The sequence below is a fragment of the Mycobacterium sp. genome (genome assembly GCF_052145595.1).
Taxonomy (GTDB): Bacteria; Actinomycetota; Actinomycetes; order Mycobacteriales; family Mycobacteriaceae; genus Mycobacterium.
On the sequence record NZ_JBKQOI010000056.1, the window covers coordinates 1 to 41971 of the forward strand.

Below are 41971 nucleotides of genomic sequence, written 5' to 3' on the forward strand. Positions count from 1 at the left end.
ACTCGTTGATTCTCCTCGAGGGAGCGAAAACCGTCCCCTTGGATCTCAGAATGATGGACGAATATGTCCTTTGCGCCGCCGTCAGGGGCGATAAAGCCGAAGCCTTTCTCGCTGTTGAACCATTTCACGGTTCCCTGTGTCATAATAATTTCTCTTCTCTTTTCAGTTGGGTATAAATTTAGATACACCCATAACCAGCCATAACAGGAACCAATCGCCGGATATTCTTCGATTAGTTTATGTCCAATATTTTGTTAGGCCTCGGGCTCTCGGCTACGCCCCCTGCGACGACGCTGGACGTCGAGGCCGCGCGGGAGGTTGGGCGAAGGGGTCGGGCGCGCACGATTTGAGCCGGATTTCGAGGGGGTTGTGGGCTCAGCGTTGCTTGGTATGCAGCAAAGCCTCGGTCTGTGAGATGTGGGCGGACTTAGCGCGCTTGTCGGCACGTTTCTCTTTCAGAGACTTACCGGTCTTTTTGGTCATAGTTTGCCGGGGAGATTTATCAGACATCGCGGCCCTTTGATATGGGGGCCTGTGTTGGTCCCGAGTCTTCGAGTCTACGCCCCCTCGGCCCGCGTCGCCCACTGTGCCCAACGGTTGGTCGACCCGCTGACGACGGTGTGGTAAGGGGCGAGGCGCACCGTGAACTCGAAACCCCGGGGGGATCGATAAGGCGCGGCGCTACCGTGAGCCCCGGCCGCCTCCGGAAATCGTTTTGTGCGCGCCGGTGAACCGAGCGCCGCCCCCCGGCGGCACACGAGCAGATAGTGGCGTAACGTCCCTAAAGAGCTGTTCGTTGTCGGCGCTGGCCTCGAACGTGATACCCATCGAGATCACGGGCAATGCAATTCCTCCGTCGGCCCGTTTCGCGGGTTGATCGTTTCGAACTGCGAAGGGTTGCCCATGAAGCGCGCAGAACCGTCGATCGGTGTCATTGCGTCTCAACAGAATCCAACGACAAACTTCATCGTAAACTCTGTGGAGCAACGGTGCGCGGGGACGACTACCTCGGTGGCGGAGCCAACTCCACGCATGATCAATGCGGTAGGGCCGCGGCGCCCGGTGAGCCGGGTGCGGCTCACTCTGGCATCCCGGCTTGGGAACAAGATTGATGGAGCGTGGTGGCCCCGTACTGGGCTGATCTCGCAAGAGTTGACTGAATTGGTCTCTGTTTTGGATGTCCGTTTAGGCCATGTCATCGACATCAACGTCAACTGGTCATCTTTGCAACGCCAGCCGGACCTGAATTGGGACTGTTGGCAGGGTATACGCCCACGCGTTATGACGGTTGGGGGCCGCGATGCGCGGGCGAAACTTCTGATCGTTCCGCACCGAACTGGTACAGCCCTCGCGGTAATGGTTTTGCGCCGGGCTGCCGGCCTACCCGTAAATGCGGCACACCGCGATTCCCGCGCTTTCCAGACCGCCGAATGCATTGTCCGCGTGGCGCGCGGCGAGCAAATGTTTGAAGTGCGCCGGTCACGGCGAGCCGATGTCGCCGCGATGCCTCAAGGCCGGGAGGATTGAGAGTATCTCGGGTCCACCTGCCGCGCAGGGGTCACGCCGGTTGCCGAGGGACTGACGCGCGAAGCTGATGCAGTACGGGAATCGTTGATTCCCAGTGGTTTTGGGTGATGGGCTGCCCGTAAGCGCTTATACGCGGGTTTCCGTATCTTCCGCGCTGGTCAAAAGGAGGCTCTCGACGGTCGAGGCATTGCTTGGGCCGGCTGCGGTCATCATGATGGCGTGTGCCTGGTCTGGGTCGGCGTGCCGGGAAACCACCAGTAAGACGGTTTTGGCGCGATTGAGCCCGAGGACGTCGACGGTGTTGACCGGCTGGAGACGATATCCGTCGAGTCGTACCGTTCGTCCCCCTGTCGCGAATTTTGTTGGCGGCTTTGCCCATTCGTTCACGTTGTACATCACACGGCCAATCGGGCCGAGTCGAACTGACAGCACCGACAGCAGATCTGGCAGCTCTGCCGTGAGGTCCTCACTGTGCGGCCACCATGCACCATCGACATACCCGCTCTGGGGCGCCTTGGGCTTCAGCCTCAAGCGCGGTGTGTGCGCCGGTGGGGCATGCCGGTGCTGGGCATCCACTTGGTCTATTTTCAGCGTCATAGCGACGCTCCCGTCTCGACCGCGAAACCGGCCAAATCATTCGAATCGGCGACGAGGTGGCTTTGAGTAGTCAGGTACGAGGTATCGCCGATGGTTCGTACACTACTCGGGTGTTCCAGCACCAGCGACGGCAAAGCTGGTCGCTGTGATCAGCCGATCGGGCGCGCGTTCTCAGCGGATGGAAACTAGTTGGTCGATCGAATCCGCGGGCAGGTCGCCGTCAACGACCGCGGTCACAATCAGCTGGTTGAGCTCGATCTGGCCCTTGTGATTATCGAGGAACGCGGTGTCGGCGGCGTCACGACCGGTGGCTATGCGGACAAGGGTTTGCCGCGGCGCTAGCAGCGTCGCATCGACTACCCGCCATTGCCCCTCGACAAAAGCCTCGGCCACCGCGTGAAAGTCCATCGGATACACGCCCGGCGCGTACACGGACACCAGGCGGGCCGGGACGTTGACCGCACGCAGCAGCGCCACCACCAGATGCGCGTAGTCGCGGCACACACCTTCGCCGGCGAGCAACGTGTCCACCGCCCCGTCGATCGGATCGCTCGAGCCGGGCACATAGTTCAGCCTGGTGCCGACCCACGAGCTCACATTCTCTAACAGAGTCGCCGAATCACCGTAGGTGCCGAATTCGGTTGCGGCGAAACCATAGAACTTATCGGCCTCAGCGTAGCGGCTGGGTCGCAGATACATCGATAGGTCGTATTCGGTTACCGGAGCCGGATCAGTCTGACCCACGATCGTCGCCGCGTAGTCGATTTTCAGTGTGCCCGCCGCTGCGTCGATCTTGTGGATGCGGTTGCCATGCACACCGCTGACTTCCAGGGGCTGGACTGGCCGTCCGTTCAAGACGAAGCACAGCGACTCGAAGACCTCAGTGCGCGGATGCGGAGCAACAGCGATCTGAAACTCCAGCGTTGTGGGCGCGATGATTTCAACTTCGATCTCGGCGCCCACTTCTCGTCTCATAGCGCGATAATGCGCCAATCGTTGCCGATTCGCCAGGCGAGCGACGACGCCGGTTCGTGATGGCGGGTCCCCTGCACATGCGCCCGGCAGACCCAGAACCTGGGACCCTGGGGCCGCAAGCGATGCCGAATCGTGAGTGCCGCCGCAATGGATCGCCACGGCGTCCGCCGCTGCTGAGATCACCTTTGCCCACTACAAGCGCTGGCGGTAGTCCATCTCCAGATCTTCTATCTTCGCCGCATTTGGCATACCCAGAGGGAGGGTGGCACGGTTCTTCCGTTGAGTCGGTAGTTCGACGCGGGCCGCCGGTGTCGATGCCCCTCGTCGGATAGTCACCAACTCAAGGGGTTACTCGATCCCTGTTCCGCCTCATGGCGTGCGACACCCGGGCCGTTCGCCGGCAGCGCGTTGGTTGCCAGCGTCCCTGTGTTTCTGGCCAGATTGGAGTAGGGTGAACGCATCGGTGGTATTGCGTTTGTGATCGTTTGGGTCATGTCGTCGCCGATTCGAATGGTTGGCCGGTTTCGCGGTCAAGACGGGAGCGTCGCAATGACGCGAGAACAAGCCCGCAACAGCTTGAGGTGCGACGGCACACGGGGCGTCCGCGCGCCGCGGTTTCGATTGAAACTTACGGCGCACGGCAGCGGGTATGTGGATGGTGCATGGTGGCCACGCAGTGACGATCTGATGACGGAGCTGCCAGATCTGATCGCGGTTCTGTCGGTGCGCCAGGGCGCGATCAGTCGTGTGGTGTACAACCTCACTGAATGGAGAACAACGCCCACCGAACTCGTCACCAGCGGACGTGCGGTCCAACTTGACGGATACCGCGGCCAGCCGCCCGGCACGGTCGAAGTCCTTGACGCCAAGGGCAATAAGATTGTCTTGCTGGTTGTCCCATTTCATATCGATCCCGACCAAGCACACGCGATTGTGATGGCAGCTGCAGCGCCGGGCAACGTGTCAAGCGTCGATAACCTGCTCATGATCAGCGTGGAAGACAGGGAAAGCCGCACAGCGAGCGACGCCGCGCGGGGGCGCTGGGATTCGCAAGGCAGAGCCAAACAGCCGAAGCGCCGGGATCGACCCGCGACCCTGTGGCAGGTCTTCCCGGCGTCTACCCCGCGGCAGCGCGCCCGCACCGGACCATAACTTAGGGACGAACGACTATGACAACTGACGACCTGGTATTCAAATCCTTCAGCGACTTCGGTATTGACGACATCCCCGCCGAGGCAGCAGTTTCGCGACGCATGCTTCGGCGACTCGAGGACATTGACAATTCGACAACTCCCGGCCCGATTACCTCGGCTGCGCGCGCCGCCTTGGCGTCCAGCGTCGTCGCACACGCCGTGGTCGAACTCGAGACCCAACTCATCGAATTGAAGAAGCAACTGGCGCAAGCGAAGTGAACAACCCGTCACCGGCGAAGATCGTGCACCGCGCGTTGGAGCGATTCTCTTCACATCACCGTCGGTGAGTGCCGGTTGGGGGCTGTGGCTCAAAAGGTTTCGTTGCGAGGGGACGGCGCACTGATGGTTACGCGATTGTCGGGGACCGATGCGCTGTCGCTACATACACAGAGCTCGAGGACGCCTGCGCACACGCTCACGCTGGTCATCATCGATGCGTCCGATCAGCTCAGCCACCAGCGGCTTCACCAACTGGTGGCCACGTCGTTGCCGCAACTCGCGCGATTTCGCAGCCGACTGGTGACCAAGCCGCTGGGTGTAGGACAGCCCCTGTGGGCCGAGATTGACGACTATGACCCTTCTCCGCAAATTCATCGCGCGACGGTTCGCCCTCCCGGCGACCGGCGGGAATTCGCCGATCTCATCGCGGATCTAAGTGCCCGGCGACCGGATTGCGGTAAACGGCTCTGGGAAGCTTGGAGTATCGACGGTCTGACGGGCGGCAGGTGGGCGTTGGCGGTGAAGATGTCGCCCGTACTCAATGACGGGGCCGCAGGCGCGGTGTCTCTCTGGCCGCGGTTATTGACTACCGGGCCGCGCGCCGATTTGGCGAATAGTCTGCCGGTCGAGTCGAGCCTGGGCTCGGCGCCTTCCGTAGGCGAGCTCGTTACCGATGTAGTGACCGAGATCGTCGAGAACCACGTGACCGGCGTGTGGCTGATCGCTGAGACTGTGTCTGGTCTGCTGCAGGCGGTGCGCGGTCGGCTGCTCCGCACGCGCGAACGGGAACCGATGAGCCGGGCGGCATCGCCGATGAGCGGGCCGGTGCCGCACACAGTGTTCAACGCACCGCTGACGAAGCGGCGTGCGGTGGCCTTCGCTTCGATCCCGCTGGCAGACGTGAAGACGGTCAGCGACGCGTTCGGGGGCACCATCACCAACGTTGTTCTAGCTGCTTGCACACTGTCATTGCGCGCGTGGCTGCAACGACACGACAAGGTGCCCGACCATCCACTGCTGATGCGGATGCCGTTCGAGTTGCCGGCCACGGATCCCCATCGGATTGGCAAGGCGTTGACTATCGGGCGGCTTCGCATCCCGGTACACCTCGACGACCCTGTGCAGGTCCTCGCCAACCTGCATACCGCCACCGAAAGACTGAATGCCATCCTGACCGGCAACGAAAACAATTCTCCTACAATTGATTTAGAGACGATTGCCTCACTTATCCCACCGGCCCTAGCTCACGTGGGTATGAAGCTCTACACCCGATCAGGCCTGCGGCGTCAGCTCAAGCCGATCTGTCACGGCAGTGTCTCCTCCGCTGTCGTTGAGCCGGTGCCGGCGTACTGTGCCGGCGCCAAGGTCGTCGGTATGCATACCGTGGCGCCACTTGCCGAGGAAAGTGGCTTAAATATCGCGCTAACCTCCCGCGGTCAGGAGCTGGATGTGAGCGTGTGTGTGTGCCCCGACAATGTGCCTGCGGTCGACGATATCGCGACCGGGATCGTGCACTCTGTCGATATTCTGGTAGCGGCTGCGCAGGGATCTCCTCGCGGGCAAGGCCGTTCCGTCGTTTCAGAGATGACGTCACACCCCGCAAATCGTTCGCGCCGCAGGACCCATTAACAGGTTCATCGAAGACCTTTGCCGGTTTGCAGTTTTGCGGGTGCCTTCACCCATTCGTTGAAGTTGTACGTCCACGCGGTCAATACAGCCCGGTCATACCGACAGCACCCCCAACAAGTCGCCGTTTGGAAGGTGATCGCTGTGCGGCCACCATGTCCAATCGAGGTGGTGTCGCCTTCGACTTCCGTTGAGGCGCAACGCCTTTTGGACACCGTCTCCGCTTCAACACGGGCGATAAATGCGGCCGTGCTGTGGCAACTCGTCCGGAAGTTTGGCCCGGGTCTTAAGGATTCGGAGGAACCTTCGCCGTGGTTGTGGGCTCCCGGCTAGCATGCTGTAGGCTTGTGAGAAGTTCCCTCGGTTTCTGTAGAAGCCAACTTGGGGAGTTAGAGGTCGGGTCGCTACAGCGGTGCCGGCCTTGTCCATGCTCAGGGCCATCTATTCGCAGTAGGAGTCGCGGCCCCGCATATCACCAACGCCAGCGTTTCGAGGGTTGTGTGCGTGATCCGGGCCAGGGGACTGACGACGGTCGCCTACTGCGAGCGCCTGTCGGACATTGCGATATTCGTCCGCTGCGTCGATGCCGAGACGTCATGACAAATCTGAGCTGTCCTTTTTCGAGCGCCGACCAGAACAGCGATCAGATCCCGGGTGATCGCCGCGGGGCTGGGTACGACTTTCGACGATGTAGGCCAGGAATGTGCCCCAATCAAGGCATGGGGGACTGAGTGGGGTGGATGAACAGCACTGGTTGCGGCGTGTCGAGTTCGGCCCGTAGCGACTCGAAATCTGAGTGGCCCGGTAACGACCTCGTGTGTTCGACCGGCCGCCCGACCGGTGCGACACCGTTGGTAGATCCCCAAGGCCCGAATGACGGTCTCTTTGCTAAGCGACTTACGACCCCTTGACAGGAGCCGTAATGCCCCTGGTCAGGGGCGGTATCCGGAGGTACGCTCCGGCTGGTTCGGAGTATTTGAGCGCCCCGACCCATGGAGATAACCTCGCAAAGGGAGTACACAGATGGCGAACAGCGTAGCGGTCCATAACAACGGGGTCCCTCAGCAGCGCGCGCAGGATGCCGAGGTACTAAAGGAGTCAGGTGTGCACAAGCTCGTCGTCGCAGACCGCGACGGCAACTGTTTAGCGTTCGTATTGGCTTGGGACAGTTTCCACTATGACGCCGAGACCGACACCTATGTGTGCATTGCCGACAGTGATGGCAGAGAACTCATGACCATGTACACGGCCGGTGAAATTAAGTCAGCACCCGGTGCGAACATGTATGTCGTAACCGCACCTGATGGGTCCAATCGCCGCAGGCCGCTGCAGGCCCTGTGAGCTATCGGACAGCTGGCAAGCTCCAACCTTGAGCGTTCCTTAGTTTCGAGCGTCGTGGGAACACGTCCCGCAGTTTGATGCTGTCACGTGACCCTTTGCGGACGCGGAGCTTCGAGCGGTTTTTGCACGCCAATTTCCATGCCATCTTGAAGGATCCGGCGAGCTGACCGCCACAGGTGGGACAGGGTTCGGCGAGCTGCCGGCAAAACAATGTCTGCCGCCCCAGCCGCCCCGAACGGTGGGGGACACTTCACATCGCGAAGGTTATGATAGACCGGTCGTACGGTTAGTTACGTCGAAGGGTTCAAGATGCCCAGATCGCCCGGCAGGCGTGGCGAGATTCTCGATGCGTTTGTCCGCTATGTCGCCGAACGTGGCTACGAAAGAACGAATATCGGCGACATCGCCGACGAGCTTGGCATGTCTAAGGGCACCATCGTTCATCACTTTGGAACCAAAGCGCAGATGTTGCGGGAGCTTGAAGAAACCCACCTGGCCCGCCAGCTCGATGTGCTGCGGATGGCGTGGGATCGCCTGGCCGCGCCGCACGAACGCATCGCCGCAATCATTTACGCCTCCACACTGCTACAGGTGATCGCCCGCAACGCGACGGTGGCAAGCCAGCGCGAGGTGGTTCAGTTATCCGATGACCCGGCGATGCAGCAAGTGCGTAAGTTGCGCCATCAATTGCAAACGCTCACGATTGACGAGATCCGCAACGGGGTGGAGAGCGGTGTATTCCGAAGCGTGGACGTCGAACTGGCGGCATTGCAGCTGTGGGGATCGCTGGAGTGGATGTGGGTGTGGTTCGACCCCGCCGAATCCCGCACACCCGAACGAGTGGGGGCCGCTTTCGTCGATGTGTTCCTCGGCGGACTTCTGCTCGACCGCTTCGGGCTTAGCAAGTGGGCAAACCCTTCTGCGAGCGTCGTCTCGGTGGTGCGCGAATGCCTTGCCGCGATAACGGGTGCCACAGATTGACCGCCTGGCGGCAGAATGCTTTGCGAGGCTGGGTATTTGGCCGTAGACGCTTCCTACCATGAAGTGCTGAGCCGTGCTCGGCGGCATTTCGTCGAGCGCGACCAGGCGAGACGGTCCTGACTGGGGAGGCGCAAAAAGGACCGATGAACCCCGGTAGATCGTCGAGCAGCGCGAGAGGTTCTGGGTGGTCCGTAGTCAGGAGCGGGCGGCGATCCTATTTTATTGACTGACCGTACGGTCTAGTGCCATAGTTGCTGCGTGGCGCAAACGCGGGCGACAGGGACCGAGATTGCCGGTTGGGAGGGTGATGCGGTCGACCGGCGTCCGGAACGCAGGTCACACGAAGAAGCGTTGCGCCGGAACTTGGGGCGACGAACTCGCAAATCGTCCTTGTTGATGCAAAGTTCGAAATGCGTTCTGGCGAGTAACTTTTCGCAGCACCGTCCGGGACACCGCGAGGCACACGATTTCGTCGTGAGGGGGCGGTCATGACGACGTCGACAGCTACCTCGAACGTGATTGCCGGCAAAATCGGCAACAGGATCCGACCCGGGGCGGAAGTGGCCGGCGGGTTCGTCCGGATGTGCGTGCTGACCGGCAAAGCCTTGGCGCGGCCGTTCGAATGGCGTGAGTTCATCTGGGTTGGCTGGTTCCTGATGCGGGTCTCGCTGCTGCCCACTATCGCGGTGTCCATCCCCGAAACCGTGCTGCTCATCTTCACGCTCAACCTCCTGCTGGCCGAGATCGGTGCCGCCGACGTCTCCGGTGCTGGTGCCGCGATCGGTGCGGTCACCCAACTCGGCCCGATCGTGACGGTGCTGGTAGTCGCCGGCGCCGGGGGCACCGCCATCTGCGCCGACCTCGGCGCGCGCACCATCCGCGAGGAAATCGATGCGCTCGAGGTGCTCGGCATCGACCCGATCCACCGGCTGGTGGTGCCGCGCGTCGTCGCCTCGACGATCGTCGCGGTGCTGCTCAACGGCCTCGTGGTCGCCGTCGGCCTGGGGGGCGGCTACCTCTTCAGCGTGTACCTGCAGAACGTCTCGAGCGGTGCCTACCTCTCGACTTTGACATCGCTCACCGGCCTACCCGAGGTGGTGATCGCGTTTATCAAGGCCGCGACGTTCGGGCTGATCGCCGGCCTGGTCGGCTGTTACCGCGGACTCATCGTCCGCGGCGGGTCCAAAGGACTGGGCACCGCCGTCAACGAGACAGTGGTGTTGTGTTTCATTGCGCTGTTCGCGGTCAACGCGGCGCTGACCACCATCGGTGTCCGGTTCGGAACGGGGCGCTGACATGACGACGGCTACCCCAGCTACCCCACTACGTGCCCGCTTCCCACGGGCAGCCACCAACGTCACTCGATACGGGGCGGCACCGGCACGGGTTCTGGTCGAGATCGGCCAGATGGTCTGGTTCGCACTGACTGCCGTCGGGCAGATCCCCTTCGCGGTGCGCCGCTACCCAAAAGAGCTGCTGCGGATCGTTGCCCAGATGGGGATGGGTACCGGCGCGATGGCCGTGGTCGGTGGCACCGCCGCCATCGTCGGCTTCATCACCCTGTCCGCGGGCTCATTGGTCGCCATCCAGGGCTACGCGACGCTGGGCAACATCGGCGTCGAGGCCTTCACCGGATTTTTGGCCGCGCTGGTCAATGTCCGGTTCGTGGCGCCCGTGGCCGCCGGTCAGGCGCTCGCCGCGACGGTCGGTGCCGGCGCCACCGCCGAACTGGGCGCCATGCGCATCAGCGAGGAGATCGACGCGCTCGAGGTGATGAGCATCCGGTCGGTCGCCTTCCTGGCGTCCACCCGGGTGGTGGCGGGTCTCGTCGTCATCATCCCGCTCTACGCGTTGGCGATCACGCTGGCCTTCGTGTCCCAGCAGGTCACCACGGTTTTCTTCTACGGGCAGTCCGCCGGTACGTATAACCACTACTTCCACACATTCCTGCGCCTCAACGACGTGGGGTGGTCGTTTGCGGAGGTGATCCTGGTTGCGGCGGTCGTGATGACCACCCACTGCTACTACGGCTACACCGCCAGCGGCGGGCCGGTCGGCGTCGGTGAGGCGGTCGGACGGTCGATGCGGCTGTCGTTGATCACGATCGTCGTCGTGGTCGTACTGACCGCGATGGCGGTCTACGGCAAAAGCCCCAACTTCAACCTCACCGTGTAGCCGCCATGACGTCCCCGGTGAAGGAGAACCCGCCACGCATCCCGCCGTACAAGACGGCGGCCGTGGTGTTCTTGGTCGTCGCCGCGGTGGTGCTGGGGTTCGTATGGTTGCAGTTCCGGGGCGAGCTCACGCCGAAGACGACCCTGACTATGCTGGCTCCCCGGTCCGGCCTGGTGATGGACACAGGATCGAAAGTCACCTACAACGGAGTCGAGATAGGCCGAGTATCAAGCATTTCCGAGATTCAGCGTGACGGCTCGCCGGCTGCCAAGTTCCTTATGGACGTGAAGCCGAAGTACATCAACCTGATTCCCGCCAACGTGGACGCCAAGATCAAGGCGACCACGGTGTTCGGCAACAAGTACGTGTCATTGACCTCGCCGAAAAACCCTACGCCGCAACGCATCACCGCAAAGCAGGTGATCGATGCGCGGGCGGTGACGACCGAGTTCAACACCTTGTTCGAGACGCTCAACTCGATCGTGGAGAAGGTAGACCCGGTCAAGGTGAACCTGACGCTGGCCGCGGCCGCGCAGGCATTGACCGGCCTGGGCGACAAGTTCGGGCAGGCGATCGTCAACGGCAACGCCATCCTCGACGACATCAATCCGCAGATGCCGCAGATCCGCCATGACATTCAGCGGCTTGCGGCCCTGGGCGACACCTACGCCAACGCCGCGCCGGATCTGATCGACTCCCTCAACCACGCGGTGGTCACGGCGCGCACGCTGCACCGTCAGGAAGCCGAATTGGATGCCGCGTTACTGGCCGCGACCGGGTTGGGTAATACCGGGGAAGACATCTTCCGGCGCGGCGGGCCCTACCTGCAGCGCGGGCTCGCCGACATGCTGCCCACCGCCCAGCTGCTCGACACCTACAGCCCCGAGATCTTCTGCACGATCCTCAATTACTACGACGAAGAACCCGCGGCCAATGCGACGACTGGCGGCAACGGCTACTCGCTGAAAACCATGAGCGAGCTGACCTCGGGGTTGGGCGGCATCCTGACCCTCCCGGGGCTGGCCGGCACCGCGGCCACAATGGGGCTCCTCGGGCTGGCCGGACTGGTGGGCGGGGCGCCGAATCCCTATGTGTTTCCGGACAATCTGCCCCGGGTGAACGCCCGCGGCGGGCCGGGGGGTGCGCCGGGTTGCTGGCAGGCCATCACCCGCGACCTGTGGCCCGCGCCCGAATTGGTGCTGGACACTGGCGCCAGTCTCGCCCCGTACAACCACCTGGACACCGGCTCACCGTATGCCATCGAATACGTGTGGGGCCGCCAAGTCGGGGACAACACGATCAACCCATGAAACTCACCGGCTCCGCTATCAAGCTCGGCATCGTCTCGTTGGTGCTGACGCTGATCACCGTCTCGATCGTTGTGGTGTTCGCCCAGATGCGCTTCAACCGCACCAACAGCTACAGCGCGGAGTTCAGCAACGGCAGCGGCCTGAAAGACGGCCAGTTCGTCCGCGCCTCCGGAGTCGAGGTCGGCAAGGTCAAAAAGGTGCGGCTGATCGACGGCGGCACGCGGGTACGGGTGGAGTTCGATGTCGACCGCTCGATACCGCTCTACCAGTCGACGACCGCCCAGATCCGCTATCTCAATCTGTTCGCCGACCGCTACCTGGAGCTCAAACGCGGCGAGGGCGAGGGCGCCGACCGGGTCCTGCCGCCGGGCGGATTCATCCCGCCGTCCCGAACTACACCGGCGCTGGATCTCGACGCCCTGATCGGTGGTTTCAAGCCGCTGTTCCGGGCGCTGGAACCGGAAAAGGTCAACACCATTGCGTCGGCCATCATCAACGTGTTTCAGGGTCAGGGCGGCACGATCAACGACATTCTCGACCAGACCGCGCAGCTGACCGCGCACATCGCCGAGCGCGACCAGGCGATCGGCGAGGTGGTCAAGAACCTGAACCTCGTGCTGGACACCACGGTTAGGCATCGCAAGGAGTTCGACCAGACCGTCGACAACTTCGAGAGATTGATCACCGGGCTGCAAAACCACGCGGACCCGCTGGCTGCCGGCGTCGCGAACATCAGCAAAGCCGCCGGAACGGTCGCCGACCTCCTGGCGGACAACCGCGCCCTGTTACACAAGGAGATCGACTACCTGCAGGCGCTCCAGCAACCGCTGGTCGACCAGCGTGATCAACTCAGCGATCTCATCCACAAAACGCCGACGGCACTCAATCTGATCGGTCGCAGCATCGGCCTCTACGGGGACTGGGTGAACTTCTACCTCTGCGACCTTTCGATCAGATGGAACGGGCTGCAGCCCGGCGGTCCGGTCCGCACGGTGCGGATCTGGCAGCAGCCCACGGGCAGGTGCACGCCGCAATGAGAACACTGACGGAGTTCAACCGCCGCCGCGTCGGGCTGATGGGTGTCACCGTGTTGATGCTCGTCGTCGCCGTCGGCCAAAGCTTCACCAGCGTCCCGATGATGTTCGCCAGTCCGAGCTACTACGGGCAGTTCACCGACACCGGTCAACTCAACAAGGGCGACAAAGTGCGCATCTCCGGCGTGCATGTCGGCACGGTGCAGGGTTTCGACATCGACGGCGACCACGTCCTGATCAAGTTCACCATCGGCGCCAACACCATCGGCACCGAGAGCCGGCTCGCGATCAAGACCGACACCATCCTGGGCAAAAAAGTTCTCGAGATCGAGCCGCGGGGAAGCCAAACGTTGAGGGCCGGGGGCGTGTTGCCGCTCGGCCAAAGCACCACCCCCTATCAGCTCTACGAAGCGAACTCCGACATCACCAAGGCCGCCGCCGGCTGGGACATCGACACCGTCAAGCGGTCGCTGAACGTCTTGACGCAGACCATCGATCAGACCTACCCGCACCTGAGTGCCGCCCTCGACGGTTTGGCCAAATTCTCCGACACCATCGGTAAGCGCGACGAAGAGATCAAGCACCTGCTCGCTCAGGCCAACCAGGTAGCCGGCGTGCTCGGCGACCGCAGCGAACAGATCAACCGGTTGCTGGTCAACGCGAAAACGTTGCTGGCCGCGTTCAACGACCGTGGGCGGGCCATCGACGCCCTGCTGAGAAACGTTTCCGCCTTCTCGACGCAGGTGCAGGGGTTCATCAACGACAACCCGAGCCTGAATCCTGTGCTGGAGCAGTTGCACGCCATCAGCGACGTGCTGGTGGCACGCAAAGACGACCTGGCTCAAACCCTCACGTATGTCAGCCAATTCGCCGCATCACTGGGAGAATCCGTCGCGTCGGGACCGTACTTCAAGATAGTCCTGTCCAATCTGCTGCCATACTGGCTGTTGCAGCCGTTCGTCGACGCCGCCTTCAAGAAGCGCGGTCTCGACCCGGAGGACTTCTGGCGCAGCGCCGGATTGCCCGCGTTCCGCTGGCCCGACCCCAACGGCACCCGCTTCCCCAACGGCGCGCCGCCGCCCGCGCCTCCGGTGCTGGAGGGCACCCCGGACCATCCCGGACCCGCCGTCCCGCCGGGAACGGCGTGCTCGTACACCCCGGCGGCCGACGCGCTGCCGCGGCCGTGGAACCCGTTGCCATGCGCGGGCGTCGACGCCGGACCCTTCGGAGGTAGCTTCCCGGCGCCGGTCGACGTGCAGACGTCGCCGCCGAACCCGAACGGGCTGCCCCCGACCCCGGGCATCCCGATCGCCGGGCGTCCCGGCCAGCCGCCGCCCGACGTCCCGGGCACACCGGTGCCGCTGCCGACACAGGCGCCTCCGGGGGCGCGCACCGAGAACCTCCAACCCGCCGGCCCCGTCCCGCCACCGTCGACGTTCGCGCCCGGTCTGCCGCCGGGGCCACCCGCGCCACCCGGACCCGGGCAGCAGCTGCCGGCGCCGTTCATCAACCCCGGCGGCACGGGAGGTAGCGGCGCAGCGGGAGGTAGCCAAAATTGAGCGGCGTCTTTGATTTCCACAACTTGCGCTCCCGCAGGGTCATCATCGCGCTGGTGGTGGCGCTGGCCCTTCTCGCCGGGTTCGTCGGGTATCGGCTGTACAACAAGTTGACCACCAACACCGTGGTCGCTTACTTCCCGGAGGCGAACGCGCTCTATCCCGGGGACAAAGTCCAGATCATGGGCGTTCGCGTGGGCTCGGTCGACAAGATCGAGCCGGCCGGCGACAAGATGAAAGTGACGTTTCACTACAAGAACAAATACAAGGTGCCGGCCAACACGTCCGCCGTGATCGTGAACCCCACCCTGGTGGCATCGCGGAACATTCAGTTGGAGCCACCCTACAAAGGTGGCCCGGTGCTGGCGGACAACGCGGTGATCCCCATCGAGCGCACGCAGGTGCCGACGGAGTGGGACCAGCTGAGCCAGAGCGTCGCCAATGTCATCTCCAAACTCGGCCCGACACCCGAGCAGCCCAAGGGTCCCTTCGGCGACGTCATCGAGGCCTTCGCCGACGGGCTGGCCGGCAAGGGCAAGCAGATCAACACCACGCTGGACAGTCTGTCGCGGGCGTTGACTGCGCTCAACGAGGGCCGTGGGGACTTCTTCGCGGTGGTGCACAGCCTGGCGCTGTTCGTCAACGCGCTGCACAAAGACGACCAGCAGTTCGTCGCGCTGAACAAAAACCTGGCCCAGTTCACCGACAAGTTGACCGGGTCCGACCAGGACCTCGCCAATGCGCTACAGCGGTTCGACGGCCTGCTCGCCACCCTGCGGCCGTTCTTGGACAAGAACCGCGGAGTGCTCACGCACGACATCGACAACCTCGCCAGCCTTACCACCACGCTGGTCCAACCCGAGCCGCTGAATGGTTTGGAGACCGCCTTACACGTCCTGCCGACTCTGGAAACGAACCTCAGCCAGATCTACCACCCGTCGCACGGCGCGGTCATGTCCATCCCGGCGATACCGAACTTCACGAACCCAATGCAGTTCATGTGCAGCATGATTCAAGCCGGTAGCCGGCTGGGCTATCAGGAATCGGCCGAACTGTGTGCGCAATACCTGGCACCGATTCTCGATGCGATCAAGTTCAACTACCTGCCCTTCGGGCTGAACCTGTTCAGCACCGCCGAGACGCTACCCAAGGAAATCGCATACTCGGAGCCCCGCCTGCAGCCGCCAACCGGGTACAAGGACACCACGGTGCCCGGGATCTGGGTGCCCGACACCCCGTTGTCGCACCGCAACACCCAGCCCGGCTGGGTTGCCGCGCCGGGCATGCAGGGCACTCAGGTCGGGCCGATCACGGCGGGCCTGATGACCCCCGATTCGCTGGCCGAATTGATGGGCGGCTCGGACGCCGCGCCGCCGCCGTCGGGTTTGCAGACACCACCGGGACCACCGAACGCGTACAACGAGTATCCGGTGGTGCCGCCGATCGGCGTGCAGGCGCAACAGGTGCCGATCCCGCCGCCGCCTCCGGGACCGGGTGTGGTCCCGGGGCCGGTCGCGCCGACGCCCGCGGAGGCGGCGGCCTCGACAGGACCGGGCTCGTGAGGCGCGCGATGGTGCGCGGGTTGGGCGCTCGCGCCCGATACCGGGCTTGGCAGGGGCTGGCCCTACTGGGGGCTGCCGTGGCGCTGACATCGTGCGCGAGCTGGCAGGGAATCGCGAATGTGCCGATGCCCGGTGGCCCGGGCAGCGGGCCCGGCTCCTACACCCTCTATGTGCAAATGCCCGACACGCTCGCCCTGAACGACAACAGCCGGGTGCGGGTGGCCGATGTCTTTGTCGGCACGGTGCGCAAGATAGAGCTGAAGAACTGGGTCGCCACGATAACGCTACGTCTGGACAAAGGCATCAAGTTACCCAAAAACGCCACCGCCAAGATCGGGCAGACAAGCCTCTTGGGTTCTCAGCACATAGAGCTGGCCGCGCCCCCCAACCCGTCCCCCGAGCTGTTGAAAAACGGCGACACCATCCCGCTGAAAAATGCGTCCGCCTACCCCACGACCGAGCAGACACTGGCCGGTCTCGCCATGGTCCTGCGCGGAGGCGGCATCCCCAACCTCGAAGTGCTGCAGAACGAGGTCTACAACATCCTGAACGGGCGGGGCGACCAGATCCATGCCTTCCTCGGCAAGCTGGACACCTTCACCGCCCGGCTCAACGAGCAACGCGAGGACATCACCCGAGCCATCGATTCCACCAACCGGCTGCTGGCGTACGTGGGCCCCCGCTCGGACGTTCTGGATCGAGTCCTCACCGAATTCCCGCCGTTGATCAAGCATTTCGCCGACAAGCAGAACCTTTTGATCGACGCGGTCGACGCGACGGGACGGCTCAGCGGAGTTGCCGACCAATACCTGTCCGCCTCGCGCGGCGACCTGCACGAGAACCTGGTGGCGCTGCAGTGCCCGTTGCGGGAACTCGGCCGTGGCGCACCGTATCTGATCCGCGCACTCAAGCTGATGCTCGTCCGGCCGTTCGACCTCGACGCCGTGCCCAAGTCTTTCCGCGGCGACTACTTCAACCTGTCGCTGACGCTCGACCTGACCATGAGCGCTGTCGACAACGCGGTCCTCACCGGGACCGGATTCTCCGGAGCGCTGCGCGCGCTCGAACAATCGTGGGGCCGCGACCCCGAAACGATGATCCCCGACGTCCGGTACACGCCGAATCCGAACGATGCCCCTGGCGGGCCCCTGGTGGAAAGGGCGGACAGGCAATGCTGACCCCCTTGATCAGGCGCCAGTTGATCCTGTTCGGCATTCTGAGCTTGATCTCTGCGGTTGCTCTGGGCGGGTATTACCTGCGACTTCCCACCGCGGCAGGGATCGGCCAGTACACGCTGCACGCGGACCTGCCCGCGTCGGGCGGTCTGTACCAGACGGCCAACGTGGCTTATCGCGGTGAAACCATCGGCACGGTCACCGCCATCGAGCCGACCGAGACGGGCGCGCGGGTGACCATGAGCATCTCCAACCGCTACAAGATCCCGATCGACGCCGCGGCGAACGTGCATTCGGTGTCGGCGCTCGGCGAGCAGTATCTGGACCTGGTGTCGCAAGGCAACCCGGGCAAATACTTCTCGGCGGGACAGACCATCACCAAGGGCACCGTGCCCACTGATATCGGGCCGGCGCTGGACGCTGCGAACCGCGGGCTGGCCGCGCTACCCAAGGACAAGATCGCCTCGCTGCTCGACGAAACAGCCCAAGCCGTCGGCGGATTGGGCCCCGCGCTGCAACGACTGGTCGATGCGACGCAGGCGATCGCCGGCGACTTCAAGGCCAACATCGGCGATGTCAACGACATCATCCAGAACTCCGGACCGATCATCGACAGCCAGGTCGACTCGGGTGATTCGATCGAACGCTGGTCGCACAACCTGGACATCCTGGCCGCGCAGAGCGCGGAAAACGACCAGCACGTGCACAGCATTCTGACGCAAGCGGCGCCGACCGCCGACCAGGTCAACGCGGTTTTCGGCGACGTCCGCGAGTCGCTTCCGCAGACGCTGGCGAACCTCGAAATCGTGCTAGACATGCTGAAGCGCTACCACAAGGGCGTGGAGCAATTGCTGGTCGCCTATCCGCAGGGCGCCTCGGAAGGCCAGACGGTAACGACGCCTTTCCCGGGCTACGCGTCGCTCGGCACCTCGCTGACGATCAACCAGCCCCCGCCGTGTCTGACCGGGTTCCTCCCGGCGCCGCAGTGGCGGTCGCCGGCGGACACCAGCCTGGCGCCGATGCCGTCTGGAACTTATTGCAAGATCCCGCAGGACACTCCGGCCAACGCCGTGCGCGGGGCACGCAACTATCCGTGTGTCGATGTCCCCGGTAAACGCGCCGCGACGCCACGGGAGTGCCGCGACTCCAAACCCTACGTTCCGTTGGGCACCAACCCGTGGTACGGCGACCCGAACCAGATCCTCACCTGTCCCGCGCCGGCGGCGCGCTGTGATCAGCCGGTCAAACCGGGTCAGGTGATACCCGCGCCATCGATCGACAACGGCCTCAACCCGGCGCCGTCCGACAGGGTGGCGGGGACGCCGCCTCCCGTCAGCGATGTACTGACGCGGCCGGGATCGGGGACCGTCGAGTGCAATGGGCAGCAACCAAACCCGTGCGTCTACACCCCCAGCGCGCCTCCCACTGCCGTCTATAGTCCACAGAGCGGTGAACTGGTGGGGCCCGACGGTGTCAAGTACTCGGTCGAAAATTCGAGCAAAGCGGGAGACGACGGATGGAAGGACATGCTGGCGCCGCCCGGCTGAACCCCATCGACGCGTGATGCGTTCAATCCGACTGATTTACAGCGCTTTTCGTCTCGGCCTGGACGCGTCGGCCGTGTGAACCCGGCCCCTCGCGCCCAACGGAACCCACTCGCACGAAGCTCGTCGAGCAACTTCCGACTTGTCGCTTTAGATCCGGGCGGAACCGTTGACACTGACCGCACGTACAGTCATATACTTGCCATCACGAGGTAGCAACACCCCGCGGCCACCCGGTGAACATAGAGAGCGGAGCGAAATGCGGGAAGTGATTGGCCTAGGCCAACTTCGGAGTGACGCGTGTACGTATCTCGAGCGGGTTGCCGCCGGGGAGACGATCGACGTCGTCCGCCGCGGCAAGTTGGTGGCACGGATCGTGTCGGTCGGTGAGAAGAGGGTGGCGCCGATCCCGGCGCGATCCGTCAAAGTGGCGCCGGACGCTGGCGGGTGGGTCGGGCTTGACGAACTGCGAACGCGTGCCGGGCGGTGCTTCGATCGGGTTGCGGCGGGGGAGACGATTTACGTCGTCCGCGGCGGCAGATTACTGGCGCGCATCGTGTCGGCCGGTGGCTCGAGGATGACCCCGATCCCGGCGGACGTTGGCCGGCGTATCGAGCTTGACGAACTGCGAAAGCGTGCGGGGCGCTATTTCGATGAGGTTGCGGCAGGCCAGCCGATAGAGGTCACCCGGAGCGGCAAGCTGGTTGCTCGCATCGTGTCCGCCGCCAGGAACGACGCCCGCAGGAGCGTAATCGCTGGCGCTCGGTCCCGCAGTACGAAAAGCGGCTTGCCGCGACTACAAGGATCGTACGAAAGTCATTATGCTGCTGCCGATTACGCAGCAGCCGTTAATGCAGCGGCTCCATTGCCGATCGACTAGCACGACGTCGGGAGGTTAAATGAAGGCCTATCAAATTGTGGTCGTCGGCACTGACGGCTCGGAGTCGTCGCTGGGTGCGGTCGACCGTGCCGGCGAGATTGCCGCCGAGTCGAACGCGAAGCTGATCATTGCGACGGGGTACTTTCCCAACAAGGACGACGTGCGCGCAGCCGACGTCCTCAGGGACGAGGCCTATAAGGTGCACGGCAACGCGCCAATCTACGCGATCTTGCGCGAGGCCCGCGATCGGGCCAAGGCGGCTGGGGCGAAGAATATCGAGGAACGGCCGATTCAAGATGCTCCGGTACAGGCTCTGGTGGACCTCGCCGAGGAGGTTGACGCCGATCTGCTGGTGGTCGGCAATGTGGGACTGGACGCACGATCCGCGCTTGTCGGGCGGGTTTTCTCGGTCCCCGGAGGTATCGCCACCAAAGCCACGATCGACGTTCTGATCGTCCGCACCACTGGCTGACCGGCGGCTCGCCGGCGCACGGCGACGACACCTCGAAGCCATCGGCTCACCACATGGGGCCTTTGGTCCTGCCCGCTGCGTCTTTTCGGCCCTAGTGACGTGGGTCACGCTGTCGGTACGAAGGGGACGCTGGGGTCGGTGCGGAGGTAGGAACAGCTATGAGCCAGCACACGATTGCTAACTCTGTCGAACACGACGACGTCGACAAGTGGAACGCGCGTCTCACAGAGGCAATCGTGGAGCTCAGCCGTCCACTCGTCCGGTACTTCCGCGCTGAGGTGATTGGTCTGGACAACATCCCGTCTGGACCATCGCTGGTTGTGTCCAATCATTCCGGCGGCGTGCTTACGCCGGACATGTCCGTGTTCGCGGTCAGCTATTACGACAAGTACGGCTACGACCGCCCCCTGTACGCGCTGGCGCACGACATGCTCTTTAAAGGACCCCTCGCCGAACTTTTCCGGCAGACCGGGGTGATTCAGGCGACGCGCGCGAACGCGGCGAAGGCACTCACCACCGGTGCGCCCGTCCTTGTCTTTCCGGGCGGCGACTATGACGCCTACCGGCCTAGCGCGTCAGAGAACGTGATCGGCTTCGGCGGCCGAACCGGGTACGTGACCACGGCGATCGAGGCCGGGGTGCCCATTGTTCCCACTGTGTCCATTGGCGCGCAGGAAAGTCAGCTGTTTCTGACCCGCGGCAAATGGCTGTCCCACGCTCTTGGGCTTTCCAAATTCGGACAGAAGCTTGGCCGCAGCGAGATCATGCCACTCACGTTCGGCTTTCCGTTCGGGTTCAGCGTCTTGTCGTTGCCGATCAACTTGCCGCTGCCGACCAAGATCGTCACCGAAGTGCTCAAGCCGATCGACATCACGGCCGAGTTCGGCGATCACCCCGATGTCGAGGAAGTGGACCGGCGGGTCCGCTCAGTCATGCAGACCGTCTTGAACCGCATGGCCCGCAGGCGCAGGTTCCCTATTTTTGGTTGACGTCGTCGGCGCAGTCGCAGTGTCGATACCGCGCCATCGAATTCAGACCACGTCCAGGCCGTCGACTACGAGCCGTTCGTAGACACAGATGCGCCCGCGGAGCAACTGACTCAAAGATAGCCGACCGGTCGACTACTATCGGAGGTTATGCCGCGCCCGCCGAACCCAGAAGTGCGCCGCCGCCTGCTTGCCGCGGGGCTCCAACTCGTGCACGCGCACGGATTCGCCGCGAGCGGCGTCAAAGACATCACCGACGCAGCCGTCGTGCCGAAAGGGTCGTTCTACGCGTATTTCGCCAGCAAAGAGGCTTTTGCCGCAGCGATCCTCGAACATTACTGGACCGACATCGAGACGCGGCTCCTGCCAATCCTTGACGCGGACGGGTCGACGCAGGAGCGAATCACCCGCTTCTTCCATGCTCTCGCTGACGAACACGAGGCCGGCGACTTCCTGCTCGGCTGCTTGGTCGGCAACCTGTCGCTCGAGCTTGGTGGTTCCAGCGAACCGGTACGCGCCGAACTGATTCGCATCCTCGACCGCTGGGACACGGCTCTCACGACGTGTGTGCGTTCCGGCCAGCGTGGCCCGGGTGACATTCGAGCGGATCTTGCTGCGGGGGAGCTCGCCTCGCAGCTGATCGAGGCGTGGGAAGGCGCGGCCCTTCGCGGGAAAGTGACCCGTAGTCGCGTGCCGTACGATCGGTTCGAAGCGGTCACGGTCCCGGCGCTTCTGCACTGATTGGGTTTTCGGGAACAGTCGGCTAGCAGGTCTTGTTAAATAGACGACTGGTCATCTATAGTTACGACAGATCACCGCCAGGTTCCTGAAACGCGAGGATGGCCCCACGATGACAGACCCGACCAGCTACGCCGAGCCGCAGAAGCCCGCGCTGCCGGTTTCTGGATTTGCGCTCGACCTGGAGCGCGCCGCGCTTGTCATCACCGATCCACAGATCGATTTCCTTAGTCCTACAGGCGCCGCATGGCCGGTCGTCGGTGACAGCGTCCGCGACAACAACGTCGTCGCTCACATCGGCGAATTGCTTCACTCCGCGAAACTGGCGGGCATCACTGTCGCCGTCTCGCCGCACTACTTTTACCCAACCGACAATCAGTGGCTGTTCGGTGATCCGCTCGAGAAATTCATGAGCAACGTCGGCATGTTCGGGCGCCGGGGCGCTTATACGACGGACGGATTCGCCGGGTCGGGCGCCGACTTCCTGCCGGCCTACCGGCACCATATCCACGACGGGCAAACCGTGATCGCCTCTCCGCATAAGATCGTTGGCCCCGAATCGAACGACCTCGTGCTTCAGTTGCGCAAGCGCGGCGTGAACCAGGTCATCCTCGCCGGGATGGCGGCCAACCTGTGCGTCGAAGGCCACCTGCGCGAACTCATCGAGCAGGGCTTCGAGGTCGCTGTCGTCAAGGACGCCACAGCGGGTCCGCGCCTGCCCGAAGGCGACGGCTACCTCGCCGCTCTGGTGAATTTCCGATTCCTCGCCAGCGCGGTCTGGACCACGGCCGAGGCAATTGCCATCCTAAAGGAGGGCGGCTGATGACCGCGCCCCTTGCTCGCGCCGACGGCACGGAACGCATTGTCCCCGAACGCATCCAGCCCGCCAAGGGCATGGCTGAACGAAATGAAACCAATCAAACGAGGAGGCCGAAAGCCATGACATCGCATGAGGACCTAAGCCAGCACAGGTTCACCTTGAACAACGGCAGCGGTGAGATCCCGGCGCTCGGATTTGGGACTTCGCTCTCCGACAACAAAAAGACGCGACACGCCGTCAAGACGGCGGTCGAGGTGGGGTTCCGCCACCTCGACGCAGCCGAGCGGTACCGCAACGAAGCGGAGGTCGGCGCGGCGCTCAAGGAGTTGTTCGCTGCCGGGACCGTGCGCCGCGAGGAGCTGTTCGTAACCACGAAGCTGTGGAACAACAACCATCGACCTGAACGGGTCAAGCCCGCGCTGCAGGCCAGCCTTGACAGGCTCGGGCTGGACGCCGTCGATCTTTACTTGGTGCACACCCCGTTCGCGTTCCAGCCCGGCGACGACCAAGATCCGCGCGACCCGCACGGAGCGGTCGTCTACGACGACGGCGTCACACTGGAGGAAACGTGGGCCGCGATGGAGTCCCTTGTCGATGAGGGACTTGCGGGAGCGATAGGGCTGTCCGATATCGACGCCGCGGGCACTCTCAAAATCGTCGAAACCGCCCGAATCAAGCCGGCGGTCGTCGAGGTCGAGTCACACCCCTATCACCCGCAATGGGAACTCCACGAACTGCGCGAGACACACGGGATCATCCTGCTGGCATTCGCTTCGCTGGGACACGCGCTGGAACCGCGACTTCTCGATGACCCGCTCATTGTCTCGATCGCCCAGCGTTTCGGAAAGACCCCCGCGCAAGTACTTCTGGCCTGGGGCATTCAGCGCGGCAGTGCGGTTCTCACGGCATCCGTCACCCCGGCACGCATCAGCGAGAACTTCGATGTCACCGCTCTTCCCGAGACCGCGATCCAAGAGATCAGCGAGCGTCTCGAAACTCGGATCCGGTTCAATTCCGTTGTAGACGCGGGAAAACCGGGATTCGCTGAAGTGCCACAAGGCAGCTGAAAGCAAGCGGCCGTTTCGCCGAAACGAAGGGGAATCACGATGAGGTATTCCGCTCCGTCGAGCCCGCCGCCGACACCGGCAGGGCTCGACAGGTCGGATCCCCCTCAACCGGTCGGGGCTGAGGAGACGACGGTGCAGAGCAGGCTTGCCGCTGTGGGCTTCCACAGCGGCGAGTTGACCGTCCAACGGCAAGCGCGCGTCGAAGCACAGGCAGCCCGGCTCGCGCCGATGGTCGCTCCCGGCGAATTACGCGCCGGAATGGCCGGGTTCATCTCTGAGGTGACGTTCGCAGCCATGACCGCCCGCGACCGGACCGGGCGGCTTTGGACCTCACCGCTGCTCGGGCCACCCGGGTTCCTGCAGGCCGCCTCGCCGACAACATTGGAGATCAACACGTCGCTGCCGAGCGCCGACCCCCTCCACGGCCTTTCTCACGGGCAGCCGGTGGGCGTCATCGCCATCAACTTCATCACCCGGCGGCGAGTTCGTATCAACGGCTTCCTCACCTCTACCGAGGCGGGTCGGCTGACCATCAACGTCGACCAGGCCTACGGCAACTGCCCCCAATACATCCAGCAGCGCCACATACAGATCGATGGATCACCCGACGACAACCGCGCACAGCTGTATTCCGGAAATGCGTTGCGGCCCGAGGACATTCGCCTCATAGAGGCCGCCGACACATTCTTTTTGGGTACCACCCACGCCATCTCCGGCAACGATGCTTCCCACCGCGGCGGCCCTCCCGGATTCGTCCGCGTTGCGCCAGAGCACCTATGGTGGCCCGACTATCCCGGCAACAACATGTTCAACAGCTTCGGCAACCTCTCCGCCGACCCCACCGCGGCTCTGCTGTTCATGGACTTTCGCGCCGGCATCACGCTTCAGCTCTCGGGTGCTGCGACCGTGTGCTGGGGCGACCGGGCCGCCGCCGGCGACGACGCCCAGACCGGACGCCGCGTCCAATTCGTTCCGGAGCAGGTGATTACCACGGCGATGCCCGCCCTCGGCGAGACCGACCACGCCCCTTACCCGAGGAACCCACCGCTAACCCGACAGCAATCGTGAAGGGGTTCAAGCTCACCGGAGGTCGGGATGGTCAGCCGGCGTGCACCAGGTCGACGGCGGCCTTCTCGATCGTGGGCTCGTCCAGCAGCACCGCGTCGGCCGCCTGGCCGAGCGGCACGAAACTGTCCTCGCTGTTCACCCGGGAAATCGCGCCCCGGTAGCGCGCGTCGACGAGCGCGGTGACGATGCCCTCGGCGACCCCTGCGGTGCGCCTGGTCTCATCCACGATCAGCACCCGGCCGGTCGCCCGTGCCGCGCGTAGCACGTCCTCGGCCGGGAGCGGGGCAAGCCAGCGGAGGTCGACGACCCGGGCGCCGATCCCCCGGGCGACCAGCCGCTTGCCTACCCGCAGGCTCATCCGCAGCCCGTTGCCGAACGTGACCATGGTGAGGTCGCGTCCCTCGCCGTAGGTGCGGGCCCGGCCAAGGGGCACGTGAGCCTCCGGCCCGGGGTACGGCGCCAGCCAGCCGCCGTCGCCGTCGCTGTGCAGGTCGCGGGTGTGGTAGAGCGCTATCGGCTCAACGAACACGCACACCGAGCCGTCGACCGCGGCGGCGGCCAGGCAGGTACGCAGCATCGCCGCCGCGTCGTCGGGCCGCGACGGGGAGGCGATGACCAGCCCGGGGATGTCGCGCAGCACCCCGACCGCGTTGTCGTTGTGGAAGTGGCCGCCGAACCCCTTCTGGTAGGCGTAGCCGGCCACCCGCAGCACCATCGGGTTCCGGAACTGGCCGGACGAGAAGAACTGCTGGGTGGCGGCCTCGCCCCTGATCTGGTCCTCGGCGTTGTGTAGGTAGGCCAGGTACTGGATCTCCGGAACCGGAAGCAGCCCGCTCAGGCCACCGCCAAGGGCCAGCCCGAGGATCGACTGCTCGTCGAGCAGCGTGTCGAAGACCCGGGCGGGCCCGAACCGGCGTTGCAGCCCCTTGGTCACGCCGTAGACGCCGCCCTTGCGCCCGACATCCTCGCCGAACACGCACATGCCCGGGTAGGTCTCGAGCAGTTCGCCGAGCGCCAGGTTGACGGCCTGGGCCAGCGTGACCGGCTCGGCCACGGCGGTGGCCGGGCCCCGCCGGGCAGCCTCGGCGACCCGGTCCGGGTGGCGCGGGGCCAGGGGTGCCATCACCTCGGCGGCGCTGTCCAGCGGCCGGCTGGCCAGCGCCTGCTCGGCCGCCTCGTGCACCAGGCCGCCCATCGCGACGTAGCGGGCCACGGCCTCGTCCGGCGTGAGCAGACCGCACCGGACGGCGGTGGCCGCCGTCGCCACCAGCGGGTCGCGGTCCAGGTCGGCAGCCATATCGGCGGGCGACCGGTAGGCGGTCTCCGCGTCGCTGCCCGCGTGGCCGAGGTAGCGGACCACCGACAGGTGCAGGAACACCGGCCGCCGCTTCACCCGCGCCGTCCAGGCCGCCGTCACGGCCGCGTCGTAGCTCGCGACGGGGTCGCAGCCGTCGGCGGCGAGGTAATCGAGGCCCGGCCGGTCGCGGTACGCGGCCGCGATCCACCCCCGCGGGGTCGGCACGCTGATACCGATCCCGTTGTCCTCGCAGACCATCAGCAGCGGCACCGGGATGCCCTGGTAAGCGGTGTGACAGGCGGCGTTGATCGCGCCGACGGCGGTGGAGTGGTTGACGGACGCGTCGCCGAACGAGGCAACGGTCACCGCGTCGCGCGGCCACCTGCAGTCCACCTTCAGCTTCGCTGCCCGGCCGATGCCGAGCGCAACCCCAAGCGCGCGCGGCAGATGCGAGGCGATCGTGGAAGTCTTTGGGATCACTGACAATTCGGCGCGGCCGAATACCTTGTGCCGCCCACCCGCGATCGGCTCATCCGTGGACGCGGCGACCCCGAGCAACACGTCCCTGACCGGGTCGATGCCGGTCACCTGGCGCGCACGGGCGCAGTAGAAGCCGCCGGAGCGGTAGTGCAGCAGCGCCGGGTCGCTCGGCCGCAGCGCCGCGGCCACCGCGGCGTTGCCCTCATGACCCGCCGAGCCGATCGTGTAGAAACCGCGTCCCTGCTGCTGCATCCACCGCGCGGCGAAGTCCAGATGCCTGCTCTGCGCCTGTGCATCGAAGATGGCCAGCAGCAGGTCGCCATTCAGGCCGCTGCCCGGACCCACCGGTGCCGTGCCGTCCGGCCGGGCCGGGCCGCCGGGCAGGCCGCCCACGGTTTGGATGAAATGCAGGTCGAGATCGGCTGCCGTAGTCATCGGCGGACCATCAAGGATGCGCTGGTCACACCCTGACTCTAGATCGGGCGTGCGGCTCCGAGTGGGTGTCGCGGATGGCGAAGCGACGGACGCCCAAACCGGTGGGTGCAGGCGGGCAGTCCCGTCCGCCGGTGTCCAGCTCGGCCGGACCGGGTAGCCATACGAGTGTGATGAACACGCAGGAATTGGCGCGGGAGCTCGGCCACCCCGACGCCCAGAAGCTGCTGTCCGGCTCCCTGGCCCGGCTCGCCTACAACGGACACGATGGATTCCCGCGGGTTATTCCTATCGGGTTCTACTGGACCGGCGAACGCATCGTTGTCTGCACGGCACCGACCTCCCCGAAGGTCCGGGCCCTATCGTCTCGCCCGGAAGTCGCGTTGACGATTGACACCGGCGCAACGCCGGAAGAGGCGAAGGCCCTCCTGGTGCGTGGCCTCGCCGCAATGGAAACCGTCGACGGCGTCCCCGACGAGTACCTCGCGGCGGCGACGAAGTCATTCGAGGAAGCCGATCTCGCCGAGTTCAAACGAAACGTGCGGTCGACGTACAAGCAGATGGTGCGCATCTCGATCGAGCCGAAGTGGGCGCGGTTCTATGACTTTGGCGCTGGCCGGTTACCCACTTTCCTCGCAAACCTCGTCAACGACGGTTAGCCAGACTCGGGTCGACGTCGCAGTCGCAGCCCGACCCGCGTCGCCGGGCCGTCGACTGCGGTGTAGTCGGGTTGATCGATAAATCACTCTGGCGGGGTCGGGCTCATGGATCCGATGTAGTAGGTTTCGTGCCCCGTTGGGTATCCACCGCCGTTGGTCGCGATATGAACGTGGTCGTAGTGGTTGGCGGTTTCGTTCCCATAGTTCGCCGTCCAGCTCGGCGCGCCGATGCCCGGGTAAATTTTCTGCCGCCAGATCACATGGTTCACTCCCCATCGCTTGGTATTCGCCAAGGCATACCCGGCGATTTGGTTGCCGAGCTCGATGCCCTCGGGGGTGTGATAGTTCGGGATCATCACGTCGATCGCCAACCCGTTGGGATGCCACGGCAAGGGATCCTGCCGGTACCCATAGATGGTGGTGATCTGCGGAAACAGCACGCTGATGACGCGGGCCGCCCAGATGGTCTTGACCTGCAACCTGTCCTCGGATGCGACGCCGGGAGGCAAGGGGAACTGGAAGGGCTGGGCGGCGGCGGGCGCGTTTGCCGCCAATGCCGCCAACGATTCTGCCTCCGCGGGACTGGCGATGTTTGGCGTGCTGGTTGGCGCAGCAGATCCCGGGGGCGTCGGCGTCGCCGTCGGAGTCGCTGTCGGAGTCATTGCAGGTGTCTGAACACAGCACCGAGGCTCTGTGCCTTGGGCGTAGACCATGGCGGCGGAGACGACGAGCGAGGCCGCCAATGCCAGCCAGCGGCCCCGGCCTCTGGCTAACACCTTTTTGCCCACGAACAGCACTCTAGTGTCGTTTCGCGGCGCGCGTAGCAATGTTCGTCATCTCTGTTACACGTGAGCACGGCGACGCGCTTGTCCGGTGGGTTAAATGGCTCTATCGCGATACGGCACGCGCCGCCATCCCTTTCGGCTCATATGGCCGGGGGCGGCGGGAGCAGCCAAGTTACCGAATTGTCGGTGTTGCCTTTGTATTGCGGGCAGTAGGCAGCCACCGAAACGCCGACGAAATAGCTGGCTTGTTTCAGCGAGAGGTCGGCGTCCTTCATCAGCCTCATTGCCACAACGGACGAAAGTTCGTTTTTGTCGAATCCGGCGCATACCGTATGGGCCCTCGAGATCGCGGCGTTGCGGTCAGGCAGGACGATCCCGTTCTTCGCAAGCGCCGCGATGAACGCATCATCGGTTTGATCCGCGGATGCGGGCGCTGCGGAGAACAGCGCGGCGGCGGACAGCGCGACCGCGCACATCGCCGACCACTTCCCAGGACCTACATTGATGCGGGTCATGGCCTCCCTTTGCGCGGGCCATCCGAGTCGAGTCAAGAACAACTTGCCTGAACAATAGCCGAAATCGCGGCGTCCTTGTCTCCCTAGCTGTCCCTAGGTACGAACCTTTTACGCAGCTTTACGACCCCTTTACGGCCGCCGGCGCGCCCACGATCAGGGCGCGCAGCGAGGCAACGGCCGTGGCCGTTCGAGGCCGCGTCCCTGCCGTTAAGTGCGGCCTGACCTGCGCAACCGCGGCCGGAGCGAACGCAAGAATTCCGCAAGAACTTCGCGAAGATGCGGCAAGCGGCGCGCATCAAGCTAGGTCCGTTCGGTCACAGCGACCGGCTCGCGAAAGAAAGTTCGCAAAAAGTGTCCGACCGCGGGGGAGCGGTGGCTCTTACCTATGCGAGCGGCCCACCGCGTTTCTGCGGTCCCGATCTTGGGACCGGTAGCAGCGGAGTGGGTGTCGACTCGCACACAAATAAAGACCACCCCACCGAGAGGAAACGGAACGTGAGCACCGCCCCCGACAACACGCTGACGCTGCGCAGGCCGAGCGTCCGCACGCTGACCCCCGTAAGCGAGCCGCGCATCGCCCACCGCGGCTGCTACACGTCGGGGTCGCGCGCGCTTGCCGCATCCGACACGCCCACGCTGCCTGTGGTCAAGTTCGCCGCTGCCGTGACGCCCTTGCCTGCGGCTCGACGGAGATGGCAGGGCCTTTACGCGCTCAAGCCGTGGTACACCCGCCGATTGACGCCGGTCGTCAATATCGCTGTGGCACGCGAGATCTCACCGGACGTGTTCACCGTGGCCGGGGTGGTGGCGGCCGGCGCTGCGGGTGTGGCCGTCGCCCTGGGATGGTGGCCGCTGGTGGCGCTGTTTCTGGCGCTGCGGTTGGCGGGCGCCAATCTCGACGGCGCGGTCGCTCGCGCGCGCGGCGTAAGCCGGCCGTGGGGATTTGTTGTCAACGAAATCGGCGACCGCGCCTCCGATCTGCTGACCTTCGCTGGACTGGCGGTGTGGGCTGCGCGGCAGCATGGCCCCGGGATGCATTGGTTGTCCTGGCCCGTGATCATGGTGCTGGTGGCCGCGCTGGCCGCGACGCTGCCGACGTTCGCGTCGCTGGCCGGAGCCGCGGCCGGGGCGTCGCGGCGCAACGGGGGCCCGCTGGGCAAGACCGAACGTTGCCTGTTCGTGTTGGTTGCCACTGCATTTCCGGTCATCCTGCCGGTGGTTTCGACGCAGCTGGTCAACGGTTCGCTGATCACTACCGCGCTGCGGCTGCGCGCGGCGCATCGCGAGTTGGCGGGACACCGGCAGCACGGGCAGCCGGCCAATGCCACCCAGGAATTGGTGGGGGTGCTGGCATCATGAGCACAACCCGAATCACGAGTGCGCTGCGGCATTGGCTGTGGCGGGCGGTGTGCGCAGTTTCGGGCGGGCTTAGCGTGACCGGGCGGTGGCGGACGGTGGGGGGCTGCGTCGTCGTGGCCAATCACGCGTCGCACGCGGACACCGCGGTGCTGCTGGCAGCACTGCCCTCGACGGCCCAGCCCGTGTTCGCGGCGGCGGCGGACTATTGGTTCGACGTGCCGGTGCGCCGTGCCGTGGCGAGTTCGCTGATCGGTGTGCTGCCGGTGCGGCGGTCCGGTGACGACACCTACGCCCAGTTGCTGGCCGCGGCCCGCCCAGCGCTAAGGGCCGGGCGCACCGTCGTCATCTACCCCGAGGGGACCCGCTCGACGGACGGAAAGCTAGGCGAGTTCCGTTCCGGCGCACTGCGGTTGGCGCGTGACTGTGGTGTGCCGGTAGTTCCCGTCGCCGTGCTGGGCACCGCGGAAGTGCTGCCCAAGGGCGCCAGCTTCATCTCCCACGCGCCGATGCAGGTCCGCATCGGCGAACCCGTCGACCCGGACACCACCTCGGCACCGCAGCTGCGGGCGCAGGTGATGGCCTTGCGGGGAGACTCCCTGCCGGAGACTATCGAGCTGGTGTGCGCCGCATGAGAATTCGATCGATGCCAATCACGAAATTCGCGCTGGTAGCCACGGCGACAGCCGCGGCAACCATCGCGGTCGCCGCGTGCTCGACGAGTACACCCGCCGCGGGGCCGTCCACGACCCCGGCCGCCGGCCCGGGTGGCAGCTGCGAGGTCAACCCGGCAACCGCGCCGATGCCGAGCGCCGAACCCTACCGGCCGCCGGCGACGTGTACGTCATCGACGCGAACAACAAGCAGGTGGTGAAGCTGGCGGCCGGCTCGAACGACCAGACCGTGCTGCCATTCACGGGCCTCAACTATCCCGACGACGTGGCGGTCGACGCCGCCGGCAACGTGTACGTCCTCGACAACAGCGGCTTCGGCCGAGTGGTGAAGTTGGCGGCAAGCTGATCGGCCGCTCAGCCCAGCAGATACGCCAGCGGGAGTACAAGCAAAAGCGAGTCGATCCGGTCGAGCAGACCCCCGAAGCCCAGCAGCCACGAGCCGGCGTCTTTAACCTGGGCCTGTCGTTTCACCATCGATTCGACAAGGTCGCCCAACACGCCGCCGAACGCGACCGCGACGAGCAGGCCGATCGTGACCGTGCCTAGCAATGTCAGCACGAGAAACGCCCCGATGACGGCGCCGACCAATCCGCCGACCGTTTTGTTGGGGCTCAACGGGGACAACGGCCGGCGGGCCCAGCGGAAGTACCGCAACCCTTTTCCGCCGCACCAAGCGGCGACATCGGTGGCCGCCGCGGCGAAGCACACCAGATACGCGTCGGACCATAACGTCACCAAGTGCGCCAAGGACCAGCAGATCCACACCGAACCGAATGCAGTGAACGTGGTGCGCCTGCCGCCATGTTCGACATCACCGCTGAACACCGAGGGCAGCGCACACGCCAGCACGACGATCGGCGCAAGACGCAACAGCGGTGGGTGCAGCCAGGCCGCGAGCGGATACAACACGGCGAGCAGCAGTAGCAAATACGTGTCGACCTTGCCCAGCTTCACCAGCCGCGCGTACTCCATCACCGCGACCAAGGCCAGCGCGGCGGCCAGCACCGCGGTGGTGCCCCGCCCTATCCAGATCGGGATGCCGACCACCGGTGCGATCATCACCCATGTGGTCCACCTCCGGATCAACTCCCGCCTGCGCGACGCCAGCACCGCGATACCGGCGATCACCAGGATCGCCACCGTGACCCACATGAAGAACACGGAACGGGCGTACAGGTGGACGTGCAGCGGGCCCATGTCGAAGTTGAGCGGCATCCGCCGATCGAGGTGCAGGATCCGCAGGTAATAGTCGACGAGCATCAGCGTGGCCGGTTCAGCTCACGGTTTGGACCCGGCGTCTCCACATCAGCCTCCCCGGCAAACTGCGGTCCAGCACACGATAAGCCGTGTTGACCGATCCAGGAAACGAAAGCACATCAATCGGGCCGGCGTGCGGCGCGCACGCCCCCCGGCCGGATCGCGCGCGCCGGAATGGCCCCCGGTAGGGTCGAAGAGGTGTGCGGAGCCACCGGTGAGGTGCGACTCGACGGCCGTGTCCCCGATGTAGCGGCGGTGTCAGCCATGGCGGCCGCGATGGCACCCAGGGGGCCGGATGGGGCGGGCACCTGGTCACAGGGCCGGGTCGCCCTCGGTCATCGTCGCCTCAAAATCATTGACCTGACCGAGGCCGGCGCCCAGCCGATGGTCGACGCCGACCTGGGCCTGACGATCGCCTGGAACGGCTGCATCTACAACTACAAGGACCTGAGACGCGAGCTGACGGGCCAGGGCTACCGGTTTTTCTCGCACAGCGACACCGAGGTGCTGCTCAAGGCCTACCACTGCTGGGGCGACGACTTCGTCGCCCACCTTCACGGCATGTTCGCGTTCGCCATCGTCGAACGCGAGAGCGGCCGCGTGCTGCTCGGCCGGGACCGGCTCGGTATCAAACCCCTGTACCTGACCGAGGACAGTCACCGCATCCGCTTCGCCTCGACGCTTCCGGCGTTGCTGGCGGGCGGCGGTGTGGATACCCGGATCGACCCCGTGGCGCTGCACCACTACATGACGTTTCACTCCGTGGTGCCCGCACCGCTGACCATCCTGCGCGGGGTGCGCAAGGTCCCCCCGGCGTCGCTCATCGCCATCGAGCCCGACGGCGGCCGCACCATCACGACCTACTGGACGGCGGGCTTCACCCGGCGCGACGACCGCTCCGACTGGTCCGAGCGCGATTGGGAAGACGCCGTGCTGTCCGCGCTGCGAGTCGCGGTCGAGCGCCGGCTCGTCGCCGATGTCCCCGTGGGCTGCCTGTTGTCCGGCGGTGTGGACTCCAGCCTGATCGTGGGCCTGCTGGCCGAGGCCGGGCAGCACGGGTTGTCGACCTTTTCCATCGGCTTCGAGTCGGCCGGTGGCGTCGAGGGCGACGAGTTCCGGTGGTCGGACATCGTGGCCGAACGCTTCGGCACCGACCATCATCAGATCCGCATCGGAACAGACCGGATGCTGCCCGCGCTCGACGGGGCGATCGGCGCGATGAGTGAGCCGATGGTCAGCCACGACTGCGTCGCCTTCTACCTGCTCAGCCAGGAAGTGTCGCGCCACGTGAAGGTCGTGCAGTCGGGTCAGGGCGCCGACGAGGTGTTCGCCGGGTACCACTGGTATCCGCCGATGGGTTCGCCGGCCGCCACCACGCTGGAGGGTTCGGTCGCCCAATACCGCGCCGCCTTCTTCGATCGCGACACGGCCGGGGTCGAGGCCCTCGTGGGGTCGGGTTACCTCGCGCCGGACGAGCCCAGTGAGCGCTTCGTCACCGAGCACTTCGCGCGTGCGAGCGCCGACACCGGCATTGACCGTGCGCTGCGGCTCGATACGACGGTGATGCTGGTCGACGACCCGGTCAAGCGGGTGGACAACATGACCATGGCCTGGGGATTGGAGGGCCGCGTCCCGTTCCTCGACCACGAGCTGGTCGAATTGGCGGCAACCTGCCCCCCGCAGTTGAAGATCGCCCACCATGGCAAGGGCGTCCTCAAGCAAGCCGCACGACGGGTGATCCCATCGGAGGTCATCGACCGGCCGAAGGGCTACTTCCCGGTTCCCGCGCTGACCCACCTCGAAGGGCCCTACCTCGATCTGGTCCGCGACGCTCTCTACTCGCCGATCGCCAAGGAGCGCGGCCTGTTTCAAACCGAAGCGGTCGACGCGCTGCTGGCCGACCCGAATGGCAGGCTGACCCCGCTCCGCGGCAACGAACTGTGGCAGATCGCCCTGCTCGAGCTCTGGTTGCAGCGTCACGGCGTGACAGGGCAAGCCGCATGACCGTCATCGATCCCTCAGAGGACCACCCCGAGGCGATCACGCTGGGCCTGCACGACGCGTCGCCGCAGCACATGGTCGACGCGATGGCCAAAGACGTGGAACTCGAAATGGGTTGGGGCAGGCTTATTTTCGGTCAGACCTTCGCCGACGCGGCGACGCTGGCCGAGACACTGCGGCAGGAAGTGCCGGGGCGGCGCGACATCTGCATCTATGCCCGCGAGTCCCACGTGGTGGTGGCCGGGGCGCCGACCGAACTGTTCATCGATCCCAGTCACACCTATCGGCTGCGCTTCACCAGTGACACAACCGAGGAAGACCTGGCCCCGTCACCGCTGGGTGTGACGGTGCGCACCCTGAATGGCCCGGGCGATGCCGATGCCATTAACCGCGTCTTCGTGCGTTGCGGAATGGTGCCGGCGCCGGTCGAGACAATTTGGGACAACCATCTGCACGCGGACGCGGTGACATACCTGGTCGCGGTACGTGACGACGACGGTGCCGTGGTGGGCACCGTGACCGGCGTCGACCACGAATTGCTCTTCTCCGATCCGGAGAAAGGATCCAGCCTCTGGACTTTGGCGGTGGATCCCGCCGCGGCACTGCCAGGGGTAGGCGAAGCCCTGACCCGGGCTTTGGCCGAGCATTTTCTTCGTGCGGGCCGCGCCTACCTGGACCTGTCGGTGGCGCACGACAACGCCGCGGCCATCGGCCTCTACGAGAAGCTCGGTTTCCGCCGCGTTCCGGTGCTGGCGATCAAGCGGAAGAACGCGATCAACGAGCCACTTTTCACGCCGTCGTCGGAGACGGTCGACGACCTCAATCCCTACGCTCGGATCATTGCCGACGAGGCGATGCGCCGCGGGATCTGGGTTGAGGTCCTCGACGCCGAGACGGGCGAGATCCGACTTACCCACGGTGGCCGCAGCGTGATCACCCGCGAGTCGCTGTCCGAGTTCACTTCGGCGATCGCCATGTGCCGATGCGACGACAAGCGATTGACACGGCGCCTTGTCTCGGAGGCGGGCATCAGCGTGCCCCGCGCCCGCCTGGCCACCTTCGACAAGGACGACTACGCCTTCCTGACCGAGGTCGGGGAGGTCGTCGTCAAACCCACTCGCGGCGAGCAGGGCAAAGGCATTACCGTGGGCGTTTCCGCCGAAAACGGTCCCGACGAGCTTGACGCCGCCTTGGCACGAGCGCGGGAGCAATATCCTGAGGTGCTGATCGAGCAGCGGGTGGCGGGCGACGATCTGCGGTTGCTGGTGATCGACGGCCGGGTGGTTGCCGCCGCGCTGCGCAAACCTCCCGAAATCATCGGCACGGGCGACCACAGCGTGCGGGAGTTGATTGCCGCCGAGAGCCGACGGCGGTCTGCGGCCACCGGTGGTGAGTCCCGCATCCCGCTCGACGAGATCACCGAGGCGACAGTCGCCGAAGCCGGTTGGATGTTGGACGACGTGCTGCCCCAGGGATCTCGGCTGCGCGTTCGCCACACCGCCAACCTGCACCAGGGCGGCACGATCCACGATGTCACCGCCCGGGTTAACCCGGAACTCTGTCGAGTCGCGGTCGAGGCCGCCGAAGCGATCGGTATCCGGGTGACGGGCATCGACCTCCTCGTGCCCGACATCACGGGCGCTGACTACGCCTTCATCGAAGCAAACGAGCGACCGGGACTGGCCAATCACGAACCTCAGCCCACGGCTGCGGCTTTCGTTGACTACCTGTTTCCCGGCCAGCCCGGCCAGCCGCTGGCCTGGACCCCGGAGGAGTCGCGCCCTGGCCGTGACTGACGCGGGTTTCTTGTTCACCCGGATTGGAGGCTGATGAGCGCGCGTGTGGAAACCCGAACGATCACAACGCACATACCGGCGCGGCTGGACCGACTGCCCTGGTCGCGCTTTCACTGGCGCGTCGTTGTTGGTCTCGGCGGTGTTTGGATCCTCGATGGGCTCGAGGTCACGATGGTCGGTAACGTGTCGGCTCGCCTCACGGAAAAGGGCAGCGGCATCGAGCTCGACGCCGCGGGGATCGGCTTGGCGGCAGCGTTCTATATCGCCGGGGCCTGCTTGGGCGCACTATTCTTCGGCCATCTGACGGACCGCTTCGGGCGGCGCAACCTGTTCATGCTGACCCTGGCGGTGTACTTGATCGCCACCGTCGCGACCGCGTTCGCGTTCGCGCCGTGGTATTTCTTCGTCGCGCGTTTCTTCACCGGCTCCGGCATAGGAGGCGAATACGCCGCGATCAATTCGGCGATCGACGAGTTGATCCCCGCGCGTGTGCGCGGACGCGTCGACCTGGTGATCAACGGGACATATTGGCTGGGTTCGGCCGCCGGAGCGGCCGGCGCACTGGTCCTGCTGGACACATCGAACTTCCCGGCGAACATCGGATGGCGGCTCGCGTTCGGCGTCGGCGCCATTTTCGGCATCTTTGTCCTGCTTGTCCGGCGCAACGTTCCGGAAAGTCCACGGTGGTTGTTCATTCACGGGCGCGCGGAGGAAGCCGAGCGGATCGTCGGCGAGATCGACCACGAAGTGGAGCAGGCGACCGGCCAGGCGCTGCCCGAGCCGCCGGGAAGCCAGCTCAAAATTCGTCAGCGCCAGACGATTTCGTTCCGGGAGATCGCCCGGGTGGCATTCAAGCTCTATCCGCGGCGCGCGGTCCTTGGGCTGGCGCTGTTCACCGGGCAGGCCTTCCTCTACAACGGCGTGACCTTCAATCTGGGCACGCTGTTGAGTGGTTTCTACGGAGTCCCATCGGCAAAGGTGCCGCTGTTCTTCATCCTGTGGGCGCTAAGCAATTTCGTCGGCCCCTTGGTGCTCGGGCGACTGTTCGACACTGTCGGCCGCAAACCGATGATCACGATGTCTTACATCGGTTCCGCCGTCGTCGCCGTTGTCCTCGCGGTGCTGTTCGTGACCGAGACCGGCGGTGCCTGGACCTTCATCGTCGTTCTCGCGGTGACGTTCTTCCTGGCCTCGGCGGGTGCGAGCGCAGCCTACCTGACCGTCAGTGAGATCTTCCCGATGGAGACCAGGGCGCTGGCGATTGCATTCTTCTACGCGGTGGGAACGGCGATCGGAGGCATCACCGGTCCGGTGCTGTTCGGTCAGTTGATCAATTCCGGGCAGCGCGGTCTGGTGGTCTGGTCGTTCCTCATCGGAGCGGCGGTGATGGCAGCCGCGGGCCTGGTCGAATTGTGGCTCGGCGTCGCGGCCGAACAACGCCCGCTGGAAGAGCTGGCGTTGCCGTTGACGGTGGCCGACGCCGAGAGCGAGCAAAAATCGGCGGGCACCCCCGGATCGACATCATCGGGCACGACGCCGCAGTGACGCGCGCGGCGCCCACAGTCCCCAGAACTACGATCAGTCAGGGCGCGACACCTACGCCCGGTGCTGGTGGCGTCAGGGCCGGCCTGCACGCAGGTGTAGGGATTGGTGGGAGTAGTCGGTGATGCGGTCGCGGCGTGTGGTGCAGATCCGTCGGATCCGGGAGTGGCTGGCGCTTTGCGCCGCGACCGCTTTGATCCCGTGGACCATCTATCTGGGGTTGACCCTGCCACAGAGCTACACCGCCCAGCATTGGCAGGCGACCTGGGTGGGCTTCGACCTCTTGCTGCTGGCATTCATGATTGCCACCGCGGTGCTCGGCTTCATTCAGCACCACTACCTGACGCTGTTTGCATTCGCGACGGGAATTCTGCTCTTGTGCGACGCCTGGTTCGACGTTTTGACCGCCAAGCGTGGTGATTTCGCCGTGTCGGTTCTAACCGCCGCGCTGGGGGAGTTGCCGCTCGCGACGGTGCTGATCGCTGGGACCCTCCGGATCGCGCGCCTGCAGGTGCCGCCGTTCAGCCGGGGATGGTGGCCGTTCCCGGTGCGCCGGCGGGTTGGGACGGGCCCGCGACGGTCCAGGCGGTTCAGCCGAAGTACGCATCCGGCAGCCTGACACCAGCAGTCAAAGAACAGCGAGCCAAACCCAAAAGAGCTCGGTGTGTTTGGATCACCGTGACTTTTACACCGGCGCACAAGGAGTAGGCCAAGCCCGGCGCTCGGCGGCCCACCGCGGGCGACGGGACGGGTGGTTTCGTCGGATGCCGGTGGCATTCGTGGGCTGTGGCAAATGGGTCGGGACGCCGGGCGAGACAAAGAGAGCTCGACGAACGGCCTGCGGGCGTGGTGGGACCCCGTCAATCTGCGGTTTTCCGGGTCCGCCGCCGCGCCGCGAGCCATGGCGCCGATTGCGCAATCGCCTATCTCACGGCCGCGTTGCTCGACGGCTTGATCGGCAGTGCCCGGAATTCATCTGCCAGGCCCGCCGTGTCGCCGTTACGCGCGGGTAAACCGGTTCCGGGTCACGGGGGGCGATGGGCCTCGCGACGCGCATGGCGCTGGTGATCTCACGTTGCTGCCGAGACGCGGAGGCCGGTGCACCCTGTTAGGCTTCGCGCCATGCACGCGACATGCGAGGTTTGCTCTGTCGTCGTGCTTTGTTGTCGCTGACTCTTAAACCCTTGCGCGGTTTGGGACTTGGTGAATTCCTCAGGATTTCTCCGCGCCTCTCCGCAGCCACGGGACCGCTAAACCTAAGTCTGTAACGGAAGGCCGACAGTGTTCGACGACATCGGGAGCGCGGCGCGCCGGCGTCCTGTCCGGTATGCCGGGGTGCTCACCCTGATCGCCGGCGTCGTGGCGGCTTGTCAGGGAGCTGGAGGCAGCGACGTCATTGGTGGCGGCGGCCTGGCCAACGCGCATACGAGTATCACCCTGGTCGCCTATTCGGTCCCAGAACCGGGATGGAGCAAGGTAATTCCGGCGTTCAATGCCTCCGAAGAGGGCAAGGGAGTGCAGGTGGTTACCTCCTACGCGGCATCGGCCGACCAGTCCCGCGGCGTTGTCGAAGGAAAACCGGCCGACGTCGTCAACTTCTCCGTGGAACCGGACATCACGCGGTTGATCAAGGCGGGCAAGGTTTCCGCGGACTGGGACACCGACGGCACCAACGGCATTCCCTTCGGATCGGTGGTGACATTGGTGGTGCGCAAGGGCAATCCGAAGAACATCAAGGACTGGGATGACCTGTTGCGGCCGGGCATTGAAGTCGTCACACCCAGCCCGCTGAGCTCGGGCTCCGCCAAGTGGAATCTGCTCGCCCCCTACGCGGTCAAAAGCGGTGGCGGCCGGGATAGCCAAGCGGGTGTCGAATTCATCAACAAGCTGGTGAGTGAACACGTCAAATTGCGTCCCGGATCGGGGCGGATAGCCACCGATGTCTTTGTCGAGGGCAGCGGCGACGTGTTGATCAGCTACGAGAACGAGGCCATCGCCGCCGAGCGGCACGGTAAGCCTGTCGACCACATCAACCCGCCGCAGACCTTCAAGATCGAGAATCCGGTGGCGGTGGTGAGCACCACCCTGCATCTGGATGCGGCGAGAGCGTTCAAGAACTTTCAATACACGGCGTCGGCGCAGAAGCTATGGGCGCAAGCCGGCTTCCGGCCTGTCGATCCTGCCGTTGCCACCGACTTCCGGGACCAGTTCCCGGTACCGGTGAAATTGTGGACGATCGCAGACCTCGGTGGCTGGGCGACGATGGATACCCAGCTCTTCGACAAGAACACCGGCAGTATCACCAAGATCTATACGCAGGCCACCGGATGACCAGATCGATTTTGGGAGAAAGCACCCGCCCGGTCACGATCCAGCCCGAGCTCGTCCAGCCCGGCGGAGAAACGCCGGCCAGGCCCTCAGTTGCGCGCGCGGTCACCGAGCCGGCCGACACGTCGCTGCGCGTCGGCGTTGCGACGCTGTGGCTTTCGGTGATCGTGCTGCTGCCGCTGGCGGCCATCGCCTGGCAGGCCGTCGGTGGCGGTCGGCAGGCCTTCTGGCTGGCGGTCACGTCACATGCCGCGTTGGAGTCGTTCCGGGTGACGCTGACCATCTCCGTTCTGGTCACCGTCGTCAACGTGGTGCTCGGTTTGCTGACAGCGTGGGTGCTGGTGCGCGACGACTTCGTCGGGAAAGGACTCATCGACTCCGTGATCGATCTGCCCTTCGCGCTGCCTACTATCGTCACCAGCCTGGTGATGCTGGCCCTCTACGGCAAAAGCAGTCCACTGCATATTCATCTGCAGCACACCCCGCCAGGAGTCGCCATGGCGTTGGCGTTCGTCACGTTGCCGTACGTAGTGCGCGCCGTGCAACCGGTGTTGCTAGCCCTTGATCGGGAAGTCGAAGAGGCCGCGTCGGCGCTGGGCGCGACCGGTCCGAAGGTCTTCACCTCGATAGTGCTGCCGTCGCTGCTGCCCGCGCTGTTATCCGGTGCGGGCATGTCGTTTTCACGGGCCATCGGCGAGTTTGGTTCGGTGGTGACGATCGGTGGCGCCGTACCGGGCAAGACCGAAGTCTCCTCGCAGTGGATACGCGCGTTGATCGAGAACGACGACCGCACCGGCGCCTGCGCCATCTCCATTGTGCTGCTGTCGATTTCGTTCCTGGTGCTACTCGTCTTGCGGATCGTGGGCGGGCGCGCGGCCAAACGCGAGGAGAAGGCCGCATGACATCGTTGCCCTGGGTTCGCTACCTCACCCGACACGTTGTATTGGCCTACATTGCAGTGATGCTGATCGCCCCGGCGACGCTGATCCTGTGGCGGACCTTCAAACCCGGCTTCGGACAGTTCCACGACTGGATCAGCACCCCGGCGGCGAGATCGGCGCTGAACTTGTCGCTCCTGGTGCTGGCCATCGTACTGCCCTTGAACGTGATCTTCGGCGTTTCCACGTCATTGCTCCTCGCGCGCAGACGACTTCGCGGTAAGGGCGTGCTGCAAGCGATCATCGACTTGCCGTTTTCGGTCTCGCCGATCATCGTCGGCGTCGCGTTGATCGTGCTGTGGGGATCGGCCGGCGCGCTGGGCTTTGTGGAGAGAGACTTCGAGTTGAAGGTCATCTTCGGCCTGCCCGGCATTGTGCTGGCCAGCATCTTCGTCACCCTGCCGTTCGTAGTGCGCGAGGTCCAGCCGGTGCTCCTCGAGTTGGGGACCGAGCAGGAGGAGGCTGCGGCAACACTGGGTTCGGGTTGGTGGCAGACGTTTTGGCGGATCACGCTGCCGTCCATCCGGTGGGGCCTGACCTACGGCATCGTGCTGACCACCGCGCGTACCCTCGGCGAATTCGGTGGGGTCACCATGGTGTCGTCCAACCTGCCAGGGAAGTCACAAACGCTCACAATGCTGGTCAACGACCGTTATCAGCGCGGGGCCGAGTACGGCGCCTACGCGTTGTCGACGCTGCTGATGGGTGTTGCCGTTGCGTTTCTGATCGTCAAGACGATTCTGTTCGTTCGCCGCGCGCGAGCGAGCCGACAGGCCTGACAAGGAGACATGGTTATGGCCGAGACCGGCAAAGACGCGTACGCGATCACGGTGCGCGACGCCTACAAGCAGTATGGCGATTTCGTCGCCTTGGATCATGTGGACTTCGTCGTACCCACCGGTTCGCTCACGGCGCTGCTGGGCCCTAGCGGTTCGGGCAAGTCGACCCTGTTGCGCACCATCGCCGGTCTGGATCAGCCCGACAGCGGAACGGTCACGATCAACGGCCGCGATGTGACCCGGGTGCCGCCGCAGCGCCGCGGCATCGGTTTCGTGTTTCAGCACT

At 64.8% G+C, this 41971-nt stretch carries 37 protein-coding genes and 3 pseudogenes; 33 read left to right on the forward strand and 7 right to left on the reverse strand.

Features of this window, described 5'->3' with window-relative positions:
* The coding region (locus ACLP4W_RS03650) for a cold-shock protein (protein WP_442384273.1) at nt 1-143 on the reverse strand (143 nt) is incomplete at its 3' end.
* 889 nt (nt 144-1032) lie between these two features.
* Here ACLP4W_RS03650 and ACLP4W_RS03655 point away from each other — a divergent pair.
* Nucleotides 1033-1527, forward strand: coding sequence for a DUF5994 family protein (locus tag ACLP4W_RS03655; protein ID WP_442384275.1), 495 nt, complete (start codon nt 1033-1035; stop codon nt 1525-1527).
* Nucleotides 1528-1653: 126 nt separating this feature from the next.
* On the opposite strand, the gene ACLP4W_RS03660 is transcribed toward ACLP4W_RS03655, so the two are convergent.
* Together ACLP4W_RS03660 and ACLP4W_RS03665 are read right to left on the reverse strand one after the other, a co-directional pair.
* Complete coding sequence (locus tag ACLP4W_RS03660) at nt 1654-2124, reverse strand: DUF5994 family protein (RefSeq protein WP_442384215.1); 471 nt, start codon at nt 2122-2124, stop codon at nt 1654-1656.
* A 171-nt stretch (nt 2125-2295) separates the two neighbouring features.
* Nucleotides 2296-3099 (reverse strand): transglutaminase-like domain-containing protein, encoded by an 804-nt coding sequence (locus tag ACLP4W_RS03665; protein ID WP_442384217.1) that lies wholly within the window; start codon nt 3097-3099, stop codon nt 2296-2298.
* A gap of 549 nt (nt 3100-3648) precedes the next feature.
* On the opposite strand from ACLP4W_RS03665, the gene ACLP4W_RS03670 reads away from it, so the two are divergent.
* The 20 genes from ACLP4W_RS03670 (at nt 3649) to ACLP4W_RS03765 (ending at nt 24846) form a co-directional block, all read left to right on the forward strand.
* A complete protein-coding gene (locus ACLP4W_RS03670; RefSeq protein WP_442384219.1) occupies nt 3649-4251 on the forward strand; it encodes a DUF5994 family protein in 603 nt (200 codons plus the stop codon).
* A gap of 17 nt (nt 4252-4268) precedes the next feature.
* On the forward strand, nt 4269-4511 hold the full coding sequence (locus tag ACLP4W_RS03675; protein ID WP_442384221.1) for a hypothetical protein: 243 nt from the start codon (nt 4269-4271) through the stop codon (nt 4509-4511).
* 135 nt (nt 4512-4646) lie between these two features.
* Nucleotides 4647-6140: a wax ester/triacylglycerol synthase domain-containing protein gene (locus ACLP4W_RS03680; protein ID WP_442384223.1), complete on the forward strand. Its 1494-nt coding sequence runs from the start codon at nt 4647-4649 to the stop codon at nt 6138-6140.
* Between the two features lie 1020 nt (nt 6141-7160).
* Nucleotides 7161-7478: a hypothetical protein gene (locus tag ACLP4W_RS03685; RefSeq protein ID WP_442384225.1), complete on the forward strand. Its 318-nt coding sequence runs from the start codon at nt 7161-7163 to the stop codon at nt 7476-7478.
* Nucleotides 7479-7787: 309 nt separating this feature from the next.
* Nucleotides 7788-8459: a TetR/AcrR family transcriptional regulator gene (locus tag ACLP4W_RS03690; protein ID WP_442377425.1), complete on the forward strand. Its 672-nt coding sequence runs from the start codon at nt 7788-7790 to the stop codon at nt 8457-8459.
* 581 nt (nt 8460-9040) lie between these two features.
* Entirely contained in the window at nt 9041-9754 is a 714-nt protein-coding gene (locus ACLP4W_RS03695; protein ID WP_442377427.1) for an MlaE family ABC transporter permease, read from the forward strand.
* Between the two features lies 1 nt (nt 9755).
* Nucleotides 9756-10634, forward strand: a complete 879-nt coding sequence (locus ACLP4W_RS03700; protein WP_442384227.1) for an MlaE family ABC transporter permease — start codon at nt 9756-9758, stop codon at nt 10632-10634.
* Nucleotides 10635-10639: 5 nt separating this feature from the next.
* Entirely contained in the window at nt 10640-11944 is a 1305-nt protein-coding gene (locus ACLP4W_RS03705) for an MCE family protein (protein ID WP_442384229.1), read from the forward strand.
* Nucleotides 11941-12981: a virulence factor Mce family protein gene (locus ACLP4W_RS03710; protein WP_442384231.1), complete on the forward strand. Its 1041-nt coding sequence runs from the start codon at nt 11941-11943 to the stop codon at nt 12979-12981. The genes ACLP4W_RS03705 and ACLP4W_RS03710 overlap by 4 nt, the downstream gene beginning before the upstream one ends.
* Nucleotides 12978-14537: an MCE family protein gene (locus ACLP4W_RS03715; protein WP_442384233.1), complete on the forward strand. Its 1560-nt coding sequence runs from the start codon at nt 12978-12980 to the stop codon at nt 14535-14537. The genes ACLP4W_RS03710 and ACLP4W_RS03715 overlap by 4 nt, the downstream gene beginning before the upstream one ends.
* A complete protein-coding gene (locus tag ACLP4W_RS03720) occupies nt 14534-16096 on the forward strand; it encodes a virulence factor Mce family protein (RefSeq protein WP_442384235.1) in 1563 nt (520 codons plus the stop codon). Before ACLP4W_RS03715 ends, ACLP4W_RS03720 begins: the two co-directional genes overlap by 4 nt.
* 8 nt (nt 16097-16104) lie before the next feature.
* On the forward strand, nt 16105-17274 hold the full coding sequence (locus tag ACLP4W_RS03725; protein ID WP_442384278.1) for a virulence factor Mce family protein: 1170 nt from the start codon (nt 16105-16107) through the stop codon (nt 17272-17274).
* Nucleotides 17268-18818 (forward strand): MCE family protein, encoded by a 1551-nt coding sequence (locus tag ACLP4W_RS03730; protein WP_442384237.1) that lies wholly within the window; start codon nt 17268-17270, stop codon nt 18816-18818. Before ACLP4W_RS03725 ends, ACLP4W_RS03730 begins: the two co-directional genes overlap by 7 nt.
* A gap of 574 nt (nt 18819-19392) precedes the next feature.
* A complete protein-coding gene (locus ACLP4W_RS03735) occupies nt 19393-19695 on the forward strand; it encodes a type II toxin-antitoxin system Phd/YefM family antitoxin (protein WP_442384280.1) in 303 nt (100 codons plus the stop codon).
* A 19-nt stretch (nt 19696-19714) separates the two neighbouring features.
* Nucleotides 19715-20167, forward strand: a complete 453-nt coding sequence (locus ACLP4W_RS03740) for a universal stress protein (RefSeq protein WP_442384239.1) — start codon at nt 19715-19717, stop codon at nt 20165-20167.
* A 158-nt stretch (nt 20168-20325) separates the two neighbouring features.
* Entirely contained in the window at nt 20326-21156 is an 831-nt protein-coding gene (locus ACLP4W_RS03745) for a lysophospholipid acyltransferase family protein (RefSeq protein WP_442384241.1), read from the forward strand.
* A gap of 147 nt (nt 21157-21303) precedes the next feature.
* A complete protein-coding gene (locus ACLP4W_RS03750) occupies nt 21304-21894 on the forward strand; it encodes a TetR family transcriptional regulator C-terminal domain-containing protein (protein WP_442384243.1) in 591 nt (196 codons plus the stop codon).
* 109 nt (nt 21895-22003) lie between these two features.
* Nucleotides 22004-22714 (forward strand): cysteine hydrolase, encoded by a 711-nt coding sequence (locus ACLP4W_RS03755; RefSeq protein WP_442384245.1) that lies wholly within the window; start codon nt 22004-22006, stop codon nt 22712-22714.
* Nucleotides 22714-23778, forward strand: coding sequence for an aldo/keto reductase (locus ACLP4W_RS03760; RefSeq protein ID WP_442384247.1), 1065 nt, complete (start codon nt 22714-22716; stop codon nt 23776-23778). Before ACLP4W_RS03755 ends, ACLP4W_RS03760 begins: the two co-directional genes overlap by 1 nt.
* Nucleotides 23779-23817: 39 nt before the next feature.
* Nucleotides 23818-24846: a pyridoxamine 5'-phosphate oxidase family protein gene (locus ACLP4W_RS03765; protein ID WP_442384249.1), complete on the forward strand. Its 1029-nt coding sequence runs from the start codon at nt 23818-23820 to the stop codon at nt 24844-24846.
* Nucleotides 24847-24877: 31 nt separating this feature from the next.
* Here the strand turns inward: ACLP4W_RS03765 and ACLP4W_RS03770 are convergent, their stop codons facing one another.
* The gene (locus ACLP4W_RS03770; protein ID WP_442384251.1) at nt 24878-27058 is read right to left on the reverse strand and encodes a thiamine pyrophosphate-dependent enzyme; all 2181 of its coding nucleotides are present in this window, start codon (nt 27056-27058) and stop codon (nt 24878-24880) included.
* A 170-nt stretch (nt 27059-27228) separates the two neighbouring features.
* On the opposite strand from ACLP4W_RS03770, the gene ACLP4W_RS03775 reads away from it, so the two are divergent.
* The gene (locus ACLP4W_RS03775; RefSeq protein WP_442384282.1) at nt 27229-27714 is read left to right on the forward strand and encodes a pyridoxamine 5'-phosphate oxidase family protein; all 486 of its coding nucleotides are present in this window, start codon (nt 27229-27231) and stop codon (nt 27712-27714) included.
* A gap of 83 nt (nt 27715-27797) precedes the next feature.
* Here the strand turns inward: ACLP4W_RS03775 and ACLP4W_RS03780 are convergent.
* A pseudogene (locus ACLP4W_RS03780) lies at nt 27798-28570 on the reverse strand (glycoside hydrolase).
* A 69-nt stretch (nt 28571-28639) separates the two neighbouring features.
* Complete coding sequence (locus ACLP4W_RS03785; protein ID WP_442384253.1) at nt 28640-28975, reverse strand: DUF732 domain-containing protein; 336 nt, start codon at nt 28973-28975, stop codon at nt 28640-28642.
* A gap of 534 nt (nt 28976-29509) precedes the next feature.
* On the opposite strand from ACLP4W_RS03785, the gene ACLP4W_RS03790 reads away from it, so the two are divergent.
* The 3 genes and pseudogenes from ACLP4W_RS03790 to ACLP4W_RS03800 all read left to right on the forward strand — a co-directional run.
* The gene (locus ACLP4W_RS03790; RefSeq protein WP_442384255.1) at nt 29510-30373 is read left to right on the forward strand and encodes a CDP-alcohol phosphatidyltransferase family protein; all 864 of its coding nucleotides are present in this window, start codon (nt 29510-29512) and stop codon (nt 30371-30373) included.
* A complete protein-coding gene (locus ACLP4W_RS03795; RefSeq protein ID WP_442384257.1) occupies nt 30370-31005 on the forward strand; it encodes a lysophospholipid acyltransferase family protein in 636 nt (211 codons plus the stop codon). The genes ACLP4W_RS03790 and ACLP4W_RS03795 overlap by 4 nt, the downstream gene beginning before the upstream one ends.
* 196 nt (nt 31006-31201) lie before the next feature.
* Nucleotides 31202-31384: pseudogene (locus tag ACLP4W_RS03800) on the forward strand (hypothetical protein); the annotation flags it as partial.
* A 14-nt stretch (nt 31385-31398) separates the two neighbouring features.
* Here ACLP4W_RS03800 and ACLP4W_RS03805 read toward each other — a convergent pair.
* Nucleotides 31399-32304 carry a phosphatidate cytidylyltransferase gene (locus ACLP4W_RS03805; protein WP_442384259.1) on the reverse strand — a complete coding sequence of 302 codons (906 nt, stop codon included), beginning with the start codon at nt 32302-32304 and terminating at the stop codon, nt 31399-31401.
* A 195-nt stretch (nt 32305-32499) separates the two neighbouring features.
* Here ACLP4W_RS03805 and ACLP4W_RS03810 point away from each other — a divergent pair, with 195 nt between their 5' ends.
* From ACLP4W_RS03810 to ACLP4W_RS03845, 8 genes and pseudogenes are all read left to right on the forward strand, one after another.
* Nucleotides 32500-34305 carry an N-acetylglutaminylglutamine amidotransferase gene (locus ACLP4W_RS03810; RefSeq protein WP_442384284.1) on the forward strand — a complete coding sequence of 602 codons (1806 nt, stop codon included), beginning with the start codon at nt 32500-32502 and terminating at the stop codon, nt 34303-34305.
* Nucleotides 34302-36098 (forward strand): N-acetylglutaminylglutamine synthetase, encoded by a 1797-nt coding sequence (gene ngg, locus ACLP4W_RS03815; RefSeq protein ID WP_442384261.1) that lies wholly within the window; start codon nt 34302-34304, stop codon nt 36096-36098. Before ACLP4W_RS03810 ends, ngg begins: the two co-directional genes overlap by 4 nt.
* A gap of 33 nt (nt 36099-36131) precedes the next feature.
* Nucleotides 36132-37643, forward strand: coding sequence for an MFS transporter (locus ACLP4W_RS03820; protein WP_442384263.1), 1512 nt, complete (start codon nt 36132-36134; stop codon nt 37641-37643).
* Nucleotides 37644-37764: 121 nt separating this feature from the next.
* Nucleotides 37765-38259 carry a hypothetical protein gene (locus ACLP4W_RS03825; RefSeq protein ID WP_442384265.1) on the forward strand — a complete coding sequence of 165 codons (495 nt, stop codon included), beginning with the start codon at nt 37765-37767 and terminating at the stop codon, nt 38257-38259.
* A 662-nt stretch (nt 38260-38921) separates the two neighbouring features.
* Nucleotides 38922-39971, forward strand: coding sequence for a sulfate ABC transporter substrate-binding protein (locus tag ACLP4W_RS03830; RefSeq protein WP_442384267.1), 1050 nt, complete (start codon nt 38922-38924; stop codon nt 39969-39971).
* 90 nt (nt 39972-40061) lie between these two features.
* Nucleotides 40062-40870, forward strand: a pseudogene (locus ACLP4W_RS03835) (ABC transporter permease).
* Nucleotides 40867-41685 (forward strand): sulfate ABC transporter permease subunit CysW, encoded by an 819-nt coding sequence (gene cysW, locus ACLP4W_RS03840; RefSeq protein ID WP_442384269.1) that lies wholly within the window; start codon nt 40867-40869, stop codon nt 41683-41685. The pseudogene ACLP4W_RS03835 and the gene cysW overlap by 4 nt, the downstream one beginning before the upstream one ends.
* A 15-nt stretch (nt 41686-41700) precedes the next feature.
* A partial coding sequence (locus ACLP4W_RS03845) for an ATP-binding cassette domain-containing protein (RefSeq protein ID WP_442384271.1) occupies nt 41701-41971 on the forward strand: 271 nt, incomplete at its 3' end.

Coding starts and splice junctions, on each gene's coding strand:
- ACLP4W_RS03750 (WP_442384243.1), top strand. CDS start 21,304: ATGCCGCGCCCGCCGAACCCAGAAGTGCGCCGCCGCCTGCTTGCCGCG.
- ACLP4W_RS03820 (WP_442384263.1), top strand. CDS start 36,132: ATGAGCGCGCGTGTGGAAACCCGAACGATCACAACGCACATACCGGCG.
- ACLP4W_RS03765 (WP_442384249.1), top strand. CDS start 23,818: ATGAGGTATTCCGCTCCGTCGAGCCCGCCGCCGACACCGGCAGGGCTC.
- ACLP4W_RS03735 (WP_442384280.1), top strand. CDS start 19,393: ATGACCCCGATCCCGGCGGACGTTGGCCGGCGTATCGAGCTTGACGAA.
- ACLP4W_RS03715 (WP_442384233.1), top strand. CDS start 12,978: ATGAGAACACTGACGGAGTTCAACCGCCGCCGCGTCGGGCTGATGGGT.
- ACLP4W_RS03730 (WP_442384237.1), top strand. CDS start 17,268: ATGCTGACCCCCTTGATCAGGCGCCAGTTGATCCTGTTCGGCATTCTG.
- ACLP4W_RS03775 (WP_442384282.1), top strand. CDS start 27,229: ATGAACACGCAGGAATTGGCGCGGGAGCTCGGCCACCCCGACGCCCAG.
- ACLP4W_RS03760 (WP_442384247.1), top strand. CDS start 22,714: ATGACCGCGCCCCTTGCTCGCGCCGACGGCACGGAACGCATTGTCCCC.
- cysW (WP_442384269.1), top strand. CDS start 40,867: ATGACATCGTTGCCCTGGGTTCGCTACCTCACCCGACACGTTGTATTG.
- ACLP4W_RS03740 (WP_442384239.1), top strand. CDS start 19,715: ATGAAGGCCTATCAAATTGTGGTCGTCGGCACTGACGGCTCGGAGTCG.
- ACLP4W_RS03695 (WP_442377427.1), top strand. CDS start 9,041: ATGTGCGTGCTGACCGGCAAAGCCTTGGCGCGGCCGTTCGAATGGCGT.
- ACLP4W_RS03825 (WP_442384265.1), top strand. CDS start 37,765: ATGCGGTCGCGGCGTGTGGTGCAGATCCGTCGGATCCGGGAGTGGCTG.
- ACLP4W_RS03745 (WP_442384241.1), top strand. CDS start 20,326: ATGAGCCAGCACACGATTGCTAACTCTGTCGAACACGACGACGTCGAC.
- ACLP4W_RS03660 (WP_442384215.1), bottom strand. CDS start 2,124: ATGACGCTGAAAATAGACCAAGTGGATGCCCAGCACCGGCATGCCCCA.
- ACLP4W_RS03785 (WP_442384253.1), bottom strand. CDS start 28,975: ATGTGCGCGGTCGCGCTGTCCGCCGCCGCGCTGTTCTCCGCAGCGCCC.
- ngg (WP_442384261.1), top strand. CDS start 34,302: ATGACCGTCATCGATCCCTCAGAGGACCACCCCGAGGCGATCACGCTG.
- ACLP4W_RS03705 (WP_442384229.1), top strand. CDS start 10,640: ATGACGTCCCCGGTGAAGGAGAACCCGCCACGCATCCCGCCGTACAAG.
- ACLP4W_RS03685 (WP_442384225.1), top strand. CDS start 7,161: ATGGCGAACAGCGTAGCGGTCCATAACAACGGGGTCCCTCAGCAGCGC.
- ACLP4W_RS03700 (WP_442384227.1), top strand. CDS start 9,756: ATGACGACGGCTACCCCAGCTACCCCACTACGTGCCCGCTTCCCACGG.
- ACLP4W_RS03710 (WP_442384231.1), top strand. CDS start 11,941: ATGAAACTCACCGGCTCCGCTATCAAGCTCGGCATCGTCTCGTTGGTG.
- ACLP4W_RS03670 (WP_442384219.1), top strand. CDS start 3,649: ATGACGCGAGAACAAGCCCGCAACAGCTTGAGGTGCGACGGCACACGG.
- ACLP4W_RS03805 (WP_442384259.1), bottom strand. CDS start 32,304: ATGCTCGTCGACTATTACCTGCGGATCCTGCACCTCGATCGGCGGATG.
- ACLP4W_RS03655 (WP_442384275.1), top strand. CDS start 1,033: ATGATCAATGCGGTAGGGCCGCGGCGCCCGGTGAGCCGGGTGCGGCTC.
- ACLP4W_RS03725 (WP_442384278.1), top strand. CDS start 16,105: ATGGTGCGCGGGTTGGGCGCTCGCGCCCGATACCGGGCTTGGCAGGGG.
- ACLP4W_RS03690 (WP_442377425.1), top strand. CDS start 7,788: ATGCCCAGATCGCCCGGCAGGCGTGGCGAGATTCTCGATGCGTTTGTC.
- ACLP4W_RS03795 (WP_442384257.1), top strand. CDS start 30,370: ATGAGCACAACCCGAATCACGAGTGCGCTGCGGCATTGGCTGTGGCGG.
- ACLP4W_RS03675 (WP_442384221.1), top strand. CDS start 4,269: ATGACAACTGACGACCTGGTATTCAAATCCTTCAGCGACTTCGGTATT.
- ACLP4W_RS03665 (WP_442384217.1), bottom strand. CDS start 3,099: ATGAGACGAGAAGTGGGCGCCGAGATCGAAGTTGAAATCATCGCGCCC.
- ACLP4W_RS03770 (WP_442384251.1), bottom strand. CDS start 27,058: ATGACTACGGCAGCCGATCTCGACCTGCATTTCATCCAAACCGTGGGC.
- ACLP4W_RS03755 (WP_442384245.1), top strand. CDS start 22,004: ATGACAGACCCGACCAGCTACGCCGAGCCGCAGAAGCCCGCGCTGCCG.